Source organism: Saccharopolyspora kobensis (genome assembly GCF_900108315.1).
GTDB classification, from domain to species: domain Bacteria; phylum Actinomycetota; class Actinomycetes; order Mycobacteriales; family Pseudonocardiaceae; genus Saccharopolyspora; species Saccharopolyspora kobensis.
The window spans coordinates 225,871-280,224 of record NZ_FNVB01000007.1; the positions used below are offsets into that span (position 1 = coordinate 225,871).

57 protein-coding genes and 1 pseudogene (2 of these 58 cut by a window edge) are annotated in these 54,354 nt (G+C 71.9%); 30 read left to right on the top strand and 28 right to left on the bottom strand.

Annotated elements, in window-relative coordinates:
• Window positions 1–6 carry the final stretch of a hydrogen peroxide-dependent heme synthase gene (hemQ, locus tag C4T78_RS23880; protein ID WP_093355062.1) on the top strand. 690 nt of this gene lie to the left of the window's left edge, so the window shows 6 of its 696 coding nt (coding positions 691–696); its start codon lies off the left edge, out of view; its stop codon occupies window positions 4–6.
• Between the two features lie 42 nt (window positions 7–48).
• Here hemQ and C4T78_RS23885 read toward each other — a convergent pair whose 3' ends face one another.
• On the bottom strand, window positions 49–768 hold the full coding sequence (locus tag C4T78_RS23885) for a hypothetical protein (RefSeq protein WP_093355060.1): 720 nt from the start codon (window positions 766–768) through the stop codon (window positions 49–51).
• Between the two features lie 279 nt (window positions 769–1,047).
• Here C4T78_RS23885 and C4T78_RS23890 point away from each other — a divergent pair.
• Window positions 1,048–1,605: pseudogene (locus tag C4T78_RS23890) on the top strand (alpha/beta fold hydrolase); the annotation flags it as partial.
• 6 nt (window positions 1,606–1,611) lie between these two features.
• On the opposite strand, the gene msrB reads toward C4T78_RS23890, so the two are convergent.
• Both msrB and C4T78_RS23900 read right to left on the bottom strand, forming a co-directional pair.
• Entirely contained in the window at window positions 1,612–2,031 is a 420-nt protein-coding gene (gene msrB, locus C4T78_RS23895) for a peptide-methionine (R)-S-oxide reductase MsrB (protein WP_093355055.1), read from the bottom strand.
• 72 nt (window positions 2,032–2,103) lie between these two features.
• Window positions 2,104–2,403: a hypothetical protein gene (locus C4T78_RS23900; RefSeq protein ID WP_093355053.1), complete on the bottom strand. Its 300-nt coding sequence runs from the start codon at window positions 2,401–2,403 to the stop codon at window positions 2,104–2,106.
• A 100-nt stretch (window positions 2,404–2,503) separates the two neighbouring features.
• On the opposite strand from C4T78_RS23900, the gene C4T78_RS23905 reads away from it, so the two are divergent.
• On the top strand, window positions 2,504–3,277 hold the full coding sequence (locus tag C4T78_RS23905) for a DUF4389 domain-containing protein (RefSeq protein ID WP_093355051.1): 774 nt from the start codon (window positions 2,504–2,506) through the stop codon (window positions 3,275–3,277).
• A 16-nt stretch (window positions 3,278–3,293) separates the two neighbouring features.
• Here C4T78_RS23905 and C4T78_RS23910 read toward each other — a convergent pair whose 3' ends face one another.
• Together C4T78_RS23910 and C4T78_RS23915 are read right to left on the bottom strand one after the other, a co-directional pair.
• Complete coding sequence (locus C4T78_RS23910) at window positions 3,294–3,824, bottom strand: AAA family ATPase (RefSeq protein ID WP_235863660.1); 531 nt, start codon at window positions 3,822–3,824, stop codon at window positions 3,294–3,296.
• A 344-nt stretch (window positions 3,825–4,168) separates the two neighbouring features.
• Complete coding sequence (locus tag C4T78_RS23915) at window positions 4,169–5,728, bottom strand: alpha/beta hydrolase (protein WP_093355045.1); 1,560 nt, start codon at window positions 5,726–5,728, stop codon at window positions 4,169–4,171.
• Window positions 5,729–5,882: 154 nt separating this feature from the next.
• Between C4T78_RS23915 and C4T78_RS23920 the strand changes: the two genes are divergently transcribed.
• Window positions 5,883–6,821 (top strand): EamA family transporter, encoded by a 939-nt coding sequence (locus tag C4T78_RS23920; protein ID WP_374703899.1) that lies wholly within the window; start codon window positions 5,883–5,885, stop codon window positions 6,819–6,821.
• Between the two features lie 409 nt (window positions 6,822–7,230).
• Complete coding sequence (locus tag C4T78_RS23925; protein WP_235863659.1) at window positions 7,231–8,100, top strand: hypothetical protein; 870 nt, start codon at window positions 7,231–7,233, stop codon at window positions 8,098–8,100.
• 52 nt (window positions 8,101–8,152) lie between these two features.
• On the opposite strand, the gene C4T78_RS23930 is transcribed toward C4T78_RS23925, so the two are convergent.
• The 12 genes from C4T78_RS23930 to C4T78_RS23985 all read right to left on the bottom strand — a co-directional run bounded on the left by C4T78_RS23930 (window position 8,153) and on the right by C4T78_RS23985 (window position 15,161).
• A complete protein-coding gene (locus C4T78_RS23930; RefSeq protein WP_235863658.1) occupies window positions 8,153–9,043 on the bottom strand; it encodes a 2-dehydropantoate 2-reductase in 891 nt (296 codons plus the stop codon).
• 10 nt (window positions 9,044–9,053) lie between these two features.
• Window positions 9,054–10,163, bottom strand: coding sequence for an ATP-dependent DNA ligase (locus C4T78_RS23935; protein ID WP_093355043.1), 1,110 nt, complete (start codon window positions 10,161–10,163; stop codon window positions 9,054–9,056).
• 15 nt (window positions 10,164–10,178) lie between these two features.
• Complete coding sequence (amaP, locus tag C4T78_RS23940; protein ID WP_093355039.1) at window positions 10,179–10,769, bottom strand: alkaline shock response membrane anchor protein AmaP; 591 nt, start codon at window positions 10,767–10,769, stop codon at window positions 10,179–10,181.
• A gap of 118 nt (window positions 10,770–10,887) precedes the next feature.
• A complete protein-coding gene (locus C4T78_RS23945) occupies window positions 10,888–11,424 on the bottom strand; it encodes a DUF6286 domain-containing protein (protein WP_093355036.1) in 537 nt (178 codons plus the stop codon).
• A gap of 4 nt (window positions 11,425–11,428) precedes the next feature.
• On the bottom strand, window positions 11,429–11,800 hold the full coding sequence (locus C4T78_RS23950; RefSeq protein WP_093355033.1) for an Asp23/Gls24 family envelope stress response protein: 372 nt from the start codon (window positions 11,798–11,800) through the stop codon (window positions 11,429–11,431).
• Entirely contained in the window at window positions 11,797–11,976 is a 180-nt protein-coding gene (locus C4T78_RS23955; protein ID WP_093157530.1) for a hypothetical protein, read from the bottom strand. Before C4T78_RS23955 ends, C4T78_RS23950 begins: the two co-directional genes overlap by 4 nt.
• 38 nt (window positions 11,977–12,014) lie before the next feature.
• Window positions 12,015–12,260, bottom strand: coding sequence for a hypothetical protein (locus tag C4T78_RS23960; protein ID WP_235863657.1), 246 nt, complete (start codon window positions 12,258–12,260; stop codon window positions 12,015–12,017).
• Entirely contained in the window at window positions 12,257–12,553 is a 297-nt protein-coding gene (locus tag C4T78_RS23965; protein ID WP_093355031.1) for a hypothetical protein, read from the bottom strand. The genes C4T78_RS23960 and C4T78_RS23965 overlap by 4 nt, the downstream gene beginning before the upstream one ends.
• 125 nt (window positions 12,554–12,678) lie before the next feature.
• Complete coding sequence (locus tag C4T78_RS23970; protein ID WP_093157533.1) at window positions 12,679–13,194, bottom strand: Asp23/Gls24 family envelope stress response protein; 516 nt, start codon at window positions 13,192–13,194, stop codon at window positions 12,679–12,681.
• A 116-nt stretch (window positions 13,195–13,310) separates the two neighbouring features.
• Window positions 13,311–13,862 (bottom strand): anti-sigma factor, encoded by a 552-nt coding sequence (locus C4T78_RS23975; protein ID WP_093355028.1) that lies wholly within the window; start codon window positions 13,860–13,862, stop codon window positions 13,311–13,313.
• Window positions 13,855–14,412 (bottom strand): RNA polymerase sigma factor, encoded by a 558-nt coding sequence (locus tag C4T78_RS23980; RefSeq protein ID WP_093355025.1) that lies wholly within the window; start codon window positions 14,410–14,412, stop codon window positions 13,855–13,857. The genes C4T78_RS23975 and C4T78_RS23980 overlap by 8 nt, the downstream gene beginning before the upstream one ends.
• Entirely contained in the window at window positions 14,409–15,161 is a 753-nt protein-coding gene (locus C4T78_RS23985; protein ID WP_218161634.1) for a pyrimidine reductase family protein, read from the bottom strand. The genes C4T78_RS23980 and C4T78_RS23985 overlap by 4 nt, the downstream gene beginning before the upstream one ends.
• A gap of 95 nt (window positions 15,162–15,256) precedes the next feature.
• Here C4T78_RS23985 and zapE point away from each other — a divergent pair, with 95 nt between their 5' ends.
• Window positions 15,257–16,279: a cell division protein ZapE gene (gene zapE / locus C4T78_RS23990; RefSeq protein WP_093355021.1), complete on the top strand. Its 1,023-nt coding sequence runs from the start codon at window positions 15,257–15,259 to the stop codon at window positions 16,277–16,279.
• Between the two features lie 141 nt (window positions 16,280–16,420).
• Here the strand turns inward: zapE and rocD are convergent, their stop codons facing one another.
• A complete protein-coding gene (gene rocD, locus C4T78_RS23995; protein WP_093355019.1) occupies window positions 16,421–17,653 on the bottom strand; it encodes an ornithine--oxo-acid transaminase in 1,233 nt (410 codons plus the stop codon).
• A 179-nt stretch (window positions 17,654–17,832) separates the two neighbouring features.
• Here rocD and C4T78_RS24000 point away from each other — a divergent pair, with 179 nt between their 5' ends.
• From C4T78_RS24000 to C4T78_RS24020, 5 genes are all read left to right on the top strand, one after another.
• Window positions 17,833–18,888 (top strand): lactonase family protein, encoded by a 1,056-nt coding sequence (locus C4T78_RS24000; protein ID WP_093355017.1) that lies wholly within the window; start codon window positions 17,833–17,835, stop codon window positions 18,886–18,888.
• Between the two features lie 143 nt (window positions 18,889–19,031).
• Window positions 19,032–19,538: a toxin-antitoxin system HicB family antitoxin gene (locus C4T78_RS24005; protein WP_177247670.1), complete on the top strand. Its 507-nt coding sequence runs from the start codon at window positions 19,032–19,034 to the stop codon at window positions 19,536–19,538.
• 76 nt (window positions 19,539–19,614) lie between these two features.
• Window positions 19,615–20,463, top strand: coding sequence for a DUF4097 family beta strand repeat-containing protein (locus tag C4T78_RS24010; RefSeq protein ID WP_093355013.1), 849 nt, complete (start codon window positions 19,615–19,617; stop codon window positions 20,461–20,463).
• Between the two features lie 12 nt (window positions 20,464–20,475).
• The gene (locus C4T78_RS24015) at window positions 20,476–21,423 is read left to right on the top strand and encodes an ATP-binding cassette domain-containing protein (RefSeq protein ID WP_093355010.1); all 948 of its coding nucleotides are present in this window, start codon (window positions 20,476–20,478) and stop codon (window positions 21,421–21,423) included.
• On the top strand, window positions 21,420–22,193 hold the full coding sequence (locus C4T78_RS24020; protein WP_093355009.1) for an ABC transporter permease: 774 nt from the start codon (window positions 21,420–21,422) through the stop codon (window positions 22,191–22,193). The genes C4T78_RS24015 and C4T78_RS24020 overlap by 4 nt, the downstream gene beginning before the upstream one ends.
• 31 nt (window positions 22,194–22,224) lie before the next feature.
• Here C4T78_RS24020 and C4T78_RS24025 read toward each other — a convergent pair whose 3' ends face one another.
• Window positions 22,225–23,865 (bottom strand): serine/threonine-protein kinase, encoded by a 1,641-nt coding sequence (locus C4T78_RS24025; protein ID WP_093355006.1) that lies wholly within the window; start codon window positions 23,863–23,865, stop codon window positions 22,225–22,227.
• A 470-nt stretch (window positions 23,866–24,335) separates the two neighbouring features.
• Between C4T78_RS24025 and C4T78_RS24030 the strand changes: the two genes are divergently transcribed.
• Genes C4T78_RS24030 through C4T78_RS24040 form a run of 3 tightly spaced genes read left to right on the top strand, consistent with a single transcriptional unit; the run spans window position 24,336 to window position 27,904 of the window.
• Window positions 24,336–25,859: a sugar ABC transporter ATP-binding protein gene (locus tag C4T78_RS24030; RefSeq protein ID WP_093355004.1), complete on the top strand. Its 1,524-nt coding sequence runs from the start codon at window positions 24,336–24,338 to the stop codon at window positions 25,857–25,859.
• On the top strand, window positions 25,852–26,862 hold the full coding sequence (locus C4T78_RS24035) for an ABC transporter permease (RefSeq protein WP_093355001.1): 1,011 nt from the start codon (window positions 25,852–25,854) through the stop codon (window positions 26,860–26,862). Before C4T78_RS24030 ends, C4T78_RS24035 begins: the two co-directional genes overlap by 8 nt.
• A 37-nt stretch (window positions 26,863–26,899) precedes the next feature.
• Entirely contained in the window at window positions 26,900–27,904 is a 1,005-nt protein-coding gene (locus C4T78_RS24040; protein ID WP_093354999.1) for a sugar ABC transporter substrate-binding protein, read from the top strand.
• Between the two features lie 227 nt (window positions 27,905–28,131).
• On the opposite strand, the gene C4T78_RS24045 is transcribed toward C4T78_RS24040, so the two are convergent.
• Complete coding sequence (locus C4T78_RS24045; RefSeq protein ID WP_093354996.1) at window positions 28,132–29,340, bottom strand: FAD-dependent monooxygenase; 1,209 nt, start codon at window positions 29,338–29,340, stop codon at window positions 28,132–28,134.
• Window positions 29,341–29,461: 121 nt separating this feature from the next.
• Between C4T78_RS24045 and C4T78_RS24050 the strand changes: the two genes are divergently transcribed.
• Complete coding sequence (locus tag C4T78_RS24050) at window positions 29,462–30,049, top strand: TetR/AcrR family transcriptional regulator (protein ID WP_093354993.1); 588 nt, start codon at window positions 29,462–29,464, stop codon at window positions 30,047–30,049.
• 50 nt (window positions 30,050–30,099) lie between these two features.
• A complete protein-coding gene (locus C4T78_RS24055) occupies window positions 30,100–30,744 on the top strand; it encodes a trimeric intracellular cation channel family protein (protein ID WP_093354990.1) in 645 nt (214 codons plus the stop codon).
• Here the strand turns inward: C4T78_RS24055 and C4T78_RS24060 are convergent.
• Window positions 30,739–31,191, bottom strand: coding sequence for a peroxiredoxin (locus C4T78_RS24060; protein WP_093354988.1), 453 nt, complete (start codon window positions 31,189–31,191; stop codon window positions 30,739–30,741). The genes C4T78_RS24055 and C4T78_RS24060 overlap by 6 nt on opposite strands.
• A 133-nt stretch (window positions 31,192–31,324) precedes the next feature.
• On the opposite strand from C4T78_RS24060, the gene C4T78_RS24065 reads away from it, so the two are divergent.
• The 3 genes from C4T78_RS24065 (at window position 31,325) to C4T78_RS24075 (ending at window position 33,968) form a co-directional block, all read left to right on the top strand.
• Window positions 31,325–32,062 carry an AAA family ATPase gene (locus C4T78_RS24065; RefSeq protein ID WP_093354985.1) on the top strand — a complete coding sequence of 246 codons (738 nt, stop codon included), beginning with the start codon at window positions 31,325–31,327 and terminating at the stop codon, window positions 32,060–32,062.
• Window positions 32,063–32,249: 187 nt separating this feature from the next.
• Window positions 32,250–32,780: an RICIN domain-containing protein gene (locus C4T78_RS24070; RefSeq protein WP_177247669.1), complete on the top strand. Its 531-nt coding sequence runs from the start codon at window positions 32,250–32,252 to the stop codon at window positions 32,778–32,780.
• 327 nt (window positions 32,781–33,107) lie between these two features.
• Window positions 33,108–33,968, top strand: a complete 861-nt coding sequence (locus C4T78_RS24075) for a 3-hydroxybutyryl-CoA dehydrogenase (RefSeq protein WP_093354980.1) — start codon at window positions 33,108–33,110, stop codon at window positions 33,966–33,968.
• A 56-nt stretch (window positions 33,969–34,024) separates the two neighbouring features.
• On the opposite strand, the gene C4T78_RS24080 is transcribed toward C4T78_RS24075, so the two are convergent.
• Together C4T78_RS24080 and C4T78_RS24085 are read right to left on the bottom strand one after the other, a co-directional pair.
• A complete protein-coding gene (locus tag C4T78_RS24080) occupies window positions 34,025–34,867 on the bottom strand; it encodes an alpha/beta fold hydrolase (protein ID WP_093354977.1) in 843 nt (280 codons plus the stop codon).
• A complete protein-coding gene (locus tag C4T78_RS24085) occupies window positions 34,864–35,910 on the bottom strand; it encodes an alcohol dehydrogenase family protein (RefSeq protein ID WP_093354975.1) in 1,047 nt (348 codons plus the stop codon). The genes C4T78_RS24080 and C4T78_RS24085 overlap by 4 nt, the downstream gene beginning before the upstream one ends.
• 97 nt (window positions 35,911–36,007) lie before the next feature.
• Here C4T78_RS24085 and C4T78_RS24090 point away from each other — a divergent pair, with 97 nt between their 5' ends.
• A complete protein-coding gene (locus C4T78_RS24090; protein WP_177247667.1) occupies window positions 36,008–36,586 on the top strand; it encodes a TetR/AcrR family transcriptional regulator in 579 nt (192 codons plus the stop codon).
• A gap of 182 nt (window positions 36,587–36,768) precedes the next feature.
• On the opposite strand, the gene C4T78_RS24095 is transcribed toward C4T78_RS24090, so the two are convergent.
• Complete coding sequence (locus C4T78_RS24095) at window positions 36,769–37,422, bottom strand: GntR family transcriptional regulator (RefSeq protein WP_093354972.1); 654 nt, start codon at window positions 37,420–37,422, stop codon at window positions 36,769–36,771.
• Window positions 37,423–37,531: 109 nt separating this feature from the next.
• On the opposite strand from C4T78_RS24095, the gene C4T78_RS24100 reads away from it, so the two are divergent.
• Complete coding sequence (locus tag C4T78_RS24100; RefSeq protein WP_093354971.1) at window positions 37,532–38,713, top strand: CaiB/BaiF CoA transferase family protein; 1,182 nt, start codon at window positions 37,532–37,534, stop codon at window positions 38,711–38,713.
• Window positions 38,710–39,903: an acyl-CoA dehydrogenase family protein gene (locus C4T78_RS24105; RefSeq protein ID WP_093354969.1), complete on the top strand. Its 1,194-nt coding sequence runs from the start codon at window positions 38,710–38,712 to the stop codon at window positions 39,901–39,903. The genes C4T78_RS24100 and C4T78_RS24105 overlap by 4 nt, the downstream gene beginning before the upstream one ends.
• 232 nt (window positions 39,904–40,135) lie before the next feature.
• Here C4T78_RS24105 and C4T78_RS24110 read toward each other — a convergent pair whose 3' ends face one another.
• Window positions 40,136–40,894 carry an SDR family NAD(P)-dependent oxidoreductase gene (locus tag C4T78_RS24110; RefSeq protein ID WP_093354966.1) on the bottom strand — a complete coding sequence of 253 codons (759 nt, stop codon included), beginning with the start codon at window positions 40,892–40,894 and terminating at the stop codon, window positions 40,136–40,138.
• A 157-nt stretch (window positions 40,895–41,051) separates the two neighbouring features.
• Window positions 41,052–42,515, bottom strand: a complete 1,464-nt coding sequence (locus C4T78_RS24115) for an amidase (protein ID WP_093354964.1) — start codon at window positions 42,513–42,515, stop codon at window positions 41,052–41,054.
• A gap of 391 nt (window positions 42,516–42,906) precedes the next feature.
• On the opposite strand from C4T78_RS24115, the gene C4T78_RS24120 reads away from it, so the two are divergent.
• Window positions 42,907–44,064, top strand: a complete 1,158-nt coding sequence (locus C4T78_RS24120) for an MFS transporter (protein WP_093354961.1) — start codon at window positions 42,907–42,909, stop codon at window positions 44,062–44,064.
• Here C4T78_RS24120 and C4T78_RS24125 read toward each other — a convergent pair.
• Entirely contained in the window at window positions 44,051–44,899 is an 849-nt protein-coding gene (locus C4T78_RS24125; protein ID WP_093354960.1) for an SAM-dependent methyltransferase, read from the bottom strand. The genes C4T78_RS24120 and C4T78_RS24125 overlap by 14 nt on opposite strands.
• 146 nt (window positions 44,900–45,045) lie before the next feature.
• On the opposite strand from C4T78_RS24125, the gene C4T78_RS24130 reads away from it, so the two are divergent.
• The 7 genes from C4T78_RS24130 (at window position 45,046) to C4T78_RS24160 (ending at window position 54,325) form a co-directional block, all read left to right on the top strand.
• On the top strand, window positions 45,046–46,125 hold the full coding sequence (locus C4T78_RS24130) for an S-(hydroxymethyl)mycothiol dehydrogenase (RefSeq protein ID WP_093354957.1): 1,080 nt from the start codon (window positions 45,046–45,048) through the stop codon (window positions 46,123–46,125).
• Entirely contained in the window at window positions 46,125–46,754 is a 630-nt protein-coding gene (locus C4T78_RS24135) for an MBL fold metallo-hydrolase (protein ID WP_093354955.1), read from the top strand. The genes C4T78_RS24130 and C4T78_RS24135 overlap by 1 nt, the downstream gene beginning before the upstream one ends.
• A 156-nt stretch (window positions 46,755–46,910) precedes the next feature.
• Window positions 46,911–48,143, top strand: coding sequence for a sensor histidine kinase (locus tag C4T78_RS24140; protein ID WP_093354953.1), 1,233 nt, complete (start codon window positions 46,911–46,913; stop codon window positions 48,141–48,143).
• Window positions 48,144–48,180: 37 nt separating this feature from the next.
• Window positions 48,181–48,876, top strand: coding sequence for a response regulator (locus C4T78_RS24145; RefSeq protein ID WP_093354951.1), 696 nt, complete (start codon window positions 48,181–48,183; stop codon window positions 48,874–48,876).
• 145 nt (window positions 48,877–49,021) lie between these two features.
• Window positions 49,022–50,071 (top strand): Gfo/Idh/MocA family protein, encoded by a 1,050-nt coding sequence (locus C4T78_RS24150; protein ID WP_093354949.1) that lies wholly within the window; start codon window positions 49,022–49,024, stop codon window positions 50,069–50,071.
• A 193-nt stretch (window positions 50,072–50,264) separates the two neighbouring features.
• Window positions 50,265–52,988, top strand: a complete 2,724-nt coding sequence (locus tag C4T78_RS24155) for a family 78 glycoside hydrolase catalytic domain (protein ID WP_093354947.1) — start codon at window positions 50,265–50,267, stop codon at window positions 52,986–52,988.
• A gap of 68 nt (window positions 52,989–53,056) precedes the next feature.
• Window positions 53,057–54,325: an MFS transporter gene (locus tag C4T78_RS24160; protein ID WP_093354945.1), complete on the top strand. Its 1,269-nt coding sequence runs from the start codon at window positions 53,057–53,059 to the stop codon at window positions 54,323–54,325.
• On the opposite strand, the gene C4T78_RS24165 is transcribed toward C4T78_RS24160, so the two are convergent.
• A protein-coding gene (locus C4T78_RS24165; protein WP_093354943.1) for a M20/M25/M40 family metallo-hydrolase crosses the window boundary here: on the bottom strand, window positions 54,313–54,354 show its 3' portion. The gene runs 2,241 nt beyond the window's last position; 42 of the gene's 2,283 nt are visible here — the last part of the coding sequence; its start codon lies off the right edge, out of view — the gene reads right to left on this strand; its stop codon occupies window positions 54,313–54,315. The genes C4T78_RS24160 and C4T78_RS24165 overlap by 13 nt on opposite strands.

Below are 54,354 nucleotides of genomic sequence, written 5' to 3' on the forward strand. Positions count from 1 at the left end.
CCCTGACGATTCCCGGGCGGGGTCGCGAGCGATCGCGGCCCCGCCCGGTCATTTCGCCTGCGCGATCTGCTGGGTCGGGGTGTCCGGGGTGGACAGGCTCGCGCTGATGGTGCGCTGCAGGTGCCGGTGCACGCTGTTGAGCTCCTGCCGCAGCCCCAGGACCTGCCTGCTCAGCGCGTCGCCCTCGGCCAGGGTGTCGGTCTCGACCGCGCGCAGCAGCACCCCGAGCTGCCCGTGCAGGCGCTGGTGCACGTCGACGAACCGGACGATCTGCTGCTGGGTCTCCAGCGCCGGCGAGGTGCGGGCCACCGCCTTGATCACGGTCTCCTGCCAGCGCTGCGCGGTCTGCCGGTAGTGCCGGTCGGCGGCCACCCGGTAGTGCGGCGCGACCTGGCCGTCCATGGCGGTGCGGATCAGCTCCTGGCTGCTGTCGACGAGCTCGCGGGCGCTGGTGGTCACCGCGTAGGCCCACTCCCACTGCTCGGTCTGCGTGCTGGTCTGGCGCTCCTGCCTGGCCTCCTCCAGCTGCGCCTGCGCGAGCTTGATCTGCTCCCACGCCCGCTCGGCCTGCGCGCGGGCGTTGTGGGCGGCTTTGGTCGACTGCTCCGCATGAGCTTCGGCGGCGGCCACCAGCCGGCGCATCGCTTCGGTCCGCTGCACGGCCGCGCGGGCCTCCCGACGAGCCAGCCACAGCTGCCAGCCGGCGATCCCGACGGCCACGATGGCCAGCCCGGCCGCGATCCACGTGACCAGCTGCTCCCAACTCATGCGCCAAACGCTGACACAACACCCCGATCGGCTGTTCCGGGTAGGAACAATCTCACGTTGCGATTCCGCAACTGGAGGTGTTCGCACCCCGCTGCCGAACCCGCCGGGGACCTCGACGTGGACGTCCAGCTCGGTCTCGGCGGCGGGCACGTCGAACGTCCGATCAGGTGGCGGGCCCGGCCGGGCGGGTGCCGGGTACCGCTGGTCAGAGCCCGGTGACCTCGCGGTCGTCGTACGCCGCGCGGGCGGCGTCGATGTGGCCCCGAGGTCGGGCTCGGCACCCACATCGACGACGTCGTCGGCCTGATCGAAGGCGAGCGCCTCGACGACCTCGTGCTCGTCGGGCACAGCTACGCCGGGATGGTCATATCGGGAGTCGCTCACCGAGTCCCGAAGCGGATCGCGCACCTGGTGTTCCTCGACGCGATGGTCCCCGAAGACGGCGAAACCGCTGTCGACGTCCAGCCGATCACCAAGCAGCTCATCGACCTCGCCGTGGACGGCTGGCGGATTCCGCCGATGCCGGAGCAGCCGCCGCCGCTCGGCTTGTTCGGAGTCACCGATCCCGACGACCTCGCCTGGTTGCGGTCGATGCTGTCGGACCAGCCGGTGCGGTGCCTCCAGGAGCCGGTCCGGTTGGACGACCCGGCCGCGCGCGCGATCCCGCGCACGCCCATCCACTGCGTCGGACGCCGGCCGGCGGGCATCACCCGGCGTCCCGTCCCAGCGGGCGAGCGGGTGCGGGAACTGCCGACCGGCCACGACTGCATGATCACCATGCCCGCCGAGCTCACCGGGCTGCTGCTCGAGGCGTGGGCAGCCCGCTCGGACCGGTGAACGGGTTCAGTCCTCCGGCACCAGGCGGACGGCGATGGAGTTGATGCAGTAGCGCTGGTCGGTGGGGGTGGCGTAGCCCTCGCCCTCGAAGACGTGTCCCAGGTGGCCGTGGCAGGACGCGCACAGGACCTCGGTGCGGCGCATGCCGAGGGAGTTGTCCTCGCGGAGGATCACCGCTTCGCTGTCGGCCGGGTCGTAGAACGACGGCCAGCCGCAGTGCGACTCGAACTTGGTCTGGCTGCGGAACAGCTCCGCCCCGCAACCGCGGCACTCGTAGACCCCGGTGGTCTTGGTGTCGACGTACTCGCCCTGCCAGGCCGGTTCGGTGGCGGCCTGGCGCAGCACCGCGTACTCGTTCGGGCTGAGCTGCTCGCGCCACTCCTGGTCTGTCTTGCTTACCTTCGGGGTACCTGCGACCGGATCCATGCTTCCACGCTAATGCGTGCCGAGATCAACTGCACTGCCGCGTCCGCGCGAGGAGTCGAACACCACCGCGGTTCAGCCGGCGAAGGTGTTGAAGACGAAGACGAGCGCGTTCCAGACCGTGGACAGGACGCCGAGGAGGATCAGCGCCACCACCAGGACGGCCACCACGCGGCGGTGGCCGTTGGCGCGGTTGGCGCTCTGGGCGAAGTCGTCCACTCCGCGCAGCATGCCCTCGACCGTGGCGTCGGAGTTCGGGCGCTGCATCCGGTCGCGGTGCTCCGCGAAGGCCTGGACCTCGGGATCGGCCGGGTCGAGCCCGTCGAGTTCGTCGCCGAGGCGACCGTTCCGGTCCTCGGGTTCACCGCGCTCCACCGCATCACCGTAGCGCCTCCCGGGCGCGCCGCGAACGATCTGCCGGGTCCGTCGTTCGTGGGTACGCTGCAGGCCGCTCCACTTAGGACAGGAGGCGCCGATGAGCGCGCAGCCAGCGGACCTGTTCCGGCCAGAGCTGGACGTCGCAGCGCCTGAGCGGCAGCGGCGCTGGACCGTCCTGCTGCGGTTCCTGTTACTGATACCGCACTTCGTCGTGCTGTGGTTCGTCTCGATCGCGGCCGCGGTGGTGCTGATCGTCGGGTGGTTCGCCGCGCTGGTGCTGGGGCGCCTGCCGGACTGGATCTCCGGGTTCCTGGTCCTCTACGTCGGGTACCAGGCCCGGGTGTCGGCCTCCCAGCTGCTGCTCGTCGACCGCTATCCGCCGTTCCTGGTGGACCAGCCGGACCACCCGGTGCGGGTCGAGCTGCGGCCGGGCGAGCTGAACCGGCTGGCGGTGCTCTTCCGGATCGTCCTGGTGATCCCGGCGGCGATCCTCAGCGCGATCGTCGCGCACGGCTGGGCGGTGCTGGCGTTCTTCATCTGGCTGATCGTGCTGGTGCTCGGCCGCACGCCGCGCCCGGTCTTCGACGCCACTGCTGCGGTGCTGCGCTTCGGCTTCCGCACCAACGCCTACTTCTACCTGCTCACCGGCGCTTACCCGCGCTACCTGTTCGGCGACGCGCGGGCCGAGGAGAACCCACCGCGCCAGTCACCCGGCACGCGCCCGCTGGTGATGTCCGAGGGCGGCCGGGTGCTGCTGGTCGTGTTCATCGTGCTGGGCGTGCTCGGCCTTGCGGGCAACGGCGCCGTCCAGACGACCTACCCGCCGTTCGAGCAGGACCAGCACGAATACCAGTACGCGCAGCCGGAGTGAGGCTCCGGGCACCGGGTCAGACGACGGCTTCGGGCCAGCGGCGGAGGATCTCCTCGATCGTCTGCTCCGGCGTCTGGCCGGAGGTGTCCAACCACAGGCCCAGGCGCGGGGTCTGCTCGTGCAGCACCGCGTTCAGCTCGGCGATGGCCCAGGTGTCGTAGGCGGTCTTGCCGCGGCCCGCCTCCCGGTCGGCGATCGCCTCGACGTCCGGGGCGAGCACGACCACCAGCAGCGGACGGCTGTGGATCTGCTCGACCAGCTCGGCCAGGTGCTCGCCGAGCACCACGTCCTGGGCGACGACCGCGAAGCCCTCGGCGAAGTAGGCGTCGGCGGTCTGCGCGGTCAGCCGGTGCCGCAGGCGGAGCTGGCGCAGCGCCTCCTCCGACGGTGGTGCGGACATCTCCTCGCGGCCGCCGACGACCATGCGGCGGAAGGTGTCGCCGCGCAGGTGCACCGAGCGCGGCAGGCGTTCGGCGATGCCTTGCGCGATGGTGGACTTGCCTGCGGCCTGGATGCCGGTGATGAGCAGGATGGCGCGGTCGAGCACGGTGCTCCTTCGGTCGGAGGAGTCGATCATGCCACCGGTCGCCCGATCCGTCGCCCGGATTTCCCGGCGACTACGGATTGCAATGGGTGCATGGTTGCTGATCAGCTCGTTGGCGGATACCGGTTCGCTCGGCCAGCGGTGTCGGCGTTGCTCCGTTGGCGAGCACCATCGCAACTGCCGGAATCACCCACGAAGCGGGAGGCCACCATGGTCCGCACCGAAGTCGAGCGCGCTCCGCAACCCCAGGGCGGCTGCAGCTGCTGCGGCAGCTGCAGCGGTCCGTCCTGTGGCTGCTGCTCCAGCTGCGGCTGAGCGGCGCGGGTCTGCCCGGGGTGCTTGCGGGATCACTCCGGGCAGGCCATGCCGTCCGTCGGCACGGTGCCCTGCAGCAGGAACCGGGTGACGGCGTCGGTGACGCACCGGGAGCGGGCGATGGCGCCGTGCCCGGAGCCCTGCCAGCGCACCAGCACCCCGGTCGGCAGCTGCTCGGCCATGTGCTCGCTGCCCGCTTCGAGCACCAGCGGGTCGTTCGCGGTGCTGATCACCGGGATCGGCGGCAGATCGGGTCGGCGCGGCGCGGGCAGCGGTTGCTGCGGAACCGGCCACGACCCGCACCACACCAGCCGCTGCGCGGAGGCCCCGCCGAACAGCGGGAACCTGTTCACCCAGTCCTTCGCGAGATCACCGGCGCGCTGCGGCGGCACCCGGAGCGTGGTGTCGTTGCAGCTGGTGATCAGCTCGCCGTCCAGCCACGGCGGGTTGATGCCCTGCGCGGTGACCAGCGGCGCGCTGAACTCCGCCAGCCGGGCACCATCCCCGCGGTCGGCCGCCGCCAGCGCATCGGCCAGCGCGGGCCAGCTCTTGCGGTCGCTCAGACCGAGCAGGATCGCCTGCACCACGCGGCCGCTGCCGATGGTGGTGCTCCCGGCCGGTAGCGGCGCCTGGCGGGTCCGCTCGACGAGGCCGTCGACGATCTTGCGCGGCTCCGGCCCCAGCGGGCAGCCGCGACCGGCGCAGTCGGCGGCGAAGACGTCGAAGACGTGCTCCGCGGCCTGCGCTTCGTGCTCCGCCTGCCCGATGGCGTCGCGGGTCGGATCCGGCGCGCCGTCCAGCACCATCCGGCCCACCGAGGTCGGGAAGCGCTCGGCGTAGGTGGTCAGCAGCCGGGAGGCCTCGCCGCGGCCGATCGCGTGCAGCTTCGGCACACCCAGGTCCAGGCGCAGCTCTTCGAGGTCGGACGCGGCCCGCCAGGTGTCGTAGGCCTGCAGCCGCTCGTCGAGGTCGAGCAGGCACTCCTGGCTCGCCCGCAGCACCGATTCCAGCAACCGGTCCAGCTGGGCGCGGTCGGTGGCGCGCGCGTCGAAGTCGACGATGGCTTCGCGCTGCGGCTGCGGGACGCAGGCGGCGGGGTCGGACTCGCCGGTGCCGCGCCGGTCCATGCCGATGATGTCGAAGGTGTTCAGCAGTTCGGGCAGCTGCGCGGCCATGCGCGCGGCGAAGGTGGTGCCGGGCTCGCCGCCGACGTCACCGGCCACCACCAGCGGCACGCGCTGGCCGGTGCCGACGCGCAGCAGCGCGTTGCGCGCGGTGCCGCGCTCGGGCGCTTCCGGCGAGTCGAGCGTGCTGAGCAGCTGCGAGCAGCTGACGGTCATCCCCGGTGGCAGCTCGCCGAGTTCCGCGCGGGTCTGGTCGGTGCAGTCCGACCACAGGAGCATGTCGTCGCTGGGCCCGCCGAGCTCCGGGACGGGCGCCGGTTTCGGCGGCTGCGGGGCTGGTGCCACCTGCTGGTCGCCGTCCTGGAAGGCGACCGGCGGGCGGCCCGACGGGCCGGCCGAGCACGCCGCGAGAACCACCAGCAGCAACGGCAGCAGCACAGCCCCGGCCCGGTGAGAGGTGCGCGGCACGGGTACTCCTCGTCGGCGACGCGGTGGCGGAACCCGGTCAGCATCGCATGATCGAGGTGAGGCCCCGGTGAGGGCCCTGACATTCCGCTGGGCGTCCCGGCGGCGCGGAGTTAACGTGCGGCGGTAGGCGGACTTCGGATCGTGAAGGGGCAACGTGCACGTCGCGCAGATCGGCTCGGGCGCATCATCGGGCAGGCGACCGCTGTTCAGCTGGGGCCAGGCCCCGGCACGAGCGCTCGGGGCGATCCCGCCGCCGATGCTGGTGCTGCTGGGCGTGGTCAGCCTGCAGGTCGGCGCCGCCTTCGCCAAGCAGCTGTTCACCATGGCGGGCGCTTCCGGGGTGGTGGCGCTGCGGTTGACCTTCGCGGCGCTGATCCTGCTGGCGGTCTGGCGCCCGTCGCTGCGGATGGACCGGCGGACGCTGGCGGTGGTGGCCGGTTACGGCGCGGTGCTGGCGGGCATGAACGTCTGCATCTACCAGGCGTTCGAGCGGATTCCGCTGGGCGCGGCGGTGACCATCGAGTTCCTCGGCCCGCTGGTGGTGGCGGTGGTCGGCTCGCGCCGCAAGCTGGACCTGGTGTGGGCGGCGCTGGCCGGGCTCGGCGTGTTCCTGCTGGCGCGCGTCGAGGGCGGCCTGGACCCGGTCGGCGTGGGGTTCGCGCTCGCGGCCGGAGCGATGTGGGCGGGCTACATCCTGGTCGGCGCGAAGCTGGGCAGCCGGACCACCGGCGGTTCCGGCCTCGCCCTGGGCATGGCCTTCGGCGCCCTGGTGGCGGCACCGTTCGGCATCGCCGAGGCGGGCACGGCGCTGCTGCACCCGGCGGTACTCGTCGCGGGCCTGGTGGTGGCGCTGATGTCCTCGGTGATCCCGTACTCCCTGGAGCTGGAAGCGCTGCGCCGCATGCCGCCGAGGGTCTTCGGCGTCCTGATGAGCCTGGAACCGGCGGTGGCGGCCCTGGCGGGCCTGCTGGTCCTCGGTGAACTCCTCGGCGCCTGGCAGTGGGTGGCGATCGCCTGCGTGGTCATCGCCTCGGTCGGCGCAGTGGGCATGACCAAGGACACCCGGCCCACCAACGACCCCGGAGCCAACTGACCCCCACCAGGCCGACCAGGTGAGCGCAGCAGGGGGGAAGCCCTGGAGTTCCCGCGGCGCGACGAGTGCACCCAGGCCGAAGCCACACGCTCGGTCCTGCCTCGGCAGTTCGCGAGTGGACAGCCTCCGCTCACGATCCACGATGTACCGGTCGCCCGACGGCTTCTGTATACATGCAGGTGTGGCAACAGACTCCGCCCTCGGAAGGGCTGCGCAGTACCCTGCTCGCCTCGTCACCACCGTTGACGGGCTGCTGGATCCGGCGTCCGCGGACGCGCCAGAACTGTGGCACTGGCCCGGGCGCGCACTGCTGGTGCAGCGCGGGGACACCGAGCTGGTCGTCCGCGACCTGGACGGTACGGGCGCAGAAGTTCGTTTCCCGGCGCCGTGGCCACGCGGTTTCGGCTCGGTGGCAGTCTCTCCCGGGGCTGATCTCGCCGTGTTCGCCGGGGTGCACGCGCTGCGCGCGGTGGATCCGAGCGGTGCCGTGCGGTGGGAGGTTCGGCACGGCTGCTGGTCGGCCGCAGTGTGCACCGAGGCCCACGCGTCGTTCGCCGAGTACGCCGAGGACTACCACCACGGTCGAGCTGACCGCGGATCAGCCGCTTTTTCCCCGGACGGCAAGATCCTGTGGGCCCACATCCGCAACCATGCGGGCGAGGAGGTCAAGGAGGAGTGGCTGATCCTCGATCCCGCCGACGGCGCGGTGTTGGCCCGTGCCGAGACGATGACAGTGGGATCGGCCTCTTTCCACACCCCACACCCGGACCCCGCGTACATGGGGCTGACCGTCGGTGAGGGCGAGGAGGATTCGCCCGCGCTGTGGGGACATTGGGACGGCGAGAAGTTCAGCATCGAGCGGTTCGCCGAGGAGGTCTTCCTCGCGGTGAGCCCCTCCGGGGAGCACATCGTCGCAACGGATCCGGGGCAGTGGGCCCTCTACCTGCGCCGGGCGGAAGATGGCGCGGAACTGCGGCGGCTCAACGCCGCGGAGGCGGTGCCGGAGAGCGGTGACGACCGCGTCTGCTGGGACTACGAAGCGGCGTTCCCGACGGACGACGCCATCATCGCCGGTACCGGGTACGACACCGGAGCTCCCCGCCACTGGCTCGTCGACGCGCGCACCCTGACCCTGCGCGGCCAGATCGCTTATCCCTTCCCCGCTGCGGGATCGCCGCGCCCCGCGGGTCGCGGCACCTGGTACACGGTCGCCGAGGACCGGACCGCGCTGCACCTGTGGAGCCTCCCGCAGGACGGAGGAACCCCGCAGGACGGATGAGTGGACTGCCTAGAGGAATGAAGAACACCTGCTGACGAAAGCGTTCTGGTGTTCAGACCGGTGGGAGCTTGGTGGGGCGCAGGGCTCGCATCAGGGTCAGGAGCGTCTTGTTGAGGGGCACCGGGATCCCGTGCTTCTCGGCCAGTCGGATCAGGGGGCCGGTGATGTGCTCGTGCTCGGTGGGCAGGCCCGCGAGCCGGTCGTAGAGCATCGACGTGCCGTTGGTCGGCGGGAACTTGTTGATGTAGTCGTCCAGCACCTGCTCGGCGTCGGCGTGGGTGAGGTCGGCGCCTTCGGCACGGGCCACCTCCACCGCTTCGGCGAGGACGCCTCCGCACAGCTCCCGGACGTCCGGTTCGGCCAGCACGTCGAGGCGGCGCAGGGTGAGCGCGGTGATCGGGTTCGGCGCCAGGTTGGTCAGCATCTTGCGCCACATCGCGGTGCGGAAGTTCCCGGTGGGGCGGACGGTCAGCGGGCCGCCGGAGAGCAGCTCGGCGAACCGCTCGCCGACCGGGCCCGCCTCGACCTGCATGGTGGCGGGGGAGCGGCGCACCACGTGCCCGGGGCGCACGCGTTCCGCCGCGACGTAGATCAGCGCGGGCAGCACCGGGCCGCGCAAGTCCATCCCGGCGACCGACGCGCGGTGCTCGACGCCGTTCTGCACCACCACGATCGGCGCGCGGCCGTCGTCCAGCCGCTGCAGCCAGCCCGCCGCGCTCGGCACGTCCTGGACCTTGGTGGTCAGCAGGATCCAGTCGGCTCCGCGCACCGAGCCGGGCTCGGTCGCCACCGTCGCCGGGATCTCCGCGGCGCCGTCCGGGGTTTCCACCGTCAACCGGTCGAACGGGGTGCGCACGCACAACGTCACCTCGTGCCCGGCGGCGTGCGCTGCCGCCGCGAGAACTCCGCCGATACCACCCGAACCGATGATCGCGATGTGCACGGCAGGGACATTACCCGCCCGTACGGGCCTCCCGGTCCACCTCGCCGGTCAGCACCGCGTCCAGGTCGTAGCGCGTCGGCTCGTCCAGCTGGTCGTAGCGGCAGGACTCCGGGTCGCGGTCCGGCCGCCACCGCACGAACTGCGTGGTGTGGCGGAACCGCGCGGGGTGCCCGCCCTCGGTGTGGTCGTAGGAGACCTCGACGACCCGTTCCGGCCGCAGCGGCACCCAGGGCTGTTCGCTGCTGCTCCAGCGGTTGACCGAGCCGGGCAGCCGGCGGCCCGTCGCGTTCGGGCCCACCCACGGGTGCTCGCCCTCGGTGATGAGCCCGGCGAGCTCGGTGGCCAGCTCGCGCCTGCGGGCGGCGGAGAACGCGCCGACGACGCCGACGTGGTGCAGCACCCCGTGCTCGTCGTGCAGGCCCAGCTGCAGCGAACCCACCGCGGTGCCGGGCTCGGTCTTGGCGTGCCAGCGCAGCCCGGCCACCACGCAGTCGGCGGTGCGCGAGTGCTTGATCTTGAGCATGGCCCGCTTGCCGGGCAGGTAGGCGCCGCCGGTGGGCTTGGCGATGATGCCGTCCAGCCCGGCGCCCTCGAAGATCCGGAACCACTCCGCCGCGGTGTCCGGGTCGTCGGTGACCGGCGTGGTGCGCAGGCCGGTGCGGTCGAGGCCGAGCCCGGCGAGCAGTTCGCGGCGCTCGGTCTGCGGGGCCTCGGTGAGGTCGCGCTCGCCGAGCGCCAGCAGGTCGAAGGCGATGAAGGTGGCCGGGGTCTGCTCGGCGAGCAGCCGGACGCGGCTGGCCGCCGGGTGGATGCGCTCGCTCAGGACGTCCCAGTCCAGCCGGTCGCCCGCGTCGTCGCGCCGGATCACCACCAGCTCGCCGTCGAGTACCGCGGGCCGGTCGAGGTGCTCGGCGACGGCGGCCAGCACCTCCGGGAAGTAGCGGTCGAGGGACCGGCCGGTGCGGGACTGCAGCCGCACCGGCGGATCGGCCCGCGGATCGGCGAACACCAGGCAGCGGAAGCCGTCCCACTTCGGTTCGAAGAGCAGTCCGCCCTGCCGCGGGATGCCGTCGGTCGGGCTGGCCAGCATCGGTTTCACCGGTGGCTGCAGGGGGAGCACAGCGGACCTCCTCGGTCAGCGGACGCGTTGGCGCGGCGCCCGGTCCAGTCGCAGGCGGATCGCTGTGGGCAAGGTATCGGTGCCCAGCGCCTCGCGGGCGCGGGAGAGGACTTTCGCGTCCAGTTCCTCCCACACCTGCCGGACGTTGGTGCCCTCCTGCAGGGACAGCGTCAGGCGCAGCGCCGGGCGCCGCTCGTCACCGGCCATCCGCACGTGCGCCCGGTTGACGCCGGTGACCTGCTCGGCATCGGCGCGCACCGCCTCGGTCAGCGCCGCGGCGGTCACCGTCAGCTCGGCGCTGCCGCGCTCCAGCCGCAGGTCCGGCCGGGATTCCGGGCGCAGCGCCCGGATCACCCACCACAGGCCCAGGACGAACAGCAGCACGCCGAGCACGATCGCGATCACGAGGGCGAGCTGCGAGTTGCCGCTCAGCCACTGCACCACGATCGGATCGGCCAGCGGGCGCTGCGCCCGGAAGAGGCCGAGCCAGCCGGTGCCGACCAGCAGCACCGCGGCACCGAGCAGCACGGCGAGCAGCGCGATCACCGTGACGACGCCGCGTTCGAAGCCCAGGGCGCGGCCGGTGGGCGTGGTGCGCTGTCCCACCTCTGCGCGTTTTTCAGCGGTTGCGTTCGGAGTCGTTCTCGCGTTGGGCGGATTCTTGTGGCTGGGTTCCATCACGGCCCCCTGAGATGCGGTTGAGCGGGACTCGGCACGAGGGGCGTCATCGCCGCTCCTTGGGCGTGCTCACCGACACCAGCACCTTGGGGGTGTCGCGCAGCGGTAGTTCCTGCACGGCGTGCTTGGCGGCCTCGGTCAGGCGGCCTTGCAGATCGCCCGCATCGCGGAACTGCGAGCTGGCGCGGACCTGGACGCGCTTGGCGCTCGCGGTCACCGAGGCGGTGGCGACCCCGTCCTGGTCGCGCACCTGGTGCCCGACCAGCCGCGCCAGCGAGCGCGGATCGGTGGTGACCGTGACCTCCGGCGCCGGATCGTGCAGCCGGATCTCGCGCCGTCCGGAGGTCATCGCGATCAGCAGCAGGAGCAGCCCGGCCACCAGCACTCCGGCGGCGATCGCCCGGACCGGGGCGTCGTCCCACGACACCACGCTCAGCGCGGCGTGGATGCGCTGCCAGGGAACGATCAGGCCGCCGGTGCCCGGCCGCACCAGTGCGCCCACCGCCTCGACCACCAGCACCACGCCGGCAGCGGCGGCGGCCAGCCCCAGCAACGTCGTGATCAGCCGAACGACAAAGCGCATGTGCTCACTCCACCCGGGGCGGTGCGTCCGCGGCGACCAGCGCGGACACGGTGACGTCGACGGTGCGCACCTGGCAGTCGGTCAGGCGCGCCAGTTCCTCGCCGATCCGGGTGCGCAGCGCCGCGACGGCTTCGCGGACCGGCGCCGGGTAGCGCAGCGCCACGTCCAGCCGGACGCGCAGCGCGTCGTCCGGGCCGGAGATCTGGGCGCTGGCCCCGTGATCGCCGAGCCCGAGCCCGCCGATCCGGCGGCGCGTCCGCGCGCAACCCGGGTGCTGGTCTGCGGTGTGCTCGGCGATCTTGCGCAGGACCGAGCGGCTGATCTGCAACCGGCCCCGGTCGGCGGGGTCGGCCCGCTCGGCGGTGCCGGTGCTCATCGGTCCCGCCCGCGGCCGAGGATGTCGCCGATCTCCAGCTCGCCGTCCAGCAGCCTGCCGACCACCAGGCCGAGCGCGCCGACCAGCAGCGCGATCAGGAAACCGGTGAATCCGCCGAGCGCGGCGGCCGCGCCGAGGATGAGCCCGGCGAGCAGCCCGGTCTGTGTCCAATTCATCTGGCAAACCCTCCAAGGGGACTGTCTTCGGCTTGTTCTCAGCGGACTCGGGGCGGGCGGTTGCGGCGGGCCCGCCAGTCGCGGAACCGGCGCACCAGGCCGCGGATCCCGCGCGGCCGGTGCACGACCACCACCGGCGCGTCGCAGCGGTCGCGACCCGCGCGCAGTTCGGCGAGCCCGGCGGCGAACGCCTCCGGGTCGCCCCCGACGTCCGGGTGGTGCGCCCGGACGAACGCCCGGATCGCGCGGCGGGTCTCCGGATCCTGCTGCACAGCGACCATCATGCGCCCTCCGGCTCATCGGACGTGATCACGTCGGCCACGGTGATGTCCACCGGGACGCCGCCCGCGATCGCGGCCAGCTCGCCGCGCAGCTCGGTCAGCACCGCGGGCAGCGGCCGGCCCAGCCGCAGCACCACCCCGACCTCGACCGAGCCCTCGCCCACCCGGACCCCGGTGATCCGCTGCCCGGGCTGGTAGGTGGCGATCTCGCCGTACTGCCCGCCGTGCAACCGCGCCACCGCGGGGTGGGCGAGCGCCCGGTCGGCGAGCTCGCTGGCGGAAACGTGCTCCGGCATTCGGCGGACGTCCTCCTGGATCGTTCAGAGCTCGTCGGCGGCCGGTCTGCGCGCGTGCTCGAAGCGGCTGGCACCGCTCGCACGAGCGCAGCCGGCTGCGCCGACAGGTCCTCGGCGGGCTGCGGTCACTCGACGCGGGAAGCGGCCGGCTGCGCGGGCTCCTCGCCGTCCTCGTTGGGCAGGTGGATGTCGTTGACCGCGATGTTTACCTCGATGACCTCCAGCCCGGTCATCCGCTCCACCGCGGTGATCACGTTGCGCCGCACCGCGCGCGCGAGGTCCACGATGGACGCGCCGTACTCGACCACGATGTCCAGGTCGACCGCGGCCTGCTTCTCGCCGACCTCGACCTGCACGCCGGAGGTGGAGGAGGTGCCGCTGCCGCCCGGGATCCGCTCCCGGATCGCGCCGAACGCCCGGGAGACGCCGCCGCCCATCGCGTACACGCCGGAGATCTCGCGGGCCGCGATGCCGGCGATCTTCTGCACCACCGACGCGGCGATGGTGGTCTTGCCCTGGGAGGTGTCGTCGGCCAGCCGGTTCGGCGCCGTGCTCGTGCGGGTCTCCGGGATCCGCCGGTTCTCGGTGGTGCTGCCGCGCTCCTCGCTCGCGTTCTGCGTGCTCCCGCTGTTCTGAGCCATGGAAATGACGCTCCTTCCCGGTTGCGCCGGCACCGCGTCGGCCCGGCGTGTTCTGCTGAGAGTCGGATGCGGGCACCCGACGCGATCTTGCGCGGCTGTGTGCCACGTCACCATTCTCATCCCGGCGGCTCGACGTCGGCGATGCGTACCCACACCGTCGGTGCGCCCGCGCCCAGGGCGTCCCGCAGGGCAGCGGCCAGTTCCCGCTGGATCTGCTCGGCGAGGCTCGCCGGGAGCAGGTAGCGGACGGCCAGGTCCACCTGCACCTCGTCGGCGTCGCCGACGCAGCCGCGCAGGTGCGCGCCCGGGTGCCGGGTGAGGACCTCGGCGCACAGCTGCCGCGTCAGCAGCACCACCGCCTGCGGGTGAATCCGCAGCGCACCGCCCTCCTGGGCGAGTTCGATCGGCGAGGCGCCTAGGCCGCCGCGCACTCCGCGGACCGTCATCAAGGCGCGTTCCACCAGGCCGTGCGGCGGTTCGACGGGGATCTGCGCGGTGCGCCGCACGGGCGCCCAGACGGCCTTCAGCTCCGCCAGCTCGGCCTGGCAGTGCGGGCAGGTCCGGACGTGCCCGACGAGTTCGGGCGGGGCGCTGTCGGTGAGGACGTCGAGCAGCTCGGCTTCGGTGCGGCCGCAGGGCAGCGCCCGGTCGGCGGAGTGATCAGCCATCGCGCATCTCCCGCAACCTGGCCAGCAGCGTCGTGCGCGCCCGGTGCAGCCGGGAGCGCAGCGCGGGCACCGGCACTTCGAGCACCTCCGCGATCTCCTCGTAGCTCATGCCCTCCAGCTCGCGCAGCACCAGCGGCACGCGCTGCGAGGGTTCGAGCGTGTCGATGGCCCGGTGCACGAACGCGGCCTCCTCGCTGCGGACCGCGTGCCCCTCGGGGTCGACCGTGCCGCGGTCGGAGATCAACTCGGCGGTCGGTTCCAGCGGCACCGTCGGCCTGCGGCGGCGCACCTGCGCCAGGGCCGCGTTGGTGACCACCCGGTAGAGCCACGTGGTCGGGGCCGATTCGCCGCGGAACCTCGCCAGCCCCCGCCAGGCCGACACCCAGGCCTCCTGCACCGCGTCCTCGGCCTCCGCGGAATCCCCGAGTACGCGGTAGGCGACGCGGTACATGGTGGCACTGTGCCTGCGGACCAGCTGGTCGAAGGCATTCGCGTCGCCGCGTTGCGCGGCGGCCACGAGCGCCTCGTCGGTGCCGGCCCCAACAGTCACCCGCGCATTCTCGCGTAACGGAGCAGGAGCAGCGATTCCGCGTGCAGAACCGAGTCCAGCCGCATGCTCCGTGGCGTCTCGACACCGGATCCCACCGCGATCCGGCTGGCATCGCCGCTGGCCAGCACGGGGGAGAGGGTCAGGCACAGCTCGTCGACGAGGTCCTGGTCGATCAGCGAGCCGAACAGCCTCGGCCCGCCTTCGCAGCCGATGCGCCGCAGCCCGCGCTCGGCCAGCGCGTCCAGCGCCACCCGCAGGTCCACTTCGGCATCGCCGGTGACCACGACGTCGGCGCCGGCGTCGGCGAGCTCGGCCCGGCGCTGCGCGGGCGCGGCTTCGGTGGTGAGCACGATGGGCGGCACCACGGTGTCGGTCAGCAGCGGGGAGTCCAGCGGCACCGAGGCGTGCGCGGTGACCAGCGCGATCGGCGGGATCTCCGACAGCCCGTGGCGCTCGCGGCGCTCCGCGCGGACCTCGGTGCGCTTGATCCCGCGGTAGCCCTCGATCAGCGCGGTGCCCACGCCGACCAGCACCACGTCCGAGAGGTCGCGGATCAGGCCCAGCACGCGCTGGTCCACCGGTGCCGACAAGCCGCGCGAACTGCCCTTCACGGTCACCGCGCCGTCCAGGCTGGAGACGAAGTTGACCCGCACCCACGGGCGTTCCAGCTGCTCGGGGAAGGCGTAGAACCGTTCCAGCTCGTCGTCGACCTGCCGCGCGCCGTCCAGCGGCCAAAGCTCGTCCACCACGTGCCCAATCCCACCACGTCCGGTGCCCCGGCGGGTGAGCAGGAGCACGTGCCCGCACGGCCGGACGGCGCGGTGCCCGGTTATAGAGTCGGCGCATGAGTTTTCCGCGTCTGGCAGACCGCCGTCCCGAGCTCACCCCGGACGAGCTGGTCCAGGCGATGACTCCGCCGCCGATGTTCGACGCGGTCCGCTTCGACACCTACGTCCCCAACCCCGACGAGCCCAGCCAGGCGACCGCGGTCCGGGAGTGCGCGGCGTTCGCCGAGCGGATCAACGCCGACGGCGGCGGTTCGTGGCTGCGCGGGATGTTCGGCAAGAAGAAGGCCGACGGTGGCAAGCGGGGCCTCTACCTCGACGGCGGGTTCGGCGTCGGCAAGACGCACCTGCTCGCCTCGCTGTGGCACGCCACCGAGGGGAACAAGGCCTTCGGCACGTTCGTCGAGGTCACCGGGCTGGTCGGCGCGCTGGGCTTCGCCGAGACGGTGCGGCGGCTGTCCGGGCACAAACTGCTGGCCATCGACGAGTTCGAGCTGGACGATCCCGGTGACACGATGCTGGTCACCCAGCTGATCGCCAAGCTCACCGACGCGGGCGTGCACATCGCGGCCACCTCCAACACGCTGCCGGACAAGCTCGGCGAGGGGCGGTTCGCGGCGGCGGACTTCCTCCGCGAGATCCACGCGATGTCGGCCCGCTTCGGCGTGCTGCGGGTCGACGGCCCGGACTACCGGCACCGCGGGCTGCCCGAGGCGCCGCCGCCGATGAGCGACGACGAGCTGGTCCGCCTCGCGGAGGCGACCGACGGTTCGACGCTGGACGACTTCGACGAGCTGTGCGACTTCCTCGCCGGGCTGCACGCCTCGAAGTACGGCCGCCTGCTCGACGGCGTGACCGCAGTGCACCTCAGCGGCGTGCACGCCGCGCCGGACCAGGACGTGGCGCTGCGCCTGGTGGCCCTGGCCGACCGGCTCTACGACCGCTCGATCCCGGTGCGCGTCTCGGGCGAAGCGCTCTCGGCGCTGTTCACCGAGGAGATGCTGCAGGGCGGCTACCGGAAGAAGTACCTCCGCGCGATCAGCCGCCTGACGGCGCTGTCGAGGGACCTCGCCACCTCCTGACCGCCCTTCACGGTGGCCCCCGACCAGCGCGAACGCCGCCCGAGCGGTGGGGGCTGCGCCGATTTCGCGAGAAGTCGACCGTCACCCGGGTGAACGTCGTTCTCTCGCGAGATCGACCGCGGCCCGGGTGACGGCCGTGGTTCAGCGGGCCAGGACTTCGGTGATCGCGTCCAGACCGGTGTCGAGCTCCTCGCGGGTGATCACCAGGGGCGGGGCCAGGCGCAGGGTGGTGTCCTGGGTTTCCTTGCACAGGACGCCGCGCTCGACCAGGGCTTCGCTGACCTCGCGGCCGGTCGGGCCGCCGGGGGCGATCTCCACGCCCGCCCACAGCCCGCGCCCGCGGACCTCCAGCACTCCGCGGCCGACGAGCTCGCCGAGCCGGGCGTGCATGTGGGCGCCGAGTTCGCGCGAGCGCTCCTGGAACTCGCCGGTGCTCAGCAGGCGGATCACGGCTCGCCCGACCGCGCAGGCCAGCGGGTTGCCGCCGAAGGTGGAGCCGTGCTGGCCGGGGCGCAGGACGCCGAGGACGTCGTCGCGGCCGACGACCGCGGACACCGGCAGGATGCCGCCGCCGAGCGCCTTGCCGAGGGTGTAGAGGTCGGCGCGGATGCCGTCGTGCTCGCTGGCCAGCAGTTCACCGGTGCGGGCCAGGCCGGACTGGATCTCGTCGGCGATCAGCAGCGCGCCGTGCTCGTCGCAGAGCCGCCGCAGCCGCGGCAGGTAGTCGGCGGGCGGCACGATCACGCCGGCCTCGCCCTGGATCGGCTCGACCAGCACCGCCGCGGTGCGCTCGCTGATGGCCGCCTCCACCGCGGCGGCGTCGCCGTACTCGGTCACGCGGAAACCCGGGGTGTACGGCCCGAACCCGTCGTGCGCGACCGGGTCGGTGGAGAACGACACGATGGTGGTGGTGCGGCCGTGGAAGTTGGATCCGGCGACGATGATCTCCGCCTGGTTCTCCGGCACGCCCTTGACCTGGTAGGCCCACTTCCGCGCGATCTTGATGGCGGACTCGACGGCCTCCGCGCCGGAGTTCATCGGCAGCACCCGGTCGGTGCCGGTGAGCTCGGCGAGCTCGCGGCAGAACGGGCCGAGCTGGTCGTGGTGGAACGCGCGGCTGGTCAGCGTGACCCGGCCGAGCTGCTCGGTGGCCGCGGCGACCAGCGCGGGGTGCCGGTGGCCGAAGTTCAGCGCCGAGTACCCGGCCAGGAAGTCCAGGTGGCGCCGTCCGTCCACATCGGTCATCCAGGCGCCGTCGGCCTCGGCGATCACGACCGGCAGCGGGTGGTAGTTGTGCGCGCTGTACTGGTCGTCGAGGGCCCGGAAACCGGCGGCCTTCGACGAAGCTTCGAGGTGCGACGGAACGGCAGTCATGGACACAAGGTTATGTCGCGGACGGCGAAGATTTCAGCCGCTAGGCGTTGCTTGCGACGACACTTCGTTGCGTGGTCGACGCCGGTGTCGTCTGATCGTTGTTTCACCCGGGCAACTGGGCGTCGGCTTGACATCATGTGGCCGACGGGCGGTTCGCAGCGGCGGAAGGCGGGACATCGATGCCGGACGAGGGTGAGTACCGGGTGTACCTGGGTGCCTACACGGGCGCGGATTCGGCGGCCGACGGAATCCGGTCGGCCACCGCCGACGGGCGCGGCTCGCTGCGGTGCGCCGAGAGCGTCGCCGAGATCCACGACCCGTCGTTCCTGGCGCTCGCGCCGGACGGTTCGACGCTGTTCGCGGTCAGCGAGCAGCGCGACGGCCGGGTCTTCGCGCTGCAGATCCGCGACGACGGGACCCTCCGCGAGCTGAACTCGCAGCCGACGCTCGGCGCGGCTCCGTGCCACCTGAGCGTGCACCCGTCCGGGAAGTACCTGCTGACCGCGAACTACGAGTCCGGCAACGTGGTGGTGCACCCGATCGACACCGGCGGTGTGCTGCGCGAGCCGTGCCACGTGGTGCAGCACAGCGGCAGCGGCCCGAACCCGCAGCGCCAGGAGGGCCCGCACGCGCACCAGGTGCTGCCCGATCCCACCGGTCGGTTCGTGCTGGCGGTGGATCTGGGCACCGATTCTGTCTACAGCTACGACTTCGACGAGAGCAGCGGGCACCTGGCCCTCCGGCACGAGCTGTCGCTGCGCGCCGGGACCGGGCCGCGGCACCTGGCGTTCCACCCGGACGGCGAGCGCGCGTACCTGCTCAACGAGCTGGCGTCGTCGGTCACCGAGCTCGGCTACGACCCGTCCTCGGGTGCGCTGGAGCCGAGGCGGACGCTCAGCGCGCTGCCGCCGGACTACGGGCGGCCGAGCCTGGCCGCCGAGGTGGTGGTGACCCCGGACGGCCGGTTCGTGCTCACCTCCAACCGCGGCCACGACAGCATCGCGGTCTTCCGGGCCGATGCCAGCGACGGCGAGTTCCGGCTGCTCGGCATCCACTCGGCGGGCGTGGCCGAGCCCCGCCACATCGCGCTGTCCCCGGACGGCCGGGTCCTGTTCGCCGCGGGGCAGCGCAGCGACGACGTGCAGGCGTTCGCGATCTCGCCGTACGGCGAGCTGACCCCGCTCGGCGATCCGGTTGCCACTCCGACGCCAGTCTGCATCCTCCCGGTGCCATGATGGCACCACACGTGGTTGCCGCGTTCTTCTCGGGCTGTATTCGCAGGTGAAGTCCTGGCTCACGCTCCCATCGCGGGTGGCGGTTCAGCTCGGTGAGCCACCCCGGGCTTGCGGTGGCATCGTGTTGGTGCCATGATGGTGCCATGGATCTCACGTCGTACGTCGACAACCTGCGCCACCAGCTCGCCGTCGCGGCCGAAGCGAGCGGGGAGGACGCCCGGGCGCTCGCCGAGCGCCTCACCGCGCCGCTCGACTCGGCCATCCGGCTGACCCTGCTGGACGCGCTGTCGGCCGCCGCCGACGAGATCACCCGGGACCTCGCCCCGGGCTCGGTCGACCTGCGGCTGCGCGGCGGGAATCCCGGCTTCGTCGTGACCCCGCCACCGGCCGAGGACGCCGCCGAGGAGGAAGCGGAACCGGAGCAGCCGGAGCCGCAGGCCCCGCAGGAGGGCGAGGACGGGGCCATGACGCGGATCAACCTCCGCCTGCCCGAGCACCTCAAGGCGCAGATCGAGGCGGCCGCCAACCGCGACGGCCTGTCGGCCAACGCATGGCTCGTGCGCGCCGCCTCCGCCGCGCTGGAGCCGGGACGCCGCGGCACCCGCCGTGCTGCGCGCGGCGGCCAGCACTACACCGGCTGGGTTCGCTAGCCACCGGAACTCTTCCGCTCACCGCACATCCCTGACCAGCGGGGATGCTCATCGAAGTCCCCAGGAGGGCACCGCCATGCCGAAATTCGACACGCCCGGACCGATCTCCGCGACCATCGAGCTCGCGCTCGGCGACGTCCGGATCATCGCCGGCGACCGCGCGGACACCGTGGTCGAAGTGCGTCCCACCGACAGCTCCGACAGCAAGGACGTCAAGACCGCCGACCAGGTCCGGGTCACCTGCTCGAACGGGAACCTGCAGGTCCAGGGCCCGAAGGGCCGGTCGCCGTTCAGCAAGGTCGGCTCGGTGGACGTGGTGGTCGAGCTGCCGACCGCCTCGCGGCTGCGCGTCGACGCGGCCGCGGCGAGCTTCCGCTGCGAGGGCGCGCTCGGGGAGTGCCGGCTGAAGACCGCCGCCGGCCACGTGCACCTCGACCGGACCGACTCGCTGACCCTCAACACCGCCGCGGGCGACGTCAGCGTCGAGCACGTCGCGGGCCGCGCCGAGATCACCACCCACAGCGGCAGCTTGCGCGTCTCCGAGATCGACGGTTCGGCCGCGATCAAGAACTCCAACGGCGCGAGCTGGATCGGGCTGGTCCGCGGTGATCTGCGGGTGAGCGCAGCCAACGGCGACATCACGGTGGACAGCGCGCAGGCGTCGGTGAACGCCAAGACCGCCAACGGGAGCATCCGCCTCGGCGAGGTCGTCCGCGGCGAGGTGTCGATGGCGACGTCGATGGGCGGCCTGGAGGTCGGCATCCGCGAGGGCAGCGCGGCCTGGCTGGACGTGCGGTCGTCCTTCGGGCGCGTGCACAACTCGCTGACCGCCGCGGACGGCCCGGCCGAACCCGACGAGAAGGTGGAGGTGCGCGCCCGGACCTCGTTCGGCGACATCACCGTCCGCCGCTCCACCGAGGCCTGAGCGGAGGACGAGATGACGAAGCCGGCGATCGAAGCCCTCGGGCTGCGCAAGTCCTACGGCCACAAGCTGGTGCTCGACGGCATCGACCTGCGGATCCCGGAGGGCAGCATCTTCTCGCTGCTGGGCCCCAACGGAGCGGGCAAGACCACCACGGTGCAGATCTTGAGCACGCTGATCGGAGCCGACGCCGGGGCGATACGCGTCGCCGGGCACGACCCGGCGACCGAGCCCGACCGCGTCCGGTCGGCGATCGGCGTCACCGGCCAGTTCGCCGCGGTGGACAACCTGCTCACCGCCGAGGAGAACCTGCTGCTGATGGCCGACCTGCGGCACCTGCCGCGCGCGGAGGGGCGGCGGCGCGCCGCCGAGCTGCTCGACCGGTTCGACCTGCGGGAAGCCGCCCGCAAGCCGGCCTCGACCTGCTCCGGTGGCATGCGCCGCAGGCTCGACATCGCGATGACGCTGATCGGCGATCCGCGCATCATCTTCCTGGACGAGCCGACCACCGGTCTCGACCCGCGCAGCCGCCGCGGCATGTGGCAGCTGATCCGGGAGCTGGTGGCCGACGGGGTGACGATCTTCCTCACCACGCAGTACCTGGAGGAGGCCGACCAGCTCGCCGACCGCATCGCGGTGCTCGACCGCGGCCGGATCGTGGCCGAGGGCACCGCGGCGGAGCTGAAGAGCCGGATCCCGGGCGGCCACGTCCGCCTGCAGTTCGGCGACCTCGCCGAGCTCGAATCGGCGGCCGGCGCGTTCGGCGTGCTCGCCCGCGACGACGAGGCGCTGACCCTGCAGGTGCCCGGCGACGGCAGCCTCCGGACGCTCCGGGCGCTGCTGGACCGGCTCGACCAGGAGTCGATCGAGGTGGAAGGGCTGTCCGTGCACACGCCCGACCTCGACGACGTCTTCCTCGCCCTCACCGGGCAGGCCGAAGGTGCCCAGGAGGTGCTGCGATGACCACCGCCCACGCGATCCGCGACTCGCGAACGATGCTGCGGCGCAACCTCCTGCACGCGCTGCGCTACCCGTCGATGACGTTGTCGGTGGTCGGGATGCCGATCATCATGCTGCTGCTGTTCGTCTACGTCCTCGGTGGCGTGCTGGGCGCCGGTCTGGGCGGGAGCGGCAGCTACGTCGACTACCTCGCGCCCGGCATCATCCTGATGGCCGCGGCATCCGGCTCGATGACGGTGGCGATCTCGGTGTGCTCGGACATGACCGAGGGCATCATCAACCGGTTCCGCACCATGCCGATCTCCCGCGCGTCGGTGCTGACCGGGCACGTGGTCGGCGGCACCGTGCAGACCGTGCTCAGCGTCGTGCTGATCACCGCGGTCGCGCTGCTGGTCGGCTTCCGCCCGACGGCCGGTCCGCTGGACTGGCTGGCCGCGCTCGGCCTGCTGACCCTGGTCAGCTTCGCGCTGAGCTGGATCTCGGCGGCGGCGGGGCTGATGACCAGGAGCGTGGAGACCGCGAGCAACATCGTGCTGCCACTGTCGCTCCTGCCGTTCATCGGCAGCGCCTTCGTGCCGACGGACTCGATGCCGCCCGCGGTGCGCTGGTTCGCCGAGAACCAGCCGTTCACGCCGATCATCGAGGCCGTCCGCGGCCTGCTGATGGGAACCCCGGTCGGTGCGAACGGGGTGCTCGCGGTCGGCTGGTGCGCGGTCATCGCCCTGGTCGGCTACTTCTGGGCCCGGGCGGCCTTCAACCGCGCACCGGCCTGATGGGTCGTGCGCGCGCGAGGCGCTCACGACCTCACAGCATGCGGGTGTCGTAGCGGCCGGGGGCGTACTGCTGGAGGGCCGTCCGGATCCGGCGGATCTCCTGGCGGCGGCCGAACCAGCCGCCGGTCGCACCGATCGGGAAGATCAGGTGGCCGCCGTGGTGCGGGCGGAGCCGGTGCCACAGCGCGGAGCGCGGAGCGGTGCCTTCGGTGAACCACACGGCCACCGAGGCCCGCTTTCCGCTGCCCACCACGCCGACCCGCTGGACCTGGCTCCACGGGATCTCCCGGGTCAGGCCCATCCGCGAGACCAGCAGGCCGTCGCCGTTGACCTTCAAGCACAGGCTCGGCAGCACCGCCCTGGCCACCGACCAGGCCGCGCTCAGCCCCAGCAGCAGCATGCCGATCTGGAAGACCATGAACCGGTCGCCGGAACCGAGGCCGTGGCGGAACAGCTCGTACGCCCCGAACATGATCGCCACGCAGACGGCCGCGGAGACCAGCGCGCGGAAGCGTCCGGCGGTGGCGAACACCGGGCCCGGGTTGTCGCGGCGCACCTGCGGCTGCTGGGAGGTCTGCCTGGGCTGCGCGGGCACGATCTTGCCGCGCACCGGCTCGGGCTCGGCCCGCGCCGCCGGGATCGGCGCCGGAGGCTGCGGTGCGGGCTGCGGCGGTGCCGGTGCCGGTGCCGGAGCCGGTGCGGGCGCCGCGGGCGCGGCCTGGGTGTAGGTGCGGGTCGCCGGGCGGGGCGCGGCGACCGGCTGCGGCGGGGGAGTGTCGGGCATCGGCGCGCTGGCCGTCTGCTGCAGCTGCGTGGCGTGCTGGGCGATCACATCGCTGATCGCCGGCGGCAGCCACTGGTTGCCGTGCGGGCTGGACTCGCCGATCTCGTCGAGCATCTGAGCGGGCGTCGGGCGGGCCGCCGGGTCCTTGGCCAGGCACGCGGCCAGCAGCGGGCGCAGCCCGTCCGGCACCTCGGAGAGGTCCGGTTCGGCGTGGGCCACCCGGTAGAGCAGGGTGGCGGTGCTCTCCTCGCCGAACGGGCCGCGGCCGGTGGCGGCGAACACCAGCACCGCGCCGAGCGAGAAGATGTCGCTGGGCGGGCCGACCTCGGTGCCCAGGGTCTGCTCCGGGGAGAAGAAGCCGGGCGTGCCCATGAACATGCCGGTCGCGGTCAGCGCGCTGCCGGTCATCGCCCGGGAGATGCCGAAGTCGATGACGCGCGGGCCGTCCGGACCGAGCAGCACGTTGGCCGGTTTCAGGTCGCGGTGCACCAGCTCGGCGCGGTGGATCGCGATCAGCGCCTCCGCGAGCCCGGCGCCAAGGCCGCGCACCGTCACCTCCGGCAGCGGGCCGTGGTCGGCCACCGCCTGGTGCAGCGTCGGGCCCGGCACGTACTCGGTGGCCAGCCAGGGCTGTTCGGCGTCCGGGTCGGCGTGCACCACGGCGGCGGTCCAGAAGCCGCCGACCGAGCTCGCGGCCACCGCCTCGCGGCGGAACCGCTCCCGGAACTCCGGGTCCTCGGCCAGGTCGGGCCTGATCACCTTGACCGCCACCACCCGGCCGCCGCGCGAGCGGCCGAGGTAGACCCCGCCCATCGCCCCGCGCCCCAACCGGGCGAGCAGCCGGTAGTCGCCTACCCGGTGCGGGTCGCTGGCCAGCAACGGCTGCACGGGCTATCGGCCTCCTGTCCACGAGATCGCGAATTCGTCCGGTTCGAGCTTACGGCCTTTCTCCGAACTCGTTTTGCGTGGTGGTGCGCGTGGCGCAACCTCAGACGCTCCCTGGCCGCGGGATCCCGTTCATGTGCATGTCCGAACACGGCGAACGGGCTGTCCTCGCATGGAAGCGCCTGAGAACCCGCGTCGGTGCCAGCTGCGAGGGCGGGCTGAACGCCTCCGGCGTTTCAAAGGACGACCACCAGGCTCCGGCCTCGCTCCGCAGGCGTGTGCAGGGCCGGCCGAGCTGCCGATGTTCCAGCCGTTCGCGGCCGCTGGTCGGCCGTGCCGCGTTGCCGTCGGCGGTGCGGGCTGGTAATCGAATACTTGGCTTGGTTTCAAGCTTTTCCCGGCGTCGGTGTTGTGGGTATGATCCGGCGCACTGCGAGCCCGAGGAACGATCACCGCGATCGAGGGAGGCGCGCGTGTCGCCCACCGACCAGCTCGACCCCGCCGTGGCGCTGCACGGCGTCGGCAAGTCGTTCCCCGGCGTGGTGGCGGTCTCCGACGTGTCGTTGCGCATCCCGCCCGGCGAGGTGCACGTGTTCGCCGGGGAGAACGGCGCGGGCAAGTCGACGCTGATGAAGCTGATCGCGCAGGTCGAACCGCCGAGCACCGGTCACGTCGAACTGGGCGGCGTGCGCGTCGAGCACCACGGGCCCGGCGCGGCGCGGCGGCTCGGCGTGTCGATGGTGCACCAGGAGTTCGCGCTGGCCCCGGACCTGTCGGTGGCCGAGAACCTGTTCATCGGCCACGAACCCGGCCGGGCCGGCTGGATCTCCCGCTCCGCCGAGCGCCGCGCCGCCCGCGAGCTGCTCGCCGAGGTCGGGCTGGACATCGACCCCGGCCGCCGCGTCGGGCAGCTGTCCACAGCGGAGCAGCAGCGCGTCGAGCTGGCCAAAGCCCTTGCCGTGCAGGCGAAAGTCCTCATCCTGGACGAACCGACCGCGACGCTGACCGAGGGGGAGGCCGCGGAGCTGTTCGGCATCGTGCGCGGGCTGACCGCCAAGGGCATCGCGGTGCTCTACATCTCGCACCGGCTGGACGAGATCTTCGAGATCGGCGACCGGGTCACCGTGATGCGCGACGGCGCGGTGGTGGCCACCCGGCCGGTGGCCGAACTCGACGAAGCGCAACTGGTGCAGCTGATGGTCGGGCGCGACGTCGCCAACCTCTACCCGCGCACCTACAACGAGCCCGGCCCGGTGCGGCTGAGCGTCTCGGGGCTCACCCGCGGTGATGCCGTGCGCGATGTGTCGTTCGAGGTGCGGGCCGGGGAGATCGTCGGCCTGGCGGGCCTGGTCGGCGCCGGGCGCACCGAGCTGGCGCGCGCGGTCTTCGGCGCCGAGCTGCCCGACGCGGGCACCATCACCCTGGACGGCGAGCCCCTGCGCATCCGCGGGCCCGCCGATGCGATCGCCGCCGGGATCGGCTACCTGACCGAGAGCCGCAAGACCGACGGGCTGGCCCTGCAGCTGGGCGTGGACAAGAACATCACGCTGGCCAACCTGCCGATGCGCGCCGGGCTGATCGACCTGGCCGCCGAGCGGCGCATCGCCGAGCGGGAGCGCGACGGCCTGCGCATCCGGGTGCCGTGGGTGGGGCGGCCGGTGCGCCAGCTCTCCGGCGGCAACCAGCAGAAGGTGATCCTCGCCCGCTGGTTGGAGACCGGCGCGGACGTGCTGTTCTTCGACGAACCCGGCCGCGGCATGGACGTGGGCGCCAAGTCGGAGATGTTCCAGCAGATGGATTCGCTGGCGGCGCGCGGCGCGGCGGTGGTGCTCATCTCCAGCTACCTCCCGGAACTGCTGAACATGTGCGACCGGATCCTCGTCATGCGCGGTGGGCGGATCACCGGCGAGGTCGGTCGCGCGGAGTTCTCCGAGGAGCGCGTCGTGGCGCTCGCGACCGGTGCCCGAAACGTCGAGAACGGGGGCAAGCATGGCTGATCCGGCCACCGAACCGTCCACATCGGACCGCGGTTTGCTGGGTGCGCTGGGCGACCGCATGTCCGGCGCGGTCTCGCAGGTCGCGGCGGCGGGCGCGCTGATCGTCGTGTTCGTGGTGCTGTCGATCATCGCGCCGTCGTTCCTCACCGCCGACAACCTGTTCAACCTGGGCTCGCAGACCTCGGTGAACGCGGTGATGGCGGTCGGCGTGACGCTGGTGATCATCACCGGCGGCATCGACCTGTCGGTGGGCTCGGTGGCCGCGCTGTCCGGGGTGATCGGCGTGCTGCTGATGGCCGAGTATGGGTTCAACCCGCTGATCGGCATCCTCGGCGGCATCGCCGTCGGCGCGCTGGCCGGGCTGGTGAACGGGCTGCTGGTGTCGGTGGTGGGGTTGCCGCCGTTCATCGCGACCCTGGGCATGCTCAGCGTCGGCCGCGGCCTGGTGCTGATCGCCACCGGCGCGGTCGCGGTGTTCGGCGCACCCGAGTCGTTCCGGCTGCTCGGCCAGGGCGTGATCAACGCGATCCCGATCCCGGTGGTGCTGATCGCGGTGGTCGCGGTGCTCGGGCACCTGGTGCTGACCCGGACCAGGCTGGGCCGCTACGCCTACGTGATGGGCTCGAACATGGAGGCCGCGCGGCTGTCCGGCGTGCCGGTGAAGCGCTACACGACGCTGGTCTACGTGCTCTCCGGCGCGCTGGCCGGGCTCGGCGGCATGATCGCCGCGTCGCGGATCAACTCCGGTCAGCCGAACTTCGGCGAGGGCCTGGAGCTGGACGTGATCGCCGCTGTCGTCATCGGCGGCGCCAGCCTGTTCGGCGGCCGCGGCACCGTGCTGGGTTCGCTGATCGGCGCCTTCCTGGTCGCGGTCATCCGCAACGGCGCGGTCCAGCTCAACATCGGCACCTTCTACCAGAACGTGCTGATCGGCGTGATCATCTGGCTGGCGGTCTGGTGGGACCGCTACCAGCGGCGCAAGCTCGGCGGCGACACCGCGTGAGCGGCAGGAGTCCGGCGATGAGCAAGGGAGCTCGGGGATGAAGAAGGTTCTGAGCGCGGCGTGCGTGCTGGTCTCGGTGGCGGCGGCGGGCTGCAGCGTCGGGGTGCGAGAGCAGACCGGCGGCGGTGGCGAGCAGGGCGGGCCGATCAAGATCGCGGTGGTGCCGAAGGCGATCGGCTTCGACTTCTGGGAGAAGGTGCGGGTCGGCGCGGAGTGCGCGGGTGGCAAGCAGCCGGACGTCACCGTGCACTGGGACGGCGTGCACGCGGAGAGCGACGTCAGCGGCCAGCAGAGCCTGCTGCAGGACCTGCTCGCGCAGGGCGACGTCAGGGGCCTGGTCTACGCCGCGACGGACGCCAAGGCGCTGGCCGACGTCACCAAGTCCGCGCAGGGCCAGGGCACCACGGTGGTCAACATGGACTCCGGGACCTCGCCGCAGCCACCGGACGTCCCGGTGTACGCCACCAACAACGTGGCCGCCGCCGAGCAGGCCACCGATCTGCTGGCCGAGCAGCTCGGCGGTCGCGGCAAGGTGGCGTTCATCGAGTTCCAGGCGGGCACCAGCACCAACGAGACGCGCGGCGAGGGCTTCAAGCGGGGCATGGCCAAGCACCCGGGCCTGCAGCTGGTCGCCCAGCAGTCCAGCGACAGCGACTTCAACCGGGCGCTGCAGGTCACCCAGGACATCCTGACCGCGAACCCGGACCTCAACGGCATCTACGCGGCCAACGAGCCGAGCGTGCTGGGCGCGGCCGAAGCGGTCCGGCAGGCGGGCAAGACCGGCCAGGTGAAGATCATCGGCTGGGACACCTCGGAGGGCGAGATCAAGGCCCTGCGCGACGGCGTGATCACCGGCCTGATCGCGCAGAACCCGTTCAAGATGGGCTACGCCGCGGTGAACGCGGCGGTGGCCGAGATCCGCGGCGAGCCGAACCCGGCGCCGGACACCGACACCGGCTCGACCCTGATCACCAAGGAGAACGTGGACAGCCCGGAGGTCCAGAAGCTGCTCAACCCGTCCTGCGACAACCCGCCCGCTTGAGAAGCCTGTGGTGGCTGGTCTGCGTGGCGGTGCGGGTGGCGGAACCTGAGTGCTTCCCTGGACTGCGGGTGACCCTCCTGATGTATGCCCAATACACGGCGGAGGGACCGTCCTCGCCAGGAAAACACTCAGAACCCGCGGCGGGTGCAAGCTGCGTGCGTACTCAAAGCGGCTGCCGCCGCTTATAAGACGCGGACGGCTTCGCCGACAGTGCTCTCTCAGGTGGTTCAGCCCCTGGCGGCCGGGAGCAGGTCGTAGTCCGGCAGCTCGATGCCGTTGAACGCCCGGAGCATCTTGCGCTGCATCAGCGCCTGGCCGGGCAGGTGCGGCAGCAGCCGGATCATCTGGTGCTGCACCCAGATGCCGAACCGGCTGCTCGCGGCCGCGTGCTTGGCGTTGTCCGCGCCGAGCTGCTGGTTCATCGCGACGAAGTCGCGCATCTTCGCCTCGTAGGCGGCGAACGCGGTGGCGTGGTCGTCGGCCGCGGCCAGCTCGCCGGCCAGGACGTAGGCCCCGACGAGGGCCAGCGTCGTTCCCTGGCCGGACAGCGGTGACGAGCAGTACGCGGCGTCCCCGAGCAGCACCACCCGGCCCGCCGACCAGGACGGCATGCACACCTGGCTGCAGGAATCGCAGTGGAAGTCCGGGGCGCCGTCCATCTGCTCCAGCAGCCACGGCACCTCCCACTTCGCGTGCCGCATGCCCTCGCGCAGCAGCGCCTTCTGCCCGGCCGGATCGCGGTGGTCGTGGTCGGCGCTGCTGCCCGGGACGCACAGCAGGGCCATCGCCTCGCGGTTGTCCCTGATGCTGCGGATCATCGCCCCGCGCTTCGGCTCGGCGTAGCTGAGCATCCAGTGGTCGAGCCCGAGGCGGTTGGGCACCGTGAAGAACGCCATCAGGAAGCCGAGATCGCGCAGGTACCGAGACTCGGGCCCGAACACCAGCGAGCGGACTCCCGAGTGCAGCCCGTCCGCGCCGACCACCACGTCGAAGGACTCCGGCGGCCCGGAGGTGAAGGACGCGGTCATCCCGTCGCGGGTCTGCTCGATGCCGGTGATCGTCCGGCCGAACCGGTACTCGACGTCGTGCCGGGTGGCTTCGTGCAGCACGTCGGCCAGGTCGCCGCGGAGGATCTCGATCTCGGCGACCATCCCGTCGCCGCCGAAGGCGTCGGACCGCATCCGCGCCCGCTCCCGGTTGCGCTCGTCCACGTAGGACACGCCGTTGGTTTCCGTGCACGCTGCGCGGATCCGCTCGTCGAGCCCCATCCGGCGCACGACCTCCTTGCCGACACCGCGGACGTCCACGGCCTGGCCGCCCGGCCGCAGCTGCGGTGCTCGCTCCACGACCGTCACCGAGAACCCGTACCGGTGCAGCCAGTGGGCGAGCGCGGGTCCGGCGATGCTCGCTCCGACGATCAACACGCGCTTGGTCATCTGATGCCTTCCATCCGGAGCACCGGCGGAACCGGGCTCGTGGCGGTGATGCAGGCGACGGTACAGACGTCTAAGACATTTGTGCAAGACGGTTGTCCGATCGCTGCACTAGGCTGTCGGCATGGGAAATCGCGAGGACCTGCTCGCCGCCGCGATGGAGTGCCTGCGCACCAAGGGCTACGCGCGGACCACGGCGCGGGACATCACGGAGATCGCCGGAACCAGCCTCGCCGCGATCGGATACCACTACGGCGGCATCCGGAACCTGCTCAACCAGGCGGTTTACGCAGCGATCGAGCAGTGGAGCGACCGGGAGCAGGCGAGGCTGCGGACCGATGCGCCCTCGGAGGAGGCCTTCCTGGAGCGCTTCGGCGCCGTCTGGGCGAGCACCATCGAGGGCTTCCAGGCGGACCGGGAGGTGTGGGCGGCATCGTTCGACCTGATGACGCAGGTCGACCACGTGCCCGAGATCCGGGAGCAGCTGCGCCGGGGGATGCAGGCGGCGCGCACCGGCAACGTCGCGATGTTCGAGGGAGTGGACGAGGACACCGTCAGCGAGGAGCAGGCCAGGACGGTCGGCTCGTTGTACTACGCGATCCAGGCCGGTGTGGTGATCCAGTGGCTGATCGACCCCGACAGCGCGCCCAGCGCCGACGACATCGTCGCGGGGCTGCGCGCGATCGCGGCCAAGGCCGCCGAGGAGGCGTGACGGACCGGGGCGCGGGTGCACCGGCGGTGGCGGGGAGGTAGAACCGTCCGGTGGTCACCGCGATCCTCAACCCGCTGGTGCAGGAAGTCCTGGACCTGATCGGGATCTTCGCGTTCGCGCTCTCCGGCGCGCTGCTCGCCGTGCGCAAGCGCTTCGACGTCGTCGGCATCGTGGTGCTGGCCGAGGTGACCGCGCTGGGCGGCGGGGTGTTCCGGGACCTGGTGATCGGCGCGGTGCCGCCGGTGGCCTTCACCGACATCGCCTACTTCACCACGCCGCTGATCGCCTCGGTGGTGGTGTTCTTCTGGCATCCCCGGCTGGCCTGGATCCGCCGGTTCGTGCTGTTCTTCGACGCGATCGGGCTGGGGGTGTTCTGCGTGGCGGGCAGCATCAAGGCGCTGAACTTCGGCATGCACCCGCTGGCCGCGATCGCGCTCGGCGCCGCGACCGCGATCGGCGGCGGCGCCATCCGCGACGTGCTGGCCGGGGAGGTCCCGGCGCTGCTGCACCCGGAGAGCGAGATCTACGCGGTGCCTGCGCTGCTGGGCAGCGGCCTGGTCGCCCTGCTCGCGGTCACCGGCGCGCTGACACCGGTCACCAGCGCCTTCGCGGCGCTGCTGGCGATCGTGGTGCGGCTGCTGGCCCTGCGCTTCGGCTGGCGCGCGCCGCTGGCCCGCGGCGGAGCGTCGCTATGAGCGCCGCTTGAGGACTGCCAGCGCCTTGTCGGCGTGCAGGCCCATCCGGAACTCGCTGCGGATCACCGCGAGCACCCGGCGCTGCTCGTCGATGACGAAGGTGTGCCGCTTTACCGGGATCGGCCCGAACCGGCGCTTGACGCCGAACTGCCGCGCGACCGCACCGTCGACATCGGACAGCAGCGGGAAGCCGAAACCGTGCGCCGCGGCGAACTGCTGCTGCTTGCCGATCTGGTCGGCGCTGATCCCCACCGGCTGCGCGCCGAGCTCGCCGAACTCGGCGGCCAGATCCCGGAAGTGGCAGGCCTCCGCGGTGCACCCGGTGGTCATCGCGGCCGGGTAGAAGAACAGCACGACCGGCCCGCCGGCGACCAGCTCGGAGAGCTTGCGCTCCGCACCGTCCTGGTCCGGCAGGGCGAAATCGCCCACCACATCGCCTTCCCGCATCCCCGCTCCTCCCACGTCGGAACCCGAGCTCCCAGAGTATGGCCTCGCAGCCGATCGTCGTCCGGGGTGTGTGCGAGGCTCGGGCGGGGCGGGCCGCACCGGTCGTGCTCCTCACTGCTACTCGGGAAGGTCCATGCTCGTCCGCCGCGCTTACATCCCCGAAAGCAAGCGTCCCGAGTCGTTCGGGAGGTGGCCCTACACCGTGCCGTGCGTCGCCGAGCTCGCCGAGCGCGGGCTGGAGTTCACCGCGCCGGTGACCATGCTGGTCGGTGAGAACGGTTCCGGGAAGTCGACGCTGGTCGAGGCGATCGCGGAGGGCTTCAAGCTCGACTCGCACGGCGGCCGGGCGGGGCGCAAGTACGCCAACGACCGCCCGAAGACCCCGCTCGGCGACGTCCTGGCGCTGGAGACGACCCCGGCCGGGAGCCGGATGATCACCGGGCCGCGGTCTCGCCGCAAGGGGTTCTTCCTGCGGGCGGAGACCGCGTTCGGGATGATGAACGCGGTCAGCGGCCTGCACGGCTACTGGGAGCAGGACACCTCGACCATGTCGCACGGCGAGGGTTTCCTGGCCGTGTTCGAGGCGATGTTCCGGGAACGCGGTTTCTACGTGATGGACGAGCCGGAGGCGGCGCTGTCCTTCGAGTCCTGCCTCAAGCTGATCGGCCTGATGCACGAGCTGGCCCGCACCGGCGCGCAGGTGGTCTGCGCGACGCACTCACCGGTCCTGGCCGCCACGCCGGGCGCCGACATCGTCGAAGTGGGCGAGCACGGCATCCGCCGGGTGAAGTGGGCGGACCTCGACCTCGTCGACCACTGGCGCCGCTACCTCACCGACCCGGCTCTCTACCTGCGCCACATCACCGGGTGACCCGGGGTTCGCCCGGTTCGTGCTGGGAGCAGCGGGTTTTCGCCCGGGCAGGGGTAGCGCTGCGGGTGGGGGACACCCGTTGGCCGGGCTCGTCCGGCGGGCGGTGGGGGACGAGGCGATCGTGGGCGCTGGACGACGGCCGGAGGCCGTCTCCGCCGGTTCCCGCGATCCCAGAGAGGAAATGTCGATGCGCTTCCGATTCTCCGCGGTGGCGTCGCTGGCCGCGCTCCTGCTGCTCCCGGCGGGTGGGGCGTTCTCCGCCCAAGCCGATCAGGAGGCCGCCGAGCCGCGGCAGACCGCTGTCCGCATCGTCAACGTGAGCTCGGGCCAGAAGCTGATCCCGACCGGGTACGGCGCGAACAAGGCGGACGACATCGTCGTCTGGGCGAACGCCATCGAGGAAGCTCCCGGCGGCAAGCTGTGGCGGCTGCAGTTCCTCGGCGGCGGCTACTACCAGATCCGCAACGTCGACACGAACAAGTGTCTCGCGGTCGGCAACTACAACGCACCCGACGGGCGGACCGCGGTCGTCCAGCAGGAGTGCAGCCAGGCGTTCAACCAGCAGTGGGACCTGCCGCCCGCGGGCAACGGCCACCTGATCATCTCGCGCTCGGACGGTCGCGTCGTGGTCCCGTTCAACACGGGCGGCAACTACTGGGCGGTCCTGGAGCAGCAGTCCGGGGCGCTGACCCAGCAGTGGAACTTCCCGCCGGCCTGACCGGCCTCGACACCGCACGCGCCCCGCGCCGGACCCCGGTGCGGGGCGCGTGCGCTTCGCACGCTCGACTGATGTTCGGAGCGCATGCATTCATGCACGGACCGTGCGGTAATCTGAAGACGTTTCGGGGGTCAGGGTCGGATCGGGGGGTTCGACCGCGCGGAGCCGGAGGAACCTGGGGGTCAGGGCCGGCTCCGCGTCGACCACCTTTCCCGCCATCGTGCGATCGGCGTGGTCTAGCGCACTGTTTACCGGTCAGTAACCGCCGTAGCTGGCATGATCGGCCCGACGTAGGGCAGCGCAGCCGGAAGCGGGAAGGATCGTGTGGTGACGAAGATCGAGCGCCTGGGAGTCATCGGCGGCGGGCAGATGGGCGGTGGCATCGCGGAGGTCGGTGCCCGGGCCGGTCTCGACGTGATCGTCTGCGAGGTCAGCGACGAAGCCGCTCGCGCCGGCCGCACCAGGCTGTGGAAGTCGCTGAACCGCGCGGTGCAGAACGGCAAGCTGACCGAAGCCGAGCGCGACGCCGCGCAGTCCCGCCTGCACTTCACCACGACGCTGGCCGACCTCGACGACCGCAACATGGTCATCGAGGCCATCGCCGAGGACGAGGAGCTCAAGACCAAGCTGTTCGCCGAGCTGGACAAGGTGGTGTCCGATCCGGACGCGATCCTGGCGTCGAACACCTCCTCCATCCCGATCGCCAAGCTGGCCGCCGCCACCAAGCGCCCGCAGCAGGTGCTCGGCGTGCACTTCTTCAACCCGGTCCCGGTGCTCAAGCTCGTCGAGCTGGTGCCCTCGCTGCTGACCTCGGAGGAGACCGTCGAGCGGGCCGCGGCGTTCGCCACCGAGCAGCTGGGCAAGGAGACCATCCGGGCCAAGGACCGCTCCGGGTTCGTCGTCAACGCCCTGCTGGTGCCCTACCTGCTGTCGGCGATCCGGATGGTCGAGGGCGGTTTCGCCACCGCCGAGGACGTGGACAAGGGCATGGTGCTGGGCTGCGCCCACCCGATGGGCCCGCTGCGCCTGTCCGACCTGGTCGGCCTGGACACCCTCAAGGCGATCGCGGACTCGATGCACGAGGAGTACGGCGACCCGAACTTCATCGCCCCGCCGCTGCTGCGCCGCATGGTCGAGGCGGGCCTGAAGGGCAAGAAGTCCGGCAAGGGCTTCTACGACTACAGCTGATCTCCGGCGGTGAAGGGTGTCTTCGGGCCAGCCGCCCGCCCGAAGACACCCTTCGCTCAGCTCGCTTCGCGCGACAGGAGCGCGCGGAGCTCTTCGACGACGCGGGCCGGGTCGTCCTCCATCGCGAAGTGGCCCGCGTTCGGGATCGTGGCGAGGGTCGCCGCCGGGATGTCCCGGGCGAGGCGGTGGGCGTAGGCCACCGGCTGCCAGCGGTCTTCCGCGCCCCAGATGACGTGCGTCGGGGTGCGCAGGGTTCTCAGCAGCGGTGCCACCCGCTGGGTCGGCGCCGAGTCGTAGTGGCGGACCTGGTGCTCGAAGAAGGACGCCCGGCCGACCGCTGTCCGATGTGGACGCAGATAGGCCTCCAGGGCTTCGCCGGTCATCCGGGCCGGGTCGGCCACCGTCATCGTCAGCTGGCGGGTGAGCAGGGCCTCGAAGTCGTGCTGCGACATCGCGGCGTGGTCGTCGAGGTGGTCGCGGATGATCTCCCGCCAGGTGCTCGACGGCCACGAGTCGTAGCTGACCGAGTCGATCAGCGCCAGCCGCGCGACGCGCTCCGGGTGCGCCGCGGTGAAGATCTGCGCCACCGCGCCGCCGATGTCGTGCGCGATCAACGTGCAGCGCCGGATTCCCAGCCGCACCAACAGCTTCTCCAGCAGGTCGGCCTGCGCGGTTACCGAGGTGTCGCGGCCGACCGGGCGTTCCGACGCGCCGTAACCCAGCAGGTCGTAGACCAGGATCCCGTGGCCGTCGGCTTCCAGCGCCGGGGCCACCTCGCGCCAGATGTGGGAGTGCGACGGCGTTCCGTGCAGGAACACCAGCGTCTCGCCGGTGCTGCCGGCGGTGTGCCGGTGGGCCAGCCGGACGCCGTCGACGACGATGTCCTCGGTGAGGATCATGCGGCTTCCTCCACGGTGATGACGAGCTTGCCGAAGAAGTTCTTGGCGGTGAAGGCGCGCTGGGCTTCGCGGAGTTCGCGCAGCGGGTGCGTGCCTGCCAGCAGCGGGGTGAGCTCGCCGCGCTCGATGTGGCCGATCAGCTGGGCGAAGTCCTCGTGGGTGCCGAAGGAGGAGCCGATCAGCTGCAGCTGCCGCAGGTAGACGGTGCGCAGGTCGGTCTCCACCAGCGGCCCGGCGATGCCGCCCGCGACCACGTAGCGGCCGAGCGGGGCGAGCATGCGCAGCAGCTGCGCGAACGCCGGGCCCGCGACCACGTCGGCCACGACGTCGACCGGCCCGGCTTCCGCGAGAACCGCCGCGTGCAGGTCCGGCGAGTCGCGGTCGACCGTCGCGTGCGCGCCGAGCTGCAGCGCCTGCTCGCGCTTGGCGGCGCTGGTCACGGCGATCACCCGCGCGCCGCGCGAGGTCGCGAGCTGGATCAGCGCCGAGCCGACACCGCCGGACGCTCCCGTGACCACCACGGTCTCCCCGTCGCGGACCTGCGCCCGGTTGAGCATGCGCATCGCGGTGGCGTAGGCCGTGGGGAAGGTCGCGAGTTCGGTATCGCTGAGCGGGCTTTCGACCGCGTGGGCGTTGCCGGCGGGGACGGTGGTGTGCTCGGCGAACCCGCCGTCGCGTTCGCTGCCCAGGTACTCGGTGTCCACCAGCTCGCGTTCGCCGCCGGTGTAGAGCATCGGGTCGACGATCACCCGCTCGCCGAGCCGCGAGCTGGGCACGCCCGGCCCCACCTGGTCGATGCGGCCGACCACGTCGGCGCCCTGAATCCGCGGGAACGCCAGCGGCTCGCGCCGCCAGCCCGCGGTGTCGGCCGGGTCGTCCGGTGTGCCGTAGGCGCCTTCGCGGGTCCAGATGTCGGTGTTGTTGATGGCCGCCGCCGCGACCCTGATCCGGACTTCGCCCGGTCCCGCCTGCGGAGCGGGCACGTCTTCGCGGTACTCCAGCTTCTCCGGTCCGCCGAAGCCGGTGAGCAGCACTGCGCGCATTTGAGGTCTCCCATCGAGGTATACCGACCGGTGTGGTTACCACGATAGGCGCTTCGGTGCGGTTGGTGTCAACCCACCGGTCGGTATAGTTGACGGCATGGCGGAAGTGGCGGAGTTGCTGGAGAAGCTGACCCCGGCCGGGCGGCGGGTGCTCGACGTCGCGGCCGAGCTGTTCTACGCCGAGGGCATCCACGCGGTCGGCGTCGAGGCCATCGCGGCCGGGGCCGGGGTGACCAAGAAGACGCTCTACGCCTGCTTCGGGTCGAAGGAGCGGCTGGTCACCGCGTACCTGGTCGAGCGCGACCAGCGGTGGCGGGAGTGGGTGCGGAACTGGGTGGCGGAGCGCGCGAGCGGGCCTCGCGATGAGCTGCTGGCGGTGTTCGACGCGCTCGGCGCGTGGATGGATCGCGCGGGTTTCCGGGGCTGCGCCTTCGTCAACGCGCTGGCGGAGATGCCGGAGCCGGACCACCCCGGGCGAGCGGTGGTCATCGGGCAGAAGCGGTGGATGCGGGACTACTTCGAAGAGCTCGCGACGCTGGCGGAAGTCGCCGAGCCCGCGCAGTTCGCCGACAGCGCCCTGCTGCTCTACGAAGGCGCGACGATCGTGGCATCGGCCGACATCCCGGGCGCGGTCGAGCACGCGCGCCGCACGGCCGAAGTCCTGCTCGCGGCCTGAGTCCTGGTTCCACCGCGAGGCCTTCCGTTTCCACTGGTCAGGCCCCGTGAGCGTTTTGTGGGGCTATAGCACCCCAAAGTGCTCACGGGGCTGCACCAGCGGAAACGGAGCGGCGCGGGCGTTTTCGGGCGAAAACTGCGAGGGGCGCGGTGCTTTCGCGGGTCGTGCGGGCGGCCGACGAATCAGTCCACTTCGGACGTGATGGTGCCGCGGAGGGCGTCGACCGCGTGGCGGCGGTGTTCGTCGAGCAGGCGGACCAGGTCGTCGGCCCGCCGGTTCTGCGCCGCGGACACGATCCCGTCGTGCTCGTGGCGAACCCGGGTGCGGTTGGCGTCGGAGTTGTAGTAGACCGCCCGGTAGGCGTCGGTGGCGTCCCAGAGGGTGCGCACGACGCGCAGCAGGCGCGGCATGCCCGACGGCTCCAACAGGGCGAAGTGGAAGCGGCGGTTGGCCGCGATCATGGCGACCAGATCGCCGTCGTCGGCCGCCCGCTCCACGTCCTGCTGGGCATCGGTGATCCGCGCCAGGTCGGTGTCGGTGAACCGCCCGGTGGCCACCGCGGCGGCTTCCGCCTCCAGCAGCTCCCGCATCCGGTAGACCTCCAGCAGGTCGCTCAGCGACAGCTCGGCCACCGAGTAGCCCCGGTGCGGCTGGTAGACGACCTGGCCCTCCGCCTCCAGCGTCTTCAGCGCCTCGCGCAGCGGTACCCGGCTCACGCCGAGGCCCTGGGCGATCGAGTCCTGCCGGATCGGCTGGCCCGGCGCCAGCTCGCCGGACACGATGGATCTGCGCAGCTCGCCGAGGACGAACTCCTGCGTGGTGGGTGGTCGCTGCATCCCGGTCCTCCCGTTCTCCGGTTCCTTGACCGGCTGCCCGACAACTGTATATTGGATCCAATATCACGGGTGACGCAAGCCACCGGTGCGCGACAGGAAGGGCGGGTGCATGGAGACGCTGCCGATGGACGGCGTGGTCGTCGCGGACTTCAGCCGAGTGCTCGCCGGTCCGTACGCGACCATGCTGCTGGCCGACCTCGGCGCCACCGTGATCAAGGTGGAGCGCCCCGGCACCGGCGACGACACCCGGACCTGGGGCCCGCCCTGGACCGAGCACAGCTCGTCCTACTTCGAATCGGTCAACCGCGGCAAGCGCAGCATCGCCCTGGACCTCGGCGACCCGCAGGACCGGGCGACCGCGCACGACCTGGTCCGCCGCGCCGACGTGCTGGTGGAGAACTTCAAGCCCGGCTCGCTGGCCCGCCACGGCCTGGACCACGCCGCCGCCCGCGAGCTCAACCCGCGGCTGATCTACACCTCGATCTCCGGCTTCGGCAGCGACGGCGGTGCGGAACTGCCCGGCTACGACTTCGTGGTGCAGGCGCTCGGCGGGCTGATGAGCATCACCGGCGAAGCCGACGGACCGCCGATGAAGGCCGGTGTGGCGCTGGTGGACGTGCTCACCGGCAAGGACGCCGCGCTGGGCATCATGGCCGCGCTGCGCCACCGCGAGGCGACCGGCGAGGGCCAGCACGTCGAGGTGAACCTGCTGTCCAGCCTGCTGGCGTCGCTGGTCAACCAGATGAGCGGGCTGCTGACCACCGGCACCGCGCCGCGGCGGATGGGCAACCGGCACCCGAGCATCGCGCCGTACGAGACGTTGCGCTGCGAGGACGCCTTCCTGGCCGTCGCGGTCGGCAACGACGGCCAGTTCCGCAAGCTGTGCGGGGCGCTCGGGCTGCTCGGCCTGCCCGACGACGAGCGGTTCGCCACGAACGCGCAGCGCGTCGCCCACCGCGATGAGCTGGTCCGGCAGCTGGAGAACGTGCTCGGCGCCCGCACCGCGGCCGACTGGCAGGAGCGGCTGCAGGGCTTGGGAATCGCGTGCGGACAGGTCAACGACCTGGCGCAGGCGGTGCACTACGCCGAGTCCCTGGGCCTGCGGCCGCTGGTCGATCCCGGTGACGGGGCGACGATGCAGGTGCGCATGCCCATCGACTTCTCGGCGCACGGCAGCGCCGAGGTGACGCCGCCGCCGCTGCTCGGCGAGCACGGCAAAGAGGTCCTCGCTTGGCTGGAGGACCACGAACAACCGCTTTCTCCCATCGCTTCCAGGAGGAACCAGCAATGAGTGCCGGTGGCAAGCGCCCTGCGTTCGACCCGCGCGATCCGCTCGGGATCGACGCCGAATTCACCGCGGAGCAGCTGGCGATCCGCGACAGCGTGCGCGCGCTGTGCCGCGACCACGTGCAGCCGCACGTCGCGGAGTGGTACGAGCGCGGGGAGTTCCCGCAGGCCCGCGAGCTGGCCCGGGAGCTGGGCAAGCTCGGCGTGCTGGGCATGCACCTGGAGGGCTACGGCTGCGCCGGTCTGTCCGCAGTGGACTACGGCATCGCCTGCGAGGAGCTGGAGGCCTGCGACTCCGGGCTGCGCTCGCTGGTGTCGGTGCAGGGCTCGCTGGCCATGTTCGCCATCTGGCGCTGGGGCTCGGAGGAGCACAAGCAGCACTGGCTGCCGCAGATGGCGGCAGGCGAGGCGATCGGCTGCTTCGGCCTGACCGAGCCCGACCACGGCTCCGACCCGGCCTCGATGCTCACCACAGCGCGCCGCGACGGCTCCGACTGGGTGCTCAACGGCCGCAAGATGTGGATCACCAACGGCAGCATCGCCTCGGTGGCCGTGGTGTGGGCCAAGACCGACGAGGGCGTGCGCGGCTTCGTCGTCCCGACCGACACGCCGGGCTTCTCCGCGCCGGAGATCAAGCACAAGCTGTCCCTGCGCGCCTCGGTGACCAGCGAGCTGGTGCTCGACGACGTCCGGCTGCCCGCCGACGCCGTGCTGCCCGAGGTCACCGGCCTGCGCGGCCCGCTGTCCTGCCTCAACGAGGCCCGCTACGGCATCGTGTGGGGCGCGGTCGGCGCGGGTCGCAGCTGCCTGGAGGCGGCGCTGGACTACGCGACCACCCGCGAGCAGTTCGGCCGGCCGATCGGCGGCTTCCAGCTCACCCAGAGCAAGCTCGCCGACATGGCGGTGCGGGTGCAGAACGGCAGGCTCCTCGCCCTGCACCTCGGCCGCCGCAAGGACGCCGGGCAGCTCATCCCGCAGCAGGTCAGCTTCGGCAAGCTGGACAACGTGCGCGGAGCGATGGAGGTCGCCCGCACGGCGCGCACCATCCTCGGCGCGAACGGGATCTCCCTGGAGTACCCGGTGATCCGGCACATGACGAACCTGGAGTCGGTGCTGACCTACGAGGGCACCGGCGAGATGCACGCGCTCACCATCGGCCAGGCCCTGACCGGCCTCAACGCCTTCCGAGGCTGAGGTCCCCAATCCCTTCGGCACGCCGGTGCGGAGTGCGGCCGCACTCCGCACCGCCGTCCCGCGAGGTCAACGCAATTTCAATTGAAGTTGGACGTCCGATTTCCATTGAAATTGCGTGGATCCGGACGCACCACCGGCGTGTCGGTGCCCGACGCGCCGGTGGTGGTGCAATTTCAATTGAAATTGGATGTGCGATTTCCATTGAAATTGCGTGGGGTCGTGGGGTCGGCTGTCACCAGACGGTGAAGCCGCCGTCGACGACCATGTTGCTGCCGGTGACGAAGCTGCTGGCTTCGGAGGCCAGGAACACCGCCAGCGGGCCGATCTCGCGCGGTTCGGCCACCCGGCCCATCGGCGTCTGCGCCAGCCACTGGGCGTACCACCCGGGTTGGGTGTCCTGGACGCCCTTGAGCAGGTCCGTTCCGGTGTAGCCGGGCGAGATGGAGTTGACCCGCACGCCGCGGCCGCCCCACTCGCCCGCCAGCGACTTGGTCAGCATGATCACCGCGGCCTTCGAGGTGTTGTAGTGCGCCTGCGGCTGCGGGTGGTTGGAGATCAGCCCGGACATCGAGGCGATGTTGATGATCGACCCCGATCCCTGCGCCAGCATCGCGCGGCCGACCTCGCGGCAGCACCAGAACACCGCGTCCAGGTTCAGCCCCAGCACGCGCCGCCACGATTCGTCCGAAGTGGACTCCGCGGGTTCGTTGCGCACGGTGCCCGCGTTGTGCACCGAGACGTCGATCCTGCCGTGCTCGGCCACCACGCGATCGACCAGCCCGGCCACCGCCGCCGAATCGGTGACGTCGACCTGCCGGAACTCGCCGCCGACGGCCTCGGCGGCCGCCTGCCCGGTCGCCGGGTTGATCTCGGCGATGACCACCCGCGCACCCGCGGTGCGCAGGGCCTTGGCGATCTCCAGCCCGATGCCCTGGCCGCCACCGGTGACCAGAGCGACCTTGTCCTGCAACGAGAAGACGTCGTTGCCCATCCGTCCCGCCTTTCCGCACGTCGTGATCCCGCCGCGATTGTGCCGCCGCGCCCAGCCGAAGTGAACCAGCGATCGCCCACCGGGGCCAGGCGTCCCCGATCACCCGGCCATGCGTCGAGTTCGCGAGAAATCGACGTTCACCCGGGTGCCGGTGGGGTCAGCGGAGGAGGGGCGGGAGGATCCGGTGGGGCCAGTCGGTGGCCCGCTCGTAGGCGTGCGCCAGCTGGAGGAGGGACCACTCCGCGTGGTTGCGGCCGATCAGCTGGACCCCCATCGGCAGGCCCGCCTCGTTGCAGCCGACCGGCAGGTTGGCCACCGGGTGCCCGGACAGCGTCCACGGCGCCACCGCCTCCATCCAGCGGTGGTAGGTGTCCATCGAGCGGCCGCCGATCTCGTGCGGCCAGCGCTGCTCGGCGTCGAACGGGAACACCTGCGCGCTCGGCGCGAGCAGGAAGTCGTATTCGTCGAACAGCGCCGACACCGCCGCGTGCCACTCGTCGCGACCGGAGAGCGCGCGGCTGATGTCGGGCACCTGCAGCCGGTGGTAGTTCTCGATCTCGAAGATCAGCTCGGGTTTGAGCAGCGCGCGCTTGGCCGGGTCGTCGTAGAGCTCGGCGTGCTTGCGCCCGACGGTCCACGACCGCCACAGCAGGAACGTCTCCCACGCCTGCTCGACCGGGAGCGGTTTGGCCACCGGCTCGACCGCGCAGCCGATCTCGCCGAAGGCGGCGAAGGATTCCGCGCACAGCTCCAGCAGACCGGGCTCGGTGGCGAGATGACCGTCGAAGTCGCCGACCCAGCCGATCCGCACGCCGTCGAAGTCGTGGTCCAGCCGGCCGGCGAACAGCTCCGGGTCCTGCTCGATGCTCAGCGGCGCGCGCTCGTCCGGACCGGCCATCGTGGACAGCAGCATCGCCACGTCCCGCACCGTGCGGCCCATCGGGCCGACCACGGAGGGCGAGCTGAGGAAGCCCTCGGCCGGGATGCGCCCGAAACTGGGCCGCAGCGACACGATGTTGTTCCAGGCGGCCGGGTTGCGCAGCGAGCCCATGAAGTCGCTGCCGTCGGCGACCGGCAGCAGCCGCAGCGCCAGCGCCGCTCCGGCACCGCCGCTGCTGCCACCCGCGCTGCGCGTGGTGTCGTAGGGGTTGCGCGTCGTGCCGAACACCGGGTTGAAGGTGTGCGAGCCGAGGCCGAACTCGGGGACGTTGGTCTTGCCGATCACGATCGCGCCCGCTTCGCGCATCCGCTGCACGTGCAGCTCGTCGCGGTCGGCGATCGAGTCGGCGAACAGCGGCGAGCCCATCGTGGTGGGCAGCCCAGCGGCGTCGGAGAGGTCCTTGACCGCGATCGGGAAGCCGTGCATCCAGCCGCGGTGCTCACCGCGGTCGAGCTCCTGGTCGCGCCGCCGCGCCTCGTCGAGCAGTTCGGCCTCTTCGCGGCGGGAGACGATCGCGTTGACCTGCGGGTTGAACCGGTCGATGTGCGCGAGGTAGGTCTGCATGACCTCGACGCAGCTGACCTCGCGCCGGGAGATCAGCCAGGACAGTTCGACCGCGTCGAGCAGCACCAGCCCGGGGATCTTCGAAGCGGGCAGTCCGGATCCGGGCGCTACCGACACGCTGCGTCCTCCTGTGCTGTTAGGGCCGTCCCTCGGTTCTTGTCGGTGATCACCCTACGTAGGTGGTCACCTGGCGGAGACTCCCTGGACTGCGGGAGCCCTCCCTCATGTATGTCCAAGACACGGCGGAAGGGTCCTCGCCGGGAAGCCTCCGAGGACCCGCCGGTGGTCGTCCTGCGCAGGTGGATGCAAGCGGCTGGCGCCGCTTCACAAGCGCGGACGGCATTCGCCGACGGGCTCTTGTCGACCTTTCCGGTCGGTGGGGGCGCACGTCAACCGCCTGCCGGCCGCAGCGGTGGAGCAGAGGCGTACGTCACGTTAGCGTTGCTAAAAACCATTCGGGTTTTCAGGCTGAGTTGACCAGACACCGCTCGGAGCCGAGGAGGGCGCAGTGGCAGCCGCCGGGCAGCAGCGGACCGTCGGGACCGCACGAGTGCTCTCGTCGGTGGCCGCGGTGGTCACCGTCGGGGTGTTCCCGGTGTTCCTCGTAGGCGGTCTCGGCGTGCAGCTGCAGCAGGAGTTCGGCTTCGGCGCGGCGCTGCTGGGCGTCGGCGCGGCCGGGTTCTTCGGCGTCGCCTCGCTGTCGTCGCGGACGATGGGCTGGCTGGTCGAGCGGATCGGCTCCCGGCTGGGCATGCGGGTCGGCGCGCTGGGCAGCTCGGTTTGCCTTTTCGGGATGGCCGCCGCGCCCAACGCGGCCTGGCTGCTGGCGGTGCTGTGGGTGGCGGGCCTGCCCAACTCGCTGGCGCAGCCCGCGTCGAACCTGCTGATCGCGCAAGGGATCCCGGTTCACCGGCGCGGCATGGGCTTCGGCGTCAAGCAGTCCTCGATCCCGGCCGCCACGCTGCTGGCCGGCGTGGCGGTGCCCGCGGTGGCGCTGACCGTCGGCTGGCGCTGGGTGTTCGTGATCGCCGGCGCCATCGGCCTGGTCGCCGCGGCAGCGGTGCCCCGGCTGCCGGAAGCCGAGCGCACGCGGTCGGCCAGGGCCGCGAGCGGCGGGAGCGGACCGCGGCGCAGCGCGCTCCTGCTGCTGGCGATCTCCGGCGGCCTCGGGTCGGCCGCGGCCAACGCGCTCGGCGCGTTCGTCACCACCACGGCGGTCGAGGTCGGGTTCAGCCCGTCGGCGGCCGGGCTGGTGCTGTCGCTGGGGTCGGCGACCGGGCTGCTGATCAGGTTGTGCGCGGGGGTGATCGCCGACCGCCGGAACCCGGACCTGGTGCGGGTCATCTCCGGGATGCTGCTGATCGGCTCGATCGGCTTCGGCCTGATGGCCGTGCACTCGACGGTGGCGTTCCTGATCGGCGTGTCCATCGGGTTCGGCGCGGGCTGGGCCTGGCCGGGCCTGCTGAACTTCGCCGTCGCCAAGATCGCCCCGGACCGGGTGGCCAGCGCGACCTCGTTCACCCAGACCGGCATCTACCTGGGCGGGAGCCTGGGGCCGCTGCTGTTCGGCCTGCTCGCCGAGCACGCCGGGCTGGGCGGGGCCTGGCTGGCGGCGGGTGCGGCGGCGATCGTCGCGGGGGTCCTGCTGCTGTTCATCCGCCGCTGACCGGCTGGACCGGGATGCGCGCGTCGACCGACTTGCGGGCCACCCCGCCGTAGAGCAGCCGGTACCGGTCCGACGCCGAGGTCGGCCGACCGGGATCGGGGCGCCAGTCGGCGAGGTCGGTGGTGCCCGGCGGCAGGATCTCGAAGTCGCCGAAGAGCTTGTCGATCCAGCTGGTCTCCCGCGGGTGCAGCGGATCCGAGGTCTCGGCGTAGAAGTCGGCCAGCACCTGCACCGCCTCCGGCGCGTTAGTCCCGGTCACGTGCGAGATCACCAGGTGGCTGCCCGGCACGAGGGCGTCCCGGTAGGTCTCCACCAGGCCGAGCGGATCGTCGGAATCCGGGACGAAGTGCAGCACCGAGGTCATCAGCAACCCCACCGGACGGCGCAGGTCGAGCAGCTCCCGGGCCTCCGGCGAGCGGAGGATCGCTTCCGGTTCGCGGCAGTCGGCCTGCAGGATGTCCGCGCGCGGTTCGCCGGCCAGCAGCGGTTTGCTGTGCGCGACGGTCAGCGGCTCGTTGTCCACGTACAGCACCCGGAAGTCGCGGGTGCGCCGCCGCGCCACCTCGTGCAGGTGCCCGATGGTGGGGATTCCGGAGCCCAGGTCGAGGAACTGGCGCACGCCGCGGGCCAGCAGGAACTCCACGGTCCGGCGCAGGAAGGCCCGGTTCTCCTGGTAGCAGCCGCCGATGCCGGGCAGTGCCTGCTCGATGCGCTCCGCGAAGCCGCGCTCCACGCCGAAGTTGTGCCCTCCGCCCAGGAAGGCGTCGTAGATCCGGGCGGCGGCGGGACGGACGATGTCCATCTCGCGCGGCGGCGACTTGCGCGTTTCGACCATGGACTCCCCCTTCTCGCTGGAATCGTACAGTAGTCAACCATCAACGCAGAGTGTTCAGGGCCTGCTCGCGCGCCGCTCTTGCTGATCGTCGGGCGCGCATATCACGATGGGTCCTTCGTGACCCGCGTTTCTCCCAGGAGGTGCTCGTGACCGACGTCCGCGCGGTGGTGGCGACAGGCAAGGGCAGGCCGGTCGAGGTGGTGACCATCGACGTCCCCGACCCCGGCCCCGGTGAGGCGGTGGTCCGGGTGCAGGCCTGCGGGGTGTGCCACACCGACCTGCACTACCGCGAAGGCGGCATCAGCGACGAGTTCCCGTTCTTGCTCGGCCACGAGGCGGCCGGTGTGGTCGAGCAGGTCGGCGAGGGCGTCGAGGACGTGCGGCCCGGCGACTTCGTGGTGCTGAACTGGCGCGCGGTGTGCGGGACGTGCCGGGCGTGCAAGCGCGGCCGGCCGCAGTACTGCTTCGCCACCCACAACGCGGCGCAGCCGATGACGCTGGACGGCAAGCCGCTGTCGGCGGCCCTGGGCATCGGCGCGTTCGCGGAGAAGACCCTGGTGCACGCCGGGCAGTGCACCAAGGTGGACCCGTCGGCCCGCCCGGCGGTGGCCGGGCTGCTCGGCTGCGGCGTGATGGCCGGGATCGGCGCGGCGGTCAACACCGGTGGTGCCGGGCCGGGCGATTCGGTGGCGGTGATCGGCTGCGGTGGTGTCGGTGACGGCGCGATCGCCGGGGCGGCGCTGGCCGGGGCGCGCCGGATCATCGCCGTGGACCGCGACCCGAAGAAGCTCGACTGGGCGCGGGAGTTCGGCGCCACGCACGTGATCAACGCCGCCGAGACCGATGCGGTGGCGGCGATCCGGGAGCTCACCGGCGGTTTCGGCGCCGACCTGGTGATCGACGCGGTCGGCAGGCCCGAGACGTTCCAGCAGGCCTTCTACGCGCGGGACCTGGCGGGCACGGTGGTGCTGGTCGGCGTGCCCACGCCGGAGATGAAGCTGGAGCTGCCGCTGCTGGACGTGTTCGGCCGCGGCGGTGCGGTGAAGTCCAGCTGGTACGGCGACTGCCTGCCGGAGCGCGACTTCCCGATGCTGGTGGAGATGTACCAGCAGGGCAGGCTGCCGCTGGAGAAGTTCGTCAGCGAGGAGATCGCGCTGGACGGGGTGGAGGAGGCGTTTGCGCGGATGGAACGCGGCGAGGTGCTGCGCTCGGTGGTGGTCTTCTGATGGCCGCGCGCATCGACCACACGACGACCTCGGGCACGTTCTCGCTGGACGGCCAGACCTTCGACGTCGACAACAACGCCTGGGTGGTCGGCGACGACGCGGAGTGCGTGGTCATCGACGCGCCGCACGACGTCGAGGCCATCCGCGCGCTGGTCGGCGACCGCGAGGTGCGGGCCGTGCTGTGCACGCACGCGCACGACGACCACGTGCGCCGGGCACCGGAGCTGGCCGAGGCGGTCGGCGCGCCGATCCTGCTGCACCCCGACGACATGGTGCTGTGGCGCCTGACCCACCCGGAGCGCGAGCCCGACGGGGAGCTGGCCGACGGTCAGGTCGTCGAGGTCGGCGGGATCGGCCTGCGCGTGCTGCACACGCCCGGGCACGCGCCGGGCGCGGTGTGCCTGCACTCGCCGGAGCTGGGCGTGGTGTTCACCGGTGACACGCTGTTCGCCGGCGGGCCCGGTGCGACCGGGCGGTCCTATTCGGACTTCGGCACGATCACCGAGTCCATCCGGGACCGGTTGCTGCCGCTGCCGGCGGACACCGAGGTGCGGCCCGGGCACGGTGAGAGCACCACGATCGGCGCGGTGCGGCCGCAGTTCGACGAGTGGGTCGCGCGCGGTTACTGATCGTCGCGGCCCGAGCACGGGGTAGGGTCCCCGGTTACCACTTTCGGCGGATGAAGCTGCGCGGTGCAGTGCGCACGATCTTGTCCGTGAGCGGCGACCGGGCCTGCTCACGGTTGGCATCGCGAGCAGATCCGCACACCGCGTGAGGCAGGTCCGATGGTCGATCATGCGCTGAGCCGCACCGCGGCGGCCGAACCGGCGACGGGCCTGTGGCCCTGGGTCGTGGCGCACCGCGCGGTGCTCGGGGACATCGGCTTCGTGCTGGTGCTGTCGGTGGCGCACGGCTTCGACCTGTCCATCGGCGAGCACCCGCCGTGGATGGACTGGTGGTGGCCGCTGCTGGTGAGCGTGCCGGCCACCGCGATGCTGGTGCTGCGGCGGCGGATGCCGTGGACGGTGCTGCTGGTCATGCTGGTGGTCACCGTCGCGCTCACCCTGCTCGAGCTCTACATCGGTGGCCTGAACCTGGCGATCCTGATCGCGATCTACTCGGTCTGCGTGCGCGGTTCGCTGACGGTGTCGGTGGTGGCCGCCTCGCTCGCGATGATCTTCCCGGTCACCCAGATGATCGTCTACGAGCTGACGCCGGTGGAGAGCTTCCTGCGGATCACCGGCGGGGTGGTCAACCTGGTGATGGTGGTCGGCTGGGCGCGCGCGATGCAGGTCGGCAGGCGGCGCGCGGCGCAGCTGGAGCAGACGCTGACGATGCTGGACGAAGCGCGCGATCAGCTGGCCGCGGACGCGGCGGCCGTCGAGCGGGCGCGCATCGCGCGGGAGTTCCACGACATCGTCTCGCACAACCTGTCGGTGGTGGCGCTGCGCGCGGGCGTCGCGCGGGCGCTCATCGACCGCGACCAGGAGCACGCGCGGCAGACGTTGCAGGAGCTGGAGCAGAGCTCGCGCGGCGCGCTGGGGGAGATGCGCAACCTGCTCAACGCGCTGCGCGACCGCAACGCCGCCGGGCAGGACCCGATGGACTGGCAGCCGACGCCGGGGCTGGACGGGGTGGACGCGCTGGTCCACTCGGTGCGGGGCGGTCAGGTGGAGTGGCGGTTCGAGCGGCGCGGTCAGATCCGCGAGCTCGGCTCCGGCGTCGAGGTGACCGCCTACCGGATCGTGCAGGAGGCGATGACCAACGTGCTCAAGCACGCGGGCTCCGGGCGGGCGCGGGTGCTGCTGGACTACGGGGCGAGCGCGCTGCGGATCGAGGTGACCAACCACCTCGGTGCCGGGGAGGTACCGCCGGTGTCCCATTTTTCCGGACATGGGCTGATCGGTCTGCGGGAACGCGTTGCGCTGCTGGGCGGAACATTGACCGCACATCCGATTTTGAACGGATTTCACCTTGAAGCCGTGCTACCGTGCGCGGAAAATTCGGACCTGGCCTGAATCGGAACTGGGCCGGCCCGGAGCAAGGAGGCCCCGCGTGGAAACAGAGGACACGACTGTCCTGGTGGTCGATGACCAAGCGATGATCCGCGCGGGCCTGGTAGCGCTGCTGTCGAACGAGCCGGGCCTGCGGGTGCTGGCCGAAGCGGCCGACGGCGACGCGGCGCTGGCCGCGGTGCGCCGACGCCGTCCCGACGTGGTGCTGATGGACGTGCGCATGCCAGGCAAGGACGGCATCAGCGCCGCCGCGGACATCATCGCAGAGACCGGCGGCACCACGGCAGTGATCATGCTGACGGTGCACGACCTGGACGAGTACGTCTACGCCGCGCTGCGCGCCGGTGCCAGCGGCTTCCTGCTCAAGGACGCGACCCCGGAAGACCTGGTCAAAGCCGTCCGCACGGTCGCGGCTGGAGAAGCGCTGCTGGCCCCGCGCGTCACCAAGCGGCTGCTGCAGCGCTTCGCCGCGCTCGGCGTCCGCGACGCGCGCAGCGAGCTCGCCGTGCTGACCGAGCGGGAGCTGGACGTGCTGCTCGAAGTGGCCAGGGGCGGCTCCAACGCCGAGATCGCGCGCAACCTCGGCCTGGCCGAGCTGACCGTGAAATCGCACCTGTACCACGTGATGCAGAAGCTGCACCTGAGCTCGCGGACCCAACTGGTGATCACCGCGTACGAAACCGGCCTGGTCTGCCCGGGCCAGGACAACAACAACCTCCGCCGCGCCTCCGCGTGAGGCGACGTGAGGTGATTTCAATTGAAATTGGACGTGCGATTTCAATTGAAATCGCACGAGTTCCCCCGCGGTCGGGTGTGTCGGGGTGCACGGAGCGCCACCCCGGCCTGCGGCTCGGGAGGCGGCGACGGGGTCTAATGGGGACATGAGTTCTGCACTGCGGGTCGGCCTCATCGGTTACGGCGTCGGGGGCGCGATCTTCCACGCTCCGCTGATCGCCGCGCATCCGTCGCTGCGGTTGGCCGCGGTGGTCACCGCGAATCCCGAGCGGCAGCAGCAGGTGCGGGCCGAGCACCCCGACACCGCCGTGGTCGGCGACGTGGACTCGCTGCTGGCCGGTGATCTCGACCTCGTGGTGGTGGCGAGTCCGAATCGGACGCACGTCGAGCTGGCCACCGCCGCGCTGGACGCCGGACTGCCGGTGGTGGTGGACAAGCCGTTCACACCGACCGCGGTGGCGGGGCGGCGGCTGATCGAGCACGCCGAGTCCAAGGGCCTGCTGCTGACGGTCTTCCAGAACCGCCGCTGGGACAACGACGTGCGCACCGTCGCCAAGCTCATCGACGACGGCGAGCTGGGCCGGGTGCACCGCTTCGAGTCGAGGTTCGAGCGCTGGTCGCCGACGCCGAAGCCGACCTGGCGCGACTCCGGCGGTGCGGAGGACGTCGCGGGCATCCTCTACGACCTGGGCAGCCACCTGATCGACCAGGCCCTGCGGCTGTTCGGCCCGGTCGCGGCGGTGTACGCCGAGATCGACCGCCGGAGGCAGGGCGTGCGGGCCGACGACGACTCCTACCTGGCGCTGACCCACGTCAACGGGGTCCGCTCGCACCTGTGGATGAGCAAGGTGGCGGCGCAGCCGGGCCCGCGCTTCCGGGTGCTGGGCGAGAAGGCCGCGTTCACCAAGTACGGCCTGGACCCGCAGGAGGCGGAGCTGCGCGCAGGCCGCAGGCCGGTGGACGAGACCTGGGGCCGCGAACCGGAGGAGAGCTGGGGCGTGCTCGGCGTCGGCGACGACGTTCGCCGGGTTCCCAGCGAACGGGGCGACTACCTGGCGTTCTACGACGGAGTCGTCCGCTCGCTGCGCGACGGCGCGCCGCCACCGGTCGACCCGGCGGACGCCGTGGCGGCGCTGGACATCATCTCCGCGGCCCACCGCTCGGTCGCCGAGATCACCGTCGAGCGCCTGCTGTGAACCCCGATCGGGCGTGACGGGCCACCGGTGAGCCCGCGCGGGAAACCGCTGCCCACCAGGCGCTTTCGTCCTCCTGCGACCGCTGGCCGCCGAAGGCTTCACACGTGCTGGGGCTGTACACGCCCGGCGAATCCGGGCATGGTCGTTCCTGCTCGGGCACGCAGCACCTTCGCTACTCGAAGAGGAGGACGGGGTGAGCGTTGGCAGCACGGTCCCGGAGTCCCTCCCACCGCCGGCTTCGCCGGCGTCCTGCCAGTGGCGCGCGCAGTGGATCGGCAAGCGCACCGATCCCGCTCACCGGATCGTGCAGTCGTTGACCTCGGACCAGGTGGCCTGGGTCGAGCCGGGGCACTGGCTGGGGCAGACGTTCACCGCGCCCGGGCGGTTCACCGCGGTCGGTCTGGACCTGGTCGGTGAACCGGGGACGGCGGTGCGCGGTCGGCTGGAGCTGTGCGGCCCCGACGGCACCGTGCTGGCCGACCAGGTCGTCGAGCGGGGCATCGTGCGCTGGGACCGCTTCGCCCACTTCGTCGAGCTCCCCGACGCCCTCGACGCCGGGGAGCACCTCCTGCGGGTTCAGGCCGTGGTGGGCCGTCTCGGCTGGTCGACGCTGTCCGAACCCGCACCGGCCGGGGTCGACGACGGGGTGTCGCCGCTCCCGGTGATGGGGCGGGCCGTGCGCGACGGCGTCGGCGAGCCGGGAGTTCGGGCCATCGGCGTCGAGACGATTCCCGCGCCCAACCCGGTGTTCCGCACCTCGTTCGAGGTGCCCGGGGAGGTGCGGGAGGCCGAGCTGAGCGCGGTGGGCCTCGGGTACGGCGAGTTCCGGCTCAACGGGCGAGCGGTGACCGGCGATGTGCTGGAACCCGCGCAGACGACGTACGACCGCACCGTCCTGTACCGCACCTACGACGTGACCGCTCTCCTGCGGCCCGGGCTGAACACGCTCACCGCAGAAACGGGCCGCGGCTTCTACGCCGCGAGAGGGGCGAACACCTGGGGGTGGAACTTCGCCCGCTGGCACCGCGAACCGGTGGTGCTGGCGCAGCTGGAGTACGTCGACGGGGCCGGGGAGCGGCACGTCGTCGCATCGGGCCCGGATTGGGAGGCGGCCGAGGGCGCGGTGACGTCGGACCTGCTCTACGTGGGGGAGACGACCGACCCGGCTCGCGCTCGTGGCGCGGAGTGGGAGCCGGTGCTGGTCGTGGCGCCGCCGGGCGGGGAGCTGAAGCCGGCTACCGCACCGCCGGTGCGCCGCACCGAGCTGCTCGCGCCGGTGTCGAGCACACCGCTGGCGGACGGGTCGGTCGTCCACGACTTCGGGGAGGTGCTCGCCGGGCGGATCCGCCTGACCGCGGTGGGCGAGGCGGGTGCGGAGATCGTCGTCCGGTACGCCGAGCAGCTCGACGAGGACGGGGCTGTGCACTGCCGGAACCCGCTGGCCGCGGGCGGCACCCAGGTCGACCGGTTCGTCCTGCCCGACAGCGGCACCGAGGCCACGTGGGAGCCCAGGTTCAGCTACAAGGGATTCCGGTACGCGCAGGTCCTGGGACGCGCGGCGGTGACCGAAGTCCGCGCGGTCCGGTTGCGGACACCGGTGGCTCGGGTCGGCGAGTTCGAGTGCGCGGACGACGTCCTGACCTGGATCGCCGACGCCACCGCCCGGACCTTCCGCAACAACCTGCACGGCGTGCCCACCGACACCCCGGTGTACGAGAAGAACGGCTGGACCGCCGACGCCCACCTGGCCACCGAAGCCGTGCTGCACCACGTGGATCTGCGCGAGTCGTTCGGCAAGTGGCTGGACGACCACGTCGACGCGCGCGACGAGAGCGGCGTGGTTCCGCAGATCGTGCCCAGCCCGGGCTGGGGCCGGGCGGCGGACCCGGCGTGGAGCGCCTCCGTGGTGCTGATCCCCTGGTACCTCTACCAGGAGTACGGCGACCCGGCCGTCCTCGAGCGCTACGCGGAACCGATCCGCACCTACACCGACCGGCTGCTGGACCTCGCGCCGGACGGGCTGTGGCCGCACCACAGCTGGGGCGACTGGCTCTCCCCGGGCCACCACTTCGCGCCGGAGGGCCCGATGCCGACCGCGACGATGATGCTGCGGCACGTGGCGAGCCGGTGCGCCGACATCCTCGACGTGCTGGGCGAGACGGGCGCCGCGGAGCGCTACCGCGCGGCCGCGGATGTGGTGGCGACCGCCTACCACCAGCGGTTCTTCGACTCCGGCAGCGGAACCTACCGGGTTCCGGGCGTCGGCTACCGGCAAGCGGTGAATGTGCTTCCGCTGGCGTTCGACGCCGTCCCGGCGGAGCACGTCGCCGCTGTTGCCGAAGGCCTGTTCGCCGACATCGAGCACCGGACGGGGGGACACCTGGACTGCGGTGCGGTGGCGGCGAAGCACCTGCTGCCGGTGCTCGCGGCGCACGGCCGTCCCGACCTCGCCATCACGGTGGCCACCCGGCGGGAGCGGCCGGGGTGGGGAGTGTGGCGGGAGGCGGGCGCCGCCACCCTGATGGAGTCGTGGGACGAGACCGCGCGCTCGCACAACCACTACTTCCTGGGCGCCGCGGCCGCCTGGATCCAGCAGGCGGTCGGCGGCCTGCGCCCGACCAGCCCGGGCTGGGCGAGCTTCGACGTCGCGCCGATCCTCGACGACCGCGTGGAGTGGGCCCGCACCGCCCACACGACTTCGCGCGGTCGCGCCGCCGTCGAGTGGCGGCGCTCGGACGGGACGTGGGAGCTGGAAGTGGAGGTGCCGGAGGCCGCGAGGGCCGCGGTGCGGCTGCCCGGCCACCCGGAGACGTCCCTTCCCGGCGGGCGGCACGCGCTGCGGCTGCCGGTCGCGACCACCCGGCCAGGAGGGGATCACCAGCCACCGGAAGCTCCGAAAGCGCAAACACCACCGTGAACCGCGGAGAGGCGGGACGGCCACCGCGACTACCGGGCCGCACGTGGAAGATCGCCGCACTCGCCGGCATGGCCTCCTACCTCGACGCCGGGGCGCTGGTCACCTCCGGCATCGTGCTCGGCGGCTCTTACGCCGAGGCCCTCGCGCTCGGCGCGGGAACCGCCGGTGCTCTCCTCGGCTTGCAGACCCTGATGTTCGCCCTCGGTGCGCTCTGCGGCGGTCGGCTCGGCGATCTGTTCGGGCGTCGCCGGGTGTTCACCCTGTCGCTGCTGCTCTACGCCGCCGGCATCGCGCTGCTGATCGTCGCGTCACCGCTCTGGCTGCTCCACGCCGGTGTCGTCGCCGTGGGACTGGCGATCGGTGCCGATCTCGCCGCCTCGCTGGCGCTGATCAACGAGGAGTCGCCCGACGGCCACAAGGGGAAGATGGTCATCTTCTCCAACATCCTGTGGATCGGCGGCATCGTCGTCGCCATGGGTCTCAGCGCCGTGGTCGGGTCGTGGGGCGTGCTCGGCGGGCGCATCATGTTCGCGCACCTGCTGGTGGTGGCGATCGTCGTGCTCGTCCTGCGCTTCGCGCTGGGCGAGTCCGCCGAGTGGGCCGCGGCGCGGCGCGCGGCGGACTCGCCCGGCGAGCCGGAGGGAATCCGGTTCAGCCGGGTCGGCCAGCTCTTCCGCACACCGGTGGTGCTCCCGGTCGTCGCGCTCGGCCTGTACTACGCCACCTGGAACCTCGGCGCCTCGACGATGGGCAGTTTCGGCACCTTCCTGTGGACCAACCTCACGGGCGGCGGAGTCGCGGAGTACTCCCGGCTGAGCCTGCTCGGCCTTCCCGTCGGCTTCCTGGGCGGGCTGGTGTTCATGCGAGTGGTCGACCGCCCGGCGCGGTACGCCTGGTTCGCAGGTGGTTCCGCGCTGATCCTCGTCGCCTGGGCGCTCCCGGCGCTGCTCGGGGCGAGCCGGTTCACGCTGGTGGCGGTGCTGCTGCTGTCCGGGCTCGGCAACGCGTTCTGCGGTGAGGGCATCTACAAGGTGTGGTCGCAGGAGCTGATCCCGACGTTGCTGCGCACCACGGCGGGCGGGCTCACCATCGCCTTCGCCCGCTTGGTCGCCGCCTTCGCCGCGTTCGTCACGCCCGCGATCGCACTGGCCGATCCGGCGCTGCTGTTCTGGCTGCTGTTCGCCTTCACCGCGGTCGCGAACGCGATCGGCCTGCTCTGGGTGCCGCGGCTGCCGAAGGCGCGCGATCTGGAGGACGTGCCGGTGGTGGCCCGGCTCCAGCGCGAGCCACCACCGTCCACTGCGGATCCCGACGGTGCCGGAGGTCAGAACCGGTAGGTCCGGGTGACCGCGACGAGGTCACCGTC

What these genes read in the sequence shown, in the direction of transcription:
- C4T78_RS24110 (WP_093354966.1), bottom strand. Translation starts at nt 40,894, where the DNA reads ATGGGCAACGACGTCTTCTCGTTGCAGGACAAGGTCGCTCTGGTCACC.
- C4T78_RS24040 (WP_093354999.1), top strand. Translation starts at nt 26,900, where the DNA reads ATGAAGAAGGTTCTGAGCGCGGCGTGCGTGCTGGTCTCGGTGGCGGCG.
- zapE (WP_093355021.1), top strand. Translation starts at nt 15,257, where the DNA reads ATGAGTTTTCCGCGTCTGGCAGACCGCCGTCCCGAGCTCACCCCGGAC.
- C4T78_RS23960 (WP_235863657.1), bottom strand. Translation starts at nt 12,260, where the DNA reads ATGATGGTCGCTGTGCAGCAGGATCCGGAGACCCGCCGCGCGATCCGG.
- C4T78_RS23885 (WP_093355060.1), bottom strand. Translation starts at nt 768, where the DNA reads ATGAGTTGGGAGCAGCTGGTCACGTGGATCGCGGCCGGGCTGGCCATC.
- C4T78_RS24100 (WP_093354971.1), top strand. Translation starts at nt 37,532, where the DNA reads ATGGAGACGCTGCCGATGGACGGCGTGGTCGTCGCGGACTTCAGCCGA.
- msrB (WP_093355055.1), bottom strand. Translation starts at nt 2,031, where the DNA reads ATGGATCCGGTCGCAGGTACCCCGAAGGTAAGCAAGACAGACCAGGAG.
- C4T78_RS24020 (WP_093355009.1), top strand. Translation starts at nt 21,420, where the DNA reads ATGACCACCGCCCACGCGATCCGCGACTCGCGAACGATGCTGCGGCGC.
- C4T78_RS24150 (WP_093354949.1), top strand. Translation starts at nt 49,022, where the DNA reads ATGAGTTCTGCACTGCGGGTCGGCCTCATCGGTTACGGCGTCGGGGGC.
- C4T78_RS24160 (WP_093354945.1), top strand. Translation starts at nt 53,057, where the DNA reads ATGGCCTCCTACCTCGACGCCGGGGCGCTGGTCACCTCCGGCATCGTG.
- C4T78_RS24090 (WP_177247667.1), top strand. Translation starts at nt 36,008, where the DNA reads ATGGCGGAAGTGGCGGAGTTGCTGGAGAAGCTGACCCCGGCCGGGCGG.
- C4T78_RS23975 (WP_093355028.1), bottom strand. Translation starts at nt 13,862, where the DNA reads ATGGCTGATCACTCCGCCGACCGGGCGCTGCCCTGCGGCCGCACCGAA.
- C4T78_RS24140 (WP_093354953.1), top strand. Translation starts at nt 46,911, where the DNA reads ATGGTCGATCATGCGCTGAGCCGCACCGCGGCGGCCGAACCGGCGACG.
- C4T78_RS24045 (WP_093354996.1), bottom strand. Translation starts at nt 29,340, where the DNA reads ATGACCAAGCGCGTGTTGATCGTCGGAGCGAGCATCGCCGGACCCGCG.
- C4T78_RS24010 (WP_093355013.1), top strand. Translation starts at nt 19,615, where the DNA reads ATGCCGAAATTCGACACGCCCGGACCGATCTCCGCGACCATCGAGCTC.
- C4T78_RS24065 (WP_093354985.1), top strand. Translation starts at nt 31,325, where the DNA reads ATGCTCGTCCGCCGCGCTTACATCCCCGAAAGCAAGCGTCCCGAGTCG.
- C4T78_RS23965 (WP_093355031.1), bottom strand. Translation starts at nt 12,553, where the DNA reads ATGCCGGAGCACGTTTCCGCCAGCGAGCTCGCCGACCGGGCGCTCGCC.
- C4T78_RS24000 (WP_093355017.1), top strand. Translation starts at nt 17,833, where the DNA reads ATGCCGGACGAGGGTGAGTACCGGGTGTACCTGGGTGCCTACACGGGC.
- C4T78_RS24015 (WP_093355010.1), top strand. Translation starts at nt 20,476, where the DNA reads ATGACGAAGCCGGCGATCGAAGCCCTCGGGCTGCGCAAGTCCTACGGC.
- C4T78_RS24135 (WP_093354955.1), top strand. Translation starts at nt 46,125, where the DNA reads ATGGCCGCGCGCATCGACCACACGACGACCTCGGGCACGTTCTCGCTG.
- C4T78_RS23955 (WP_093157530.1), bottom strand. Translation starts at nt 11,976, where the DNA reads ATGAATTGGACACAGACCGGGCTGCTCGCCGGGCTCATCCTCGGCGCG.
- C4T78_RS24050 (WP_093354993.1), top strand. Translation starts at nt 29,462, where the DNA reads ATGGGAAATCGCGAGGACCTGCTCGCCGCCGCGATGGAGTGCCTGCGC.
- C4T78_RS24125 (WP_093354960.1), bottom strand. Translation starts at nt 44,899, where the DNA reads ATGGTCGAAACGCGCAAGTCGCCGCCGCGCGAGATGGACATCGTCCGT.
- C4T78_RS24070 (WP_177247669.1), top strand. Translation starts at nt 32,250, where the DNA reads ATGCGCTTCCGATTCTCCGCGGTGGCGTCGCTGGCCGCGCTCCTGCTG.
- C4T78_RS24105 (WP_093354969.1), top strand. Translation starts at nt 38,710, where the DNA reads ATGAGTGCCGGTGGCAAGCGCCCTGCGTTCGACCCGCGCGATCCGCTC.
- C4T78_RS24005 (WP_177247670.1), top strand. Translation starts at nt 19,032, where the DNA reads ATGGATCTCACGTCGTACGTCGACAACCTGCGCCACCAGCTCGCCGTC.
- C4T78_RS23945 (WP_093355036.1), bottom strand. Translation starts at nt 11,424, where the DNA reads ATGCGCTTTGTCGTTCGGCTGATCACGACGTTGCTGGGGCTGGCCGCC.
- C4T78_RS24035 (WP_093355001.1), top strand. Translation starts at nt 25,852, where the DNA reads ATGGCTGATCCGGCCACCGAACCGTCCACATCGGACCGCGGTTTGCTG.
- C4T78_RS24095 (WP_093354972.1), bottom strand. Translation starts at nt 37,422, where the DNA reads ATGCAGCGACCACCCACCACGCAGGAGTTCGTCCTCGGCGAGCTGCGC.
- C4T78_RS24080 (WP_093354977.1), bottom strand. Translation starts at nt 34,867, where the DNA reads ATGATCCTCACCGAGGACATCGTCGTCGACGGCGTCCGGCTGGCCCAC.
- rocD (WP_093355019.1), bottom strand. Translation starts at nt 17,653, where the DNA reads ATGACTGCCGTTCCGTCGCACCTCGAAGCTTCGTCGAAGGCCGCCGGT.
- C4T78_RS24060 (WP_093354988.1), bottom strand. Translation starts at nt 31,191, where the DNA reads ATGCGGGAAGGCGATGTGGTGGGCGATTTCGCCCTGCCGGACCAGGAC.
- C4T78_RS24085 (WP_093354975.1), bottom strand. Translation starts at nt 35,910, where the DNA reads ATGCGCGCAGTGCTGCTCACCGGCTTCGGCGGACCGGAGAAGCTGGAG.
- C4T78_RS23905 (WP_093355051.1), top strand. Translation starts at nt 2,504, where the DNA reads ATGAGCGCGCAGCCAGCGGACCTGTTCCGGCCAGAGCTGGACGTCGCA.
- C4T78_RS23950 (WP_093355033.1), bottom strand. Translation starts at nt 11,800, where the DNA reads ATGAGCACCGGCACCGCCGAGCGGGCCGACCCCGCCGACCGGGGCCGG.
- C4T78_RS23970 (WP_093157533.1), bottom strand. Translation starts at nt 13,194, where the DNA reads ATGGCTCAGAACAGCGGGAGCACGCAGAACGCGAGCGAGGAGCGCGGC.